Source organism: Bradyrhizobium sp. Rc2d (genome assembly GCF_900099855.1).
Classification (GTDB): Bacteria; Pseudomonadota; Alphaproteobacteria; order Rhizobiales; family Xanthobacteraceae; genus Bradyrhizobium.
On the sequence record NZ_FNCU01000018.1, the window covers coordinates 113164 to 168604 of the forward strand.

55 protein-coding genes and 1 tRNA gene (2 of these 56 running past the window's edge) are annotated in these 55441 nt (G+C 64.9%); 28 read left to right on the forward strand and 28 right to left on the reverse strand.

From position 1 onward, the window contains the following. Both BLV07_RS22760 and BLV07_RS22765 read right to left on the reverse strand, forming a co-directional pair. On the reverse strand, positions 1 to 722 hold the beginning of the coding sequence (locus BLV07_RS22760; protein WP_091889699.1) for an acetyl-CoA carboxylase biotin carboxylase subunit. The gene continues 1294 nt to the left of window position 1, outside the view; the window shows 722 of its 2016 coding nt (coding positions 1–722); it begins with the start codon at positions 720 to 722; its stop codon lies beyond the left edge, outside the window. A gap of 188 nt (positions 723 to 910) precedes the next feature. Next, on the reverse strand, positions 911 to 1981 hold the full coding sequence (locus BLV07_RS22765; protein WP_091889701.1) for a zinc-binding metallopeptidase family protein: 1071 nt from the start codon (positions 1979 to 1981) through the stop codon (positions 911 to 913). A 208-nt stretch (positions 1982 to 2189) separates the two neighbouring features. Here BLV07_RS22765 and BLV07_RS22770 point away from each other — a divergent pair, with 208 nt between their 5' ends. The 4 genes from BLV07_RS22770 (at position 2190) to BLV07_RS22790 (ending at position 7936) form a co-directional block, all read left to right on the forward strand. Continuing rightward, a complete protein-coding gene (locus BLV07_RS22770) occupies positions 2190 to 4667 on the forward strand; it encodes a hybrid sensor histidine kinase/response regulator (RefSeq protein ID WP_091889703.1) in 2478 nt (825 codons plus the stop codon). A 353-nt stretch (positions 4668 to 5020) separates the two neighbouring features. Continuing rightward, the gene (locus BLV07_RS22780; protein WP_091889705.1) at positions 5021 to 6304 is read left to right on the forward strand and encodes an MFS transporter; all 1284 of its coding nucleotides are present in this window, start codon (positions 5021 to 5023) and stop codon (positions 6302 to 6304) included. Positions 6305 to 6329: 25 nt separating this feature from the next. Further along, positions 6330 to 7580 (forward strand): arsenic transporter, encoded by a 1251-nt coding sequence (locus tag BLV07_RS22785; protein WP_091889707.1) that lies wholly within the window; start codon positions 6330 to 6332, stop codon positions 7578 to 7580. A 131-nt stretch (positions 7581 to 7711) separates the two neighbouring features. Then, complete coding sequence (locus BLV07_RS22790; RefSeq protein ID WP_176945697.1) at positions 7712 to 7936, forward strand: hypothetical protein; 225 nt, start codon at positions 7712 to 7714, stop codon at positions 7934 to 7936. 69 nt (positions 7937 to 8005) lie between these two features. On the opposite strand, the gene BLV07_RS22795 is transcribed toward BLV07_RS22790, so the two are convergent. Both BLV07_RS22795 and BLV07_RS22800 read right to left on the reverse strand, forming a co-directional pair. After that, a complete protein-coding gene (locus BLV07_RS22795) occupies positions 8006 to 9370 on the reverse strand; it encodes an MFS transporter (protein ID WP_091889709.1) in 1365 nt (454 codons plus the stop codon). A gap of 24 nt (positions 9371 to 9394) precedes the next feature. Next, positions 9395 to 10162, reverse strand: a complete 768-nt coding sequence (locus tag BLV07_RS22800) for a GntR family transcriptional regulator (protein ID WP_091889711.1) — start codon at positions 10160 to 10162, stop codon at positions 9395 to 9397. A gap of 177 nt (positions 10163 to 10339) precedes the next feature. Here BLV07_RS22800 and BLV07_RS22805 point away from each other — a divergent pair, with 177 nt between their 5' ends. From BLV07_RS22805 to BLV07_RS22815, 3 genes are read left to right on the forward strand one after another with little or no spacing between them, the layout of a single operon-like run. After that, positions 10340 to 11539: a mandelate racemase/muconate lactonizing enzyme family protein gene (locus tag BLV07_RS22805; protein WP_091889713.1), complete on the forward strand. Its 1200-nt coding sequence runs from the start codon at positions 10340 to 10342 to the stop codon at positions 11537 to 11539. An 11-nt stretch (positions 11540 to 11550) separates the two neighbouring features. Beyond that, positions 11551 to 12318 (forward strand): glucose 1-dehydrogenase, encoded by a 768-nt coding sequence (locus BLV07_RS22810; RefSeq protein ID WP_091889715.1) that lies wholly within the window; start codon positions 11551 to 11553, stop codon positions 12316 to 12318. A 27-nt stretch (positions 12319 to 12345) separates the two neighbouring features. Further along, on the forward strand, positions 12346 to 13377 hold the full coding sequence (locus BLV07_RS22815) for an L-idonate 5-dehydrogenase (protein ID WP_091889717.1): 1032 nt from the start codon (positions 12346 to 12348) through the stop codon (positions 13375 to 13377). Between the two features lie 106 nt (positions 13378 to 13483). Here BLV07_RS22815 and BLV07_RS22820 read toward each other — a convergent pair whose 3' ends face one another. Beyond that, positions 13484 to 14341, reverse strand: coding sequence for a DUF3280 domain-containing protein (locus tag BLV07_RS22820; RefSeq protein WP_091889718.1), 858 nt, complete (start codon positions 14339 to 14341; stop codon positions 13484 to 13486). Between the two features lie 194 nt (positions 14342 to 14535). Here BLV07_RS22820 and BLV07_RS22825 point away from each other — a divergent pair, with 194 nt between their 5' ends. Both BLV07_RS22825 and BLV07_RS22830 read left to right on the forward strand, forming a co-directional pair. Beyond that, positions 14536 to 15918 (forward strand): sensor histidine kinase, encoded by a 1383-nt coding sequence (locus BLV07_RS22825; RefSeq protein ID WP_091889720.1) that lies wholly within the window; start codon positions 14536 to 14538, stop codon positions 15916 to 15918. Further along, the gene (locus BLV07_RS22830; protein ID WP_091889722.1) at positions 15915 to 16577 is read left to right on the forward strand and encodes a response regulator; all 663 of its coding nucleotides are present in this window, start codon (positions 15915 to 15917) and stop codon (positions 16575 to 16577) included. Before BLV07_RS22825 ends, BLV07_RS22830 begins: the two co-directional genes overlap by 4 nt. A gap of 17 nt (positions 16578 to 16594) precedes the next feature. On the opposite strand, the gene BLV07_RS22835 is transcribed toward BLV07_RS22830, so the two are convergent. Continuing rightward, on the reverse strand, positions 16595 to 17578 hold the full coding sequence (locus tag BLV07_RS22835) for a VOC family protein (protein ID WP_176945698.1): 984 nt from the start codon (positions 17576 to 17578) through the stop codon (positions 16595 to 16597). A 144-nt stretch (positions 17579 to 17722) separates the two neighbouring features. Here BLV07_RS22835 and BLV07_RS22840 point away from each other — a divergent pair, with 144 nt between their 5' ends. Then, positions 17723 to 18514, forward strand: coding sequence for a DNA-binding transcriptional regulator (locus tag BLV07_RS22840; RefSeq protein WP_091889724.1), 792 nt, complete (start codon positions 17723 to 17725; stop codon positions 18512 to 18514). Positions 18515 to 18830: 316 nt separating this feature from the next. Here BLV07_RS22840 and BLV07_RS22850 read toward each other — a convergent pair whose 3' ends face one another. Next, on the reverse strand, positions 18831 to 19493 hold the full coding sequence (locus BLV07_RS22850; protein ID WP_244551184.1) for a TetR/AcrR family transcriptional regulator: 663 nt from the start codon (positions 19491 to 19493) through the stop codon (positions 18831 to 18833). A 177-nt stretch (positions 19494 to 19670) separates the two neighbouring features. Between BLV07_RS22850 and mhpA the strand changes: the two genes are divergently transcribed. The 3 genes from mhpA to BLV07_RS22865 are packed head-to-tail and all read left to right on the forward strand — an operon-like array spanning position 19671 to position 23311. Continuing rightward, complete coding sequence (gene mhpA, locus BLV07_RS22855; protein ID WP_091889728.1) at positions 19671 to 21179, forward strand: bifunctional 3-(3-hydroxy-phenyl)propionate/3-hydroxycinnamic acid hydroxylase MhpA; 1509 nt, start codon at positions 19671 to 19673, stop codon at positions 21177 to 21179. A gap of 22 nt (positions 21180 to 21201) precedes the next feature. After that, positions 21202 to 22059 carry a fumarylacetoacetate hydrolase family protein gene (locus tag BLV07_RS22860; RefSeq protein ID WP_091889730.1) on the forward strand — a complete coding sequence of 286 codons (858 nt, stop codon included), beginning with the start codon at positions 21202 to 21204 and terminating at the stop codon, positions 22057 to 22059. 40 nt (positions 22060 to 22099) lie between these two features. Continuing rightward, a complete protein-coding gene (locus BLV07_RS22865; protein ID WP_091889732.1) occupies positions 22100 to 23311 on the forward strand; it encodes an ABC transporter substrate-binding protein in 1212 nt (403 codons plus the stop codon). Positions 23312 to 23314: 3 nt separating this feature from the next. On the opposite strand, the gene BLV07_RS22870 is transcribed toward BLV07_RS22865, so the two are convergent. Continuing rightward, positions 23315 to 24157 (reverse strand): hypothetical protein, encoded by an 843-nt coding sequence (locus BLV07_RS22870; RefSeq protein WP_176945699.1) that lies wholly within the window; start codon positions 24155 to 24157, stop codon positions 23315 to 23317. Between the two features lie 199 nt (positions 24158 to 24356). Here BLV07_RS22870 and BLV07_RS22875 point away from each other — a divergent pair, with 199 nt between their 5' ends. Together BLV07_RS22875 and BLV07_RS22880 are read left to right on the forward strand one after the other, a co-directional pair. Next, entirely contained in the window at positions 24357 to 25238 is an 882-nt protein-coding gene (locus tag BLV07_RS22875) for an IclR family transcriptional regulator (protein ID WP_091889736.1), read from the forward strand. Positions 25239 to 25274: 36 nt separating this feature from the next. Continuing rightward, positions 25275 to 26249 (forward strand): Bug family tripartite tricarboxylate transporter substrate binding protein, encoded by a 975-nt coding sequence (locus BLV07_RS22880; RefSeq protein WP_091889738.1) that lies wholly within the window; start codon positions 25275 to 25277, stop codon positions 26247 to 26249. Between the two features lie 15 nt (positions 26250 to 26264). On the opposite strand, the gene BLV07_RS22885 is transcribed toward BLV07_RS22880, so the two are convergent. The 3 genes from BLV07_RS22885 to BLV07_RS22895 form a co-directional block, all read right to left on the reverse strand. Continuing rightward, positions 26265 to 26531 (reverse strand): hypothetical protein, encoded by a 267-nt coding sequence (locus tag BLV07_RS22885; protein ID WP_091889877.1) that lies wholly within the window; start codon positions 26529 to 26531, stop codon positions 26265 to 26267. Positions 26532 to 26956: 425 nt separating this feature from the next. Continuing rightward, positions 26957 to 27448 carry an SRPBCC family protein gene (locus BLV07_RS22890; protein ID WP_176945700.1) on the reverse strand — a complete coding sequence of 164 codons (492 nt, stop codon included), beginning with the start codon at positions 27446 to 27448 and terminating at the stop codon, positions 26957 to 26959. Further along, positions 27448 to 27837 carry an ArsR/SmtB family transcription factor gene (locus tag BLV07_RS22895; RefSeq protein ID WP_091889742.1) on the reverse strand — a complete coding sequence of 130 codons (390 nt, stop codon included), beginning with the start codon at positions 27835 to 27837 and terminating at the stop codon, positions 27448 to 27450. The genes BLV07_RS22890 and BLV07_RS22895 overlap by 1 nt, the downstream gene beginning before the upstream one ends. A 281-nt stretch (positions 27838 to 28118) precedes the next feature. On the opposite strand from BLV07_RS22895, the gene BLV07_RS22900 reads away from it, so the two are divergent. Then, the gene (locus BLV07_RS22900; RefSeq protein WP_176945701.1) at positions 28119 to 29174 is read left to right on the forward strand and encodes a serine hydrolase; all 1056 of its coding nucleotides are present in this window, start codon (positions 28119 to 28121) and stop codon (positions 29172 to 29174) included. Between the two features lie 8 nt (positions 29175 to 29182). Here the strand turns inward: BLV07_RS22900 and BLV07_RS22905 are convergent, their stop codons facing one another. Continuing rightward, positions 29183 to 29884 (reverse strand): SDR family oxidoreductase, encoded by a 702-nt coding sequence (locus tag BLV07_RS22905; RefSeq protein ID WP_091889746.1) that lies wholly within the window; start codon positions 29882 to 29884, stop codon positions 29183 to 29185. Between the two features lie 108 nt (positions 29885 to 29992). On the opposite strand from BLV07_RS22905, the gene BLV07_RS22910 reads away from it, so the two are divergent. Then, positions 29993 to 30835 carry a GNAT family N-acetyltransferase gene (locus tag BLV07_RS22910; RefSeq protein WP_091889748.1) on the forward strand — a complete coding sequence of 281 codons (843 nt, stop codon included), beginning with the start codon at positions 29993 to 29995 and terminating at the stop codon, positions 30833 to 30835. Position 30836: 1 nt separating this feature from the next. Here BLV07_RS22910 and BLV07_RS22915 read toward each other — a convergent pair whose 3' ends face one another. Beyond that, a complete protein-coding gene (locus tag BLV07_RS22915) occupies positions 30837 to 31283 on the reverse strand; it encodes a hypothetical protein (RefSeq protein ID WP_176945702.1) in 447 nt (148 codons plus the stop codon). Between the two features lie 283 nt (positions 31284 to 31566). Between BLV07_RS22915 and BLV07_RS22920 the strand changes: the two genes are divergently transcribed. Together BLV07_RS22920 and BLV07_RS22935 are read left to right on the forward strand one after the other, a co-directional pair. Next, entirely contained in the window at positions 31567 to 31845 is a 279-nt protein-coding gene (locus tag BLV07_RS22920) for a hypothetical protein (protein WP_091889749.1), read from the forward strand. A gap of 1239 nt (positions 31846 to 33084) precedes the next feature. Then, on the forward strand, positions 33085 to 34938 hold the full coding sequence (locus tag BLV07_RS22935) for an alkaline phosphatase family protein (protein ID WP_091889753.1): 1854 nt from the start codon (positions 33085 to 33087) through the stop codon (positions 34936 to 34938). Positions 34939 to 34993: 55 nt separating this feature from the next. Here BLV07_RS22935 and BLV07_RS22940 read toward each other — a convergent pair whose 3' ends face one another. Then, the gene (locus tag BLV07_RS22940) at positions 34994 to 35566 is read right to left on the reverse strand and encodes a hypothetical protein (RefSeq protein ID WP_091889754.1); all 573 of its coding nucleotides are present in this window, start codon (positions 35564 to 35566) and stop codon (positions 34994 to 34996) included. Between the two features lie 382 nt (positions 35567 to 35948). Between BLV07_RS22940 and BLV07_RS22945 the strand changes: the two genes are divergently transcribed. Next, complete coding sequence (locus BLV07_RS22945; RefSeq protein WP_091889756.1) at positions 35949 to 36608, forward strand: peroxiredoxin; 660 nt, start codon at positions 35949 to 35951, stop codon at positions 36606 to 36608. A gap of 114 nt (positions 36609 to 36722) precedes the next feature. Here BLV07_RS22945 and BLV07_RS22950 read toward each other — a convergent pair whose 3' ends face one another. Continuing rightward, complete coding sequence (locus BLV07_RS22950; protein WP_091889758.1) at positions 36723 to 38453, reverse strand: methyl-accepting chemotaxis protein; 1731 nt, start codon at positions 38451 to 38453, stop codon at positions 36723 to 36725. A 444-nt stretch (positions 38454 to 38897) separates the two neighbouring features. On the opposite strand from BLV07_RS22950, the gene BLV07_RS22960 reads away from it, so the two are divergent. Beyond that, on the forward strand, positions 38898 to 39203 hold the full coding sequence (locus BLV07_RS22960) for a histone (protein ID WP_176945703.1): 306 nt from the start codon (positions 38898 to 38900) through the stop codon (positions 39201 to 39203). Positions 39204 to 39344: 141 nt separating this feature from the next. On the opposite strand, the gene BLV07_RS22965 is transcribed toward BLV07_RS22960, so the two are convergent. Next, entirely contained in the window at positions 39345 to 40217 is an 873-nt protein-coding gene (locus BLV07_RS22965; RefSeq protein ID WP_091889764.1) for a DMT family transporter, read from the reverse strand. A gap of 99 nt (positions 40218 to 40316) precedes the next feature. Further along, positions 40317 to 40763, reverse strand: a complete 447-nt coding sequence (locus BLV07_RS22970) for a hypothetical protein (RefSeq protein ID WP_091889766.1) — start codon at positions 40761 to 40763, stop codon at positions 40317 to 40319. A 291-nt stretch (positions 40764 to 41054) separates the two neighbouring features. On the opposite strand from BLV07_RS22970, the gene BLV07_RS22975 reads away from it, so the two are divergent. After that, positions 41055 to 41318 carry a hypothetical protein gene (locus tag BLV07_RS22975; protein WP_091889768.1) on the forward strand — a complete coding sequence of 88 codons (264 nt, stop codon included), beginning with the start codon at positions 41055 to 41057 and terminating at the stop codon, positions 41316 to 41318. A 31-nt stretch (positions 41319 to 41349) separates the two neighbouring features. On the opposite strand, the gene BLV07_RS22980 is transcribed toward BLV07_RS22975, so the two are convergent. Beyond that, positions 41350 to 41811, reverse strand: coding sequence for a host attachment protein (locus BLV07_RS22980; RefSeq protein WP_091889770.1), 462 nt, complete (start codon positions 41809 to 41811; stop codon positions 41350 to 41352). 308 nt (positions 41812 to 42119) lie between these two features. Between BLV07_RS22980 and BLV07_RS22985 the strand changes: the two genes are divergently transcribed. Further along, the gene (locus BLV07_RS22985) at positions 42120 to 42392 is read left to right on the forward strand and encodes a hypothetical protein (protein WP_091889772.1); all 273 of its coding nucleotides are present in this window, start codon (positions 42120 to 42122) and stop codon (positions 42390 to 42392) included. A 460-nt stretch (positions 42393 to 42852) separates the two neighbouring features. Further along, on the forward strand, positions 42853 to 43818 hold the full coding sequence (locus tag BLV07_RS22995) for an AraC family transcriptional regulator (RefSeq protein ID WP_176945704.1): 966 nt from the start codon (positions 42853 to 42855) through the stop codon (positions 43816 to 43818). A gap of 70 nt (positions 43819 to 43888) precedes the next feature. Here the strand turns inward: BLV07_RS22995 and BLV07_RS23000 are convergent. The 3 genes from BLV07_RS23000 to BLV07_RS23010 form a co-directional block, all read right to left on the reverse strand. Then, positions 43889 to 43965: transfer RNA gene (locus BLV07_RS23000), tRNA-Arg, on the reverse strand. Positions 43966 to 44111: 146 nt separating this feature from the next. Then, positions 44112 to 44621, reverse strand: coding sequence for a hypothetical protein (locus BLV07_RS23005; RefSeq protein WP_091889776.1), 510 nt, complete (start codon positions 44619 to 44621; stop codon positions 44112 to 44114). Positions 44622 to 44785: 164 nt separating this feature from the next. Then, positions 44786 to 45358 carry a hypothetical protein gene (locus BLV07_RS23010; RefSeq protein ID WP_091889885.1) on the reverse strand — a complete coding sequence of 191 codons (573 nt, stop codon included), beginning with the start codon at positions 45356 to 45358 and terminating at the stop codon, positions 44786 to 44788. Between the two features lie 183 nt (positions 45359 to 45541). Here BLV07_RS23010 and BLV07_RS23015 point away from each other — a divergent pair, with 183 nt between their 5' ends. Beyond that, positions 45542 to 45925, forward strand: a complete 384-nt coding sequence (locus tag BLV07_RS23015; protein ID WP_091889778.1) for a VOC family protein — start codon at positions 45542 to 45544, stop codon at positions 45923 to 45925. A 56-nt stretch (positions 45926 to 45981) separates the two neighbouring features. Here BLV07_RS23015 and BLV07_RS23020 read toward each other — a convergent pair whose 3' ends face one another. Next, positions 45982 to 46479, reverse strand: coding sequence for a hypothetical protein (locus tag BLV07_RS23020; RefSeq protein WP_091889780.1), 498 nt, complete (start codon positions 46477 to 46479; stop codon positions 45982 to 45984). 258 nt (positions 46480 to 46737) lie between these two features. Here BLV07_RS23020 and BLV07_RS23025 point away from each other — a divergent pair, with 258 nt between their 5' ends. The 3 genes from BLV07_RS23025 to BLV07_RS23035 all read left to right on the forward strand — a co-directional run bounded on the left by BLV07_RS23025 (position 46738) and on the right by BLV07_RS23035 (position 48398). Further along, a complete protein-coding gene (locus BLV07_RS23025; protein ID WP_176945705.1) occupies positions 46738 to 47091 on the forward strand; it encodes a GrlR family regulatory protein in 354 nt (117 codons plus the stop codon). Between the two features lie 222 nt (positions 47092 to 47313). Beyond that, positions 47314 to 47877, forward strand: a complete 564-nt coding sequence (locus BLV07_RS23030) for an AraC family transcriptional regulator (RefSeq protein ID WP_091889784.1) — start codon at positions 47314 to 47316, stop codon at positions 47875 to 47877. Positions 47878 to 47957: 80 nt separating this feature from the next. Then, the gene (locus BLV07_RS23035) at positions 47958 to 48398 is read left to right on the forward strand and encodes a DMT family transporter (RefSeq protein WP_091889786.1); all 441 of its coding nucleotides are present in this window, start codon (positions 47958 to 47960) and stop codon (positions 48396 to 48398) included. A gap of 41 nt (positions 48399 to 48439) precedes the next feature. Here the strand turns inward: BLV07_RS23035 and BLV07_RS23040 are convergent, their stop codons facing one another. From BLV07_RS23040 to BLV07_RS23065, 6 genes are all read right to left on the reverse strand, one after another. Continuing rightward, a complete protein-coding gene (locus tag BLV07_RS23040) occupies positions 48440 to 51127 on the reverse strand; it encodes a PAS domain S-box protein (protein WP_091889788.1) in 2688 nt (895 codons plus the stop codon). 122 nt (positions 51128 to 51249) lie between these two features. Further along, complete coding sequence (locus BLV07_RS23045; RefSeq protein ID WP_091889791.1) at positions 51250 to 52164, reverse strand: DMT family transporter; 915 nt, start codon at positions 52162 to 52164, stop codon at positions 51250 to 51252. An 80-nt stretch (positions 52165 to 52244) separates the two neighbouring features. Next, positions 52245 to 53060 (reverse strand): NUDIX hydrolase, encoded by an 816-nt coding sequence (locus BLV07_RS23050; protein ID WP_091889794.1) that lies wholly within the window; start codon positions 53058 to 53060, stop codon positions 52245 to 52247. A 4-nt stretch (positions 53061 to 53064) separates the two neighbouring features. After that, the gene (locus BLV07_RS23055; protein WP_091889797.1) at positions 53065 to 54018 is read right to left on the reverse strand and encodes a dihydrodipicolinate synthase family protein; all 954 of its coding nucleotides are present in this window, start codon (positions 54016 to 54018) and stop codon (positions 53065 to 53067) included. Between the two features lie 26 nt (positions 54019 to 54044). Next, on the reverse strand, positions 54045 to 54923 hold the full coding sequence (locus BLV07_RS23060; protein ID WP_091889800.1) for an SDR family oxidoreductase: 879 nt from the start codon (positions 54921 to 54923) through the stop codon (positions 54045 to 54047). 182 nt (positions 54924 to 55105) lie between these two features. Continuing rightward, positions 55106 to 55441: the 3' end of a MaoC family dehydratase gene (locus BLV07_RS23065; protein WP_091889803.1), read on the reverse strand. Its footprint extends 525 nt past the window's final position; only the last 336 of its 861 coding nucleotides appear in the window; its start codon lies beyond the right edge, outside the window — the gene reads right to left on this strand; the stop codon is at positions 55106 to 55108.

The following is a 55441-nucleotide window of genomic DNA, read 5'->3' on the forward strand; positions in this document are numbered from 1 at the left end:
TCCTCGATGACCTTCTGGTTGCGGCGCTGGATCGAGCATTCGCGCTCGCCGAGATGGATCACGTTGCCGTGCTTGTCGCCCAGCACCTGGATCTCGATGTGGCGGGGATCGACGATGAACTTCTCGACGAAGACGCGGTCGTCGCCGAACGAGGCCTTGGCCTCGGCTTTGGCGAGGTTGAAGCCTTCGGCGACCTCCGCCTTGGAATTCGCGATGCGCATGCCCTTGCCGCCGCCGCCGGCGGAGGCCTTGATCATCACGGGGTAGCCGATCTCGTCGGCGATCCGCACCGCGTGCTTGTCGTCCTCGATGACGCCGAGATAGCCGGGCACGGTCGAGACCTTGGCCTTGGCGGCCGCCTTCTTGGATTCGATCTTGTCGCCCATCGCTGCGATCGCGCCGGGGTTCGGGCCGATGAAGACGAGGCCGGCCGCCTCCAGCGCGCGCGGAAACGCCTCGCGCTCGGACAGGAAGCCGTAGCCGGGATGCACGGCCTCGGCGCCGGTCTTGCGGCAGGCGTCCACGATCTTCTCGATCACCAGATAGCTCTCGGCCGCAGCCGGCGGGCCGATCAGGACGGCCTCGTCGGCCATCTCGACATGGAGGGCATCGCGGTCGGCCTCGGAATAGACCGCAACCGTCTGAACGCCCATCCGGCGGGCAGTCTTGATGACCCGGCAGGCGATTTCGCCGCGATTGGCGATCAGAATGCGTTTGAACATGCTTTTCTTGAGTCTCGACCTTGGGCGGGGACCCTTTCCTGGCCGTTGGGGCCTATGGGAAATGGGCCGTGTGGCTCCGTGGTACATCAAAATGGGCCGGAGGCAACGGTCTAAATCCCTCCCCTCTGGCGTACCAGCGCAAGACCGGAACGGGCTTGCGGAACGGGGCCGGCGGGCCCTGGCACCGCCTACGGCTTCCCGGCCTTGGCCACGTCCCGCACGAGGCTGTGAACAAAGCCCAGTTTGGCGATCACTGCGGGCGAGAGGATGAAGGGATAGAGGTCGCGCAGGCCCATGGCGCGGTTGACGCTGTTCATGGCGAAGGTAAAGGGCAGCCATGCGCTGACCAGCGCCTCCACATCCCGGGCCTCGTAGGGGTTGAAACGAATGCGCGTCGTCAGCTCCCCGTCGCGGTCGACCTTGGGGCGTACCTCCATGCCGAACTCGGCGGCCATCTCCAGCGTGTCGACGATGTGGAGATAGTGCGCCCAGGTCTCGGCGAAGTCCTCCCACGGATGCGTCGTCGCGTAGGCCGAGACGTAGTTGTGCTGCCAGTCCGGCGGCGCGCCTTCGGCATAATGGCGCTGCAAGGCCTGGCCGTAATCGGCCGAATCGTCGCCGAACATGGCGCGGCATTGGTCGAGCTTGCCGCCGTCCCGCACCAGCACGTCCCAGAAATAGTGTCCGACCTCGTGGCGGAAATGCCCGAGCAGCGTCCGGTAGGGCTCGCCCATCTCGAGCCTGCGCCGCTCGCGCTCGATGTCGTCGGCCTCGGTGAGCGCGATCGTGATTAGGCCGTTGTCATGACCGGTCATGACCTTCTCCCCGCTGTGCGGATCGTCGGCGAGGAAATTGAAGATCAGCCCATGCTTAGGGTTGTCCTGCCGGGTCTGGAGCGGCAGCTTCCAGCGGATCAGGGAATAAAACAGGCGGTGCTTTGCCACCTCCAGCCCGCGCCAGCCGGCGAGCTGCGCCGGATCCGACAGATCCGGCACGATGCCGTTGTGACGACAGGCGCGGCAATAGCCCGTGCCGTCGACCGTATCCGTCAGCCAGTTGCAGGAATCGTATTCGGCATTGCGGCACAGCACGCGGCTTTCGCCCGCGTCGGCCAGCGTCTTCCAGGCCTCGCCGTCGGGCTCGACGGCCGACATCGTCTCCTTCTCCGGCAGGAAGGCCACGCGGTGACCGCAGCGTTCGCAGGCGCGGTTCTCGAAATAGAGGACGTTGCCGCAGGCCTGGCAGACAAAGAGCTTCAAGATTTAGCCTCTTCGCAAAGGGAGTCTTGTGGAATCAGAGTTGTCGCGCCTCGCAGATACGCGCGCAGAGGGCGCATCGTTCCAACGTCAGGAACAAATAGCCGGTGGAGGCATTCGTTCATACCCGCCGGAATCCGCGCCCTTCCCTGCATATTCCCTTCTAAGCGATGGCCATCACGCTCCGTCTGTGTGAATATCGGTCCGGCACGTGCGCACCCGCATGACAACGGCCCATGCCTTGAACAAACCCTTGCCCGAGACAATCGCTGCCGAAAGGCTGCGCCAGCACCTCGAAGACGTCGCGCGCGAGCGTGACAACGCCTATCGCGCGCTTCAGGAGCGCGAGGCCGAGCTCGCGCGCATCCAGCGTATCGGCAAGGTCGGCGGCGTCGAGGTCGACTTCCGTGAGGGCTTCAAGAACCGTCGCTCGCCCGAATATCTGATGATCCATGGGTTGCCCCCGGAGGCCGCGGACGAGACGCACGAGGACTGGGTCAACCGCATCCATCCCGAGGATCGCGACGCGACCGTCAAACATTTCTTCGAGGCTCTCGCCGGAACGAGCGAAGACTACACCGCCGAATACCGCATTATCCGCCCCAATGACGGCGAGATCCGCTGGATTCGGGTCGTTGCCAAGATCGAGCGCGACAAGGACGGCCGCGCCATCCGCCTCGTCGGCGCCCACATCGACATCACCGCCCAGGCGCTCGCGCGCGAGACGCTGCGCGAGAGCGAGGAACGCTTCCGGCTGATCGCCGACAGCGCGCCCGTGCCGATCTGGGTGACCAAGCTCGACCGCAAGCGCTCCTTCGCCAACCAGGCCTATGTCGATTTCGTCGGCCTGCCCTACGATCAGGCCATCGACTTCGACTGGCGCAAGGTCTTGCATCCGGACGACCTGCCGCATGTGCTCCAGCAATCCGTCCAGGGCGAAGCGTCGCTAAAGCCGTTCGTGCTGGAAGCACGCTACAAGAATGCCAAGGGGGAATGGCGCTGGCTGCGCTCGGAATCGCAGCCGCGCTGGGACCCGACCGGCAAGCATATCGGCTTCATCGGCGTCGCCCACGACATCACCGCGGCCAAGCAGGCCGAGATCGAGCTCCGGCAGCTCAACGAGACGCTGGAAGAGCGCATCGCCCAACGCACCGCCGAGCTCGAATCCAACGAGGCGCGGCTGCGTGCGATCCTGGAGACCAGCAACCAGTATCAGGGCCTCGTCAATCTCAGGGGCGAGCTGCTTTACGCCAACAAGACTGCGCTTGACGGCATCAAGGCGAACCCTTCGGACGTCATCGGAAAGCCGTTCTGGGAGACTCCCTGGTTCAGCGCAACGGAGGGCATGAGCGCGCTGGTGCGCGATGCCTTCGATGCCGTGCTCAAGGGCGAAGCCGTGCGGCTGGAGATGCGGCTGCGCCTTCCCATCGGCGAGCGCGATTTCGACTTCGGCATGCGCCCCGTGCTCGACCGCCACGGCAACATCACCGGCGCCGTGCCCGAGGCCGTCGACATCACCGAGCGCCGGCGCGGCGAGGAAGCGCTGCGACAGTCGCAGAAGATGGAGGCGATCGGCCAGCTCACCGGCGGCGTCGCGCACGACTTCAACAATCTCCTCACCATCATCCGTTCGGCGACCGACTTCCTGCGCCGCCGTGAGCTGCCGGAGGAGCGCCGCCGCCGCTATGTCGACGCCATCTCCGAGACGGTCGAGCGGGCCTCCAAGCTGACTGCACAGCTGCTGGCGTTCGCGCGGCGGCAGCCGCTCAAGCCGCAGATCTTCAATGTCGGCAGCCAGGTCGAGGGCGTCGCGCAACTGATCCGCCCGCTGGTCGGAGGCCGCATCGAGATCGCGGTCGAGATCGAGGATGCCGGCTGCTTCACTGTGGCCGACATCGCGCAGTTCGAAAGCGCGCTGATCAATCTCGCCGTCAACGCCCGTGACGCCATGAACGGCGAAGGCGGCCTCACCATCGCCGTCCGCAAGGTCTTTGGGATTCCGAGCCTGCGCGCACAATCGGCGCGCGGCGGCGACTATGTCGCCATCTCGGTCACCGACACCGGCTGCGGCATCGCGCAGGAGCATCTCGACCTGATCTTTGAGCCTTTCTTCACCACCAAGGAGGTCGGCAAGGGCACCGGGCTCGGCCTCAGCCAGGCCTTCGGCTTCGCAAAACAGTCCGAGGGCGACATTGCGGTGACGAGCAGGCAAGGCAAAGGCGCGACCTTCACCATCTATCTGCCGCGGGCGCAAAGCCCTGCGACGGACAAGGAAGCCGCGGCACTGACCCATGAGGCCGCGGCCACCGGGCGCGGCTACCGCGTGCTCGTGGTCGAGGACAATGACGAAGTTGGCCGCTTCTCCACCGAGCTGCTGGAGGATCTCGGCTATGTCGTCCGCCGCGTCGCCAGCGCCGATGCGGCGCTCGCGATCCTCGGCGAGAACGAATTCGCCGTCGATCTCGTCTTCTCCGACGTCATCATGCCCGGCATGAACGGCGTCGAGCTCGCCGGCATCATCCGCGAGCGCTATCCGGGCCTGCCCGTCGTGCTCACCTCTGGCTACAGCAACGTGCTCGCCGAGAATGCGCATCGCGGTTTCGAGCTGATCCAGAAGCCCTATTCGGTGGAATCGCTCTCGCGCATCCTGCGCAAGGCGATCACGGAGAAGCTGTCGGTGGTAAGGTGAGTATGATGGGCACACCGCGTTGCCGCGCATTCCGTCATTGCGAGCGCAGCGAAGCAATCCAGACTGCCTCCGCGGAAAGACTCTGGATTGCTTCGCTGCGCTCGCAATGACGGCGCGGGCGCGCTGTCCTAAGCAACGGATATCGACATGAAACCCGCGCTCCTCTCCGCCTGGTAGACCTGGGCGATCCTCTCCGCCTGCTTTGCGGCGCTGACCGCGATCTTCGCCAAGATCGGCGGCGGCGCGGTGCTGCTCGCGGTCAAGTTTTGAGGAGCCCGACGTGATCCACGGAACCAGGCCGACATCACGATGGTTGCTGCCGGGGCCACTTTGAGCCTCGACCGAGAGACCCGATGTCGAGCGCAATCTCCGATCAGACGAGGCGCGCCGGCCGCGCGCTGGATGCGGCCAATTTCTTCCTCGCAGATGTCCGCGATGGGCTCGGGCCCTATCTCGCGGTCTATCTGCTCACCGAGCAGCGCTGGGACGAGGCGCGCATCGGTCTCGTGATGTCGATCGCGACGATCGCCGGCATCGCGGCGCAGACGCCGGCCGGCGCGCTGGTCGACGCCACGCGGGCGAAGCGGCTCGCGATGGTGGTTGCCGCCATTTTGGTGACGCTTGCCTCGCTATCGCTGCCGTTGTTTCCGACCTTCGGGCCGGTCGCGATCTCGCAGGGGATCGCCCAGGCGGCCGCTGGCATCTTCCCGCCCGCAATCGCGGCCGTCTCGCTCGGCATCTTCGGCCATTCCGCCTTTACCCGCAGGATCGGACGCAACGAGACCTTCAACCATGCCGGCAACGCTGTCGCGGCGGGTCTGGCAGGCCTCTTCGCCTATTGGTTCGGCCCGACCGTCGTGTTCTACCTGCTCGGCGCCATGGCGATTGCGAGCCTCGCCAGCATTGTCGCAATCCCCGAACGGGCCATCGACCATGATCTCGCTCGCAGTCTGCACGACAGCGACGCCAGCACGGTGCCCGAACAGCCCTCGGGCTTCAGCGTGCTCCTGACCTGCCGCCCCCTGCTCATCTTCGCAATTTGCGTGATCCTGTTTCACCTCTCCAACGCGGCCATGCTGCCGCTGGTCGGGCAGAAGCTCGCGCTGCAGGACAAGAACATCGGCACCAGCCTGATGTCGGCCTGCATCGTCGCCGCGCAAGTCGTGATGGTGCCGTTCGCGATGCTGGTGGGCGCCAAGGCAGACCGCTGGGGCCACAAGCGCTTCTTCCTTGCCGCGCTGTTGATCCTGCCGATCCGCGGTGTCCTCTATACGCTCTCGGACAATCCATTCTGGCTGGTCAGCGTGCAACTGCTGGACGGCGTCGGAGCCGGCATTTTCGGCGCAATCTTTCCCGTCATCGTCGCCGACCTCATGCGCAATACCGGCCGCTTCAACGTCGCGCAGGGCGCGGTCATCACCACCCAGAGCATCGGCGCGGCGCTATCGACGACGCTTGCCGGCCTGGTCGTGGTCGGCGCAGGTTACAGCGCAGCGTTCATCTCGCTCGGTATCGTGGCGGCGATCGGGGCCGTGGTCTGCTTCTTCGCTCTACCGGAGACGCGGCAAGGCGCAGATGGCGATCTGTGCCTGCGGGGGAAGACAGCGGCGTCCGCATCAGCTATCGCTGCCGAATAGATCTGGTTCACCTTGAGGACTGACCGTGCCGTCTGACGCCATCTGGGCCTGGAGCACCATCGCCGCCGCGACCGCAGGCGTCATCATCCGGCCCTTTCGCCTGCCGGAGGCGATCTGGGCCCTGATCGGCGCCGTTGCACTGGTGTTGCTCGGATTCCTGCCTTGGCAGGATGCGCTCACCGGCATCGAAAAGGGCATCGACGTCTATCTCTTCCTGATCGGCATGATGCTGATCGCCGAGCTCGCCCGCCTCGAAGGCCTGTTCGACTACCTGGCCGCCTTTGCGGTCGAGCACGCGCGCGGCTCCCCGCAGCGGCTGTTCCTGCTGATCTACCTCGTCGGCACGCTGGTGACGGTGCTGCTTTCGAACGACGCCACCGCGATCGTGCTGACGCCCGCCGTCTACGCCGCAACCCGCGCGGCCGGCGCCAAGCCGTTGCCTTATCTGTTCGTCTGCGCCTTCATCGCCAATGCCGCGAGCTTCGTGCTGCCGATCTCCAATCCGGCCAACCTCGTAGTGTTCGGCAAGCACATGCCGCATCTCGGAACGTGGCTGCGTCAGTTCGCGCTGCCGTCACTTGCCTCGATCGGGCTCACCTATATCGCCTTGCGCCTTGCGCTGCACCGCGAGTTGAAGGATGAAACGATCGAAAAGAGTGTCCCGCACCCGAAACTCGGACACGGCGGCCGTTTGACCGCCTATGGCATCGGCGCCATCGGCATCGTGCTGATCTGGGCCTCTGCGCTCGATCTGCAATTGGGCTTGCCGACATTCGTCTGCGGGACCGCGACGGCGGCCGCCGTGCTGCTGATCAACCGTCAATCGCCTATGCCTGTGCTGCGCGGCGTGTCCTGGAGCGTGCTGCCGCTGGTCGGCGGGCTCTTTGTCATGGTGGAGGCGCTGGTGAAGACCGGCGTGATCGCGCAGCTCAGCGGGCTGCTGCACCAAGCGGTAGCGCAATCCGTCCCGCAGGCCGCCTGGAGCGTCGGCATTGCCACCGCGCTCGCCGACAACATCGCCAACAACCTTCCGGTCGGCCTCGTCGCCGGCTCGGTCGCCGCCAGCGATCATCTGCCCGTGCCTGTTGTCAGCGCCATCCTGATCGGCGTCGACCTCGGCCCGAATCTGTCGGTGACCGGCTCGCTCGCCACCATCCTCTGGCTGGTCGCGCTCCGGCGCGAGAAGATCGAGGTCGGCGCCTGGCTGTTCCTCAAGCTCGGCCTGCTGGTGACGCCACCCGCACTGATCGCGGCGTTGGCGGCGGCAATCTGGTAAGGGATGCCGAACCCAGCTTTCGAAATCGAGTGCAAGCTATTTGCGGTGCATCAATGCCGGCGGCGACGCCGTGGCTAGAATTCCATTGTCGCGCAGATCAGATGGATATGGCGCGGCAAGGAAGGTTCATCATGCAGATTCGATCGAAAGCATTGCCGCAGAGCTCCTCCCTGCGTCGCCCGATTCGCGGCGACGAGAGCCGGGCCGAGACAGCCCATCCGCCGCTGATCTTCTCCGCAGCGGTGTTGTTCACCCTGTTCGCCATCTTGGAAATCGACCTCCACTCCGCCCAGCTTCAGGCGATCGGCCTGTTCGGCCATGGAGTCGGGATCGACCCGGTCTTCTTGAGCCCGTAGCCGCCGGCGCGCGACATCCCGAAATAGGCCCCGATCGCGGCGATGACGCCGCGACCGGGTCACGCTTCGTCAGTCGTTCTCGTAGCCGTAGACCTCCGGCAGGATGACGGTTGCAGCGAGCAATCCGATCACCGGGAAGATCGCCACGAACAGGGTGGCGTTAGCCTGCCCGATCGCCGCGAACAGCGTCGGGAACAGGAAGATCGCCAGGAAGGACGGCAGCTTCACGAACATGTAGGCGAAGCCGCTGGCGGTGCCGCGGTATCGCGGCCGCGCGACCATCGTCGGGATGGTCATGCAGTTAGACGCGTCCCAATAGTGGCCCCAGAGCATGCCGGCCGCGGCGAACGGCAGCAGCATCTTGTTGTCCGTGTAGAGCGCAAACGCAGCGACCAGCAGTGACACCAGCACGATGGAGAAGCCCGCGATCGCGATGCCGCGATGGCCGATCTTCGGCGTCAGCAGCGGCCCGACCCACCCCGACAGGGCTGCGAAGGCAAACAGCGCCATCGTCACCAGATTGTTGCCGAGGATCGACGACACGCCGACCATTGCAAACAGCACCGGCAGGTAGAACGCAAAGGTCGAGAACTCGCTCGCCTGCGCGAAGCAGGCGATCCAGCCATACAGCGTGGCACGCCAGCGGATCGGATCCTTCTTGAGATCGGCGAGGAACGCGCGGGTCGACACCTTCGGCATCTCGACGTCCCGGTCCGGCAGCATGTCGAGATTGTCGTTGAACATCTCGCGCGCGACCTGCTTGGCCTCGCGGTAGCGCCCCTTCTGCACCAGCCACACCGCCGTCTCCGGCACGTCGTGGCGCATGATCAGGATGATCAGCGCCGGCACCGCGCCGAGGCCGAGCGTCACGCGCCACAGCATCTCGTGGTTCATGTCGGTCAGCAGGAAGATCACGATGACGCCGATGGTCATGACCTCGCCGACCGCGAACATGAACTGCCAGCGGTTGCCCATGACCTCGCGCTCACCCTTGGCCATGGATTCCATGATGTAGGTGTAGCCGGTCGAGATGTCCGAGCCGAGCGGAATGCCGAGCAGGAAGCGGATCACCACGAGCCAGGTAACGTTGGGCACGAAGGCCTGCGCCAGCGCAAGCACGATGAACATCACCATCGTCACCAGGAACATGACGCGGCGGCCGATCTTGTCGGACAGCCAGCCGCCGAGCAGCGCGCCGATCAGGGCTCCTCCTTGCGTGCCGGCCGCGGCAAGGCCCAGCATCAGCGGATCGGGATTGTATTGCTCCTTGATGAAGATCAGCACGAAGGCGATCGAATAGAGATCCCAGGCTTCGACCAGGATCGAGGCCATCATCAGCCAGCCGACCTTGTTGCCCTTGGGACTGTAGTTCGTGATGAGGTAGCGGACCGCGGCTTCGCTCGCGGTCGGATGTGGCATCGCCATCGTTGACATGCTTGGTCCTCTCTTCAAAACTCTCTACGTGCCGAGCAACGGCTCGATGCTGCAATCGAGCAGGCGCGGGTCGATGCCCGCCTCCATGCCGGTGAATATCGCGTCCATGTAGTCGATCAGTGCATCGCTCGCCTTCACGGCATCCTCGACGCGGCGATTGGCGACCGCAGCGAGAATGGCGAGATGGCAATCGATCGTGCCTGACAGCTCGGTCTGTCCCGGCATGAAACGATGGTGGATGAAGCCGATGCGGCGATACAGGGTGTGCAGCGGCCGCAGCGTGTGGGCGAGGAAAGGCTCGCCGGCGGCTTCCAGCACCAGCGTGTCGATGCGGCGGTCGATGCTGTTGAATTCGTCGAGGGTCAGGCTGGCGCGGCGCTCGCGCAGCAGGCGCTCGATGTGCAGCGCCTGATTGCGATGCGACAGGCTGGCGCGATCGGCCGCAAGGCGGATCACGAAGCGCTCCATGTCGCGGCGCAAGCCGAGCAGCATGCGCTCACGCGCGAGATCAATCGGCGCGATGTGCAGGCCGTGCCGCGGACGAATGATGATGAGCGTGTCGGCGGAGAGACGATTGACGGCATGATGCACCGGCGTGCGGCCGAAGCCGGTGATCTGCTGCAATTCCAGCATGGTCATGAACTGGCCGGGCTTGAGCTCGCAGTGAACGAGGAGTTCTTCGATCTTCTGATAGGCCAGCTCGAAGAAGTTGAGGCGATTGCGCCGGGAGGGCCTGCCCTCGCCGTCATCGTCGTTTCTCACCACCTCGAGCGCGCGCTTGCGCCGTGCCATGTCGTCCTCCCGTCAGTCCGCGCTCGCGTTGCGAGGCGGCGCCTTGTTTGTGATATCCTTAAAACATGTTGTGATATATTACAAGCGGGCGTAATACTGGCACCGGCCCGCCGGCAATGGCGGCGCAGAAATGACAAACAAAGCGGGCGCTATGGGCCCGACGGGAGGATTGTTGCCGTGAAGATCACGTCGATCGAGACCCTGCGCACCGAGGAGTTCTCCAACGTCATCTGGGTGCGCATCCACACCGATACCGGCGTGATCGGGCTCGGCGAGACCTTCTACGGCGCGGGCGCGGTCGAGGCACAGATCCACGACACCTTTGCCGGCCGCCTGCTCGGCCGCAATCCCCTGCACATCGAAGCCATCCACCGCGACATGCTGAACCTGCCGATGGCACAGTCATCCACCGGCGTCGAATATCGCGCAGCGTCTGCGATCGACATCGCGCTGTGGGACCTTTTCGGCAAGGTCTGCGGCCAGCCGGTGCACCAGATGCTCGGCGGTCTCTGCCGCGACAAGCAGCGCATCTACAACACCTGCGCCGGCACGCAATATGTCCGCTCGACCAATATCAGCCCGGTCGCGAACTGGAATCTCGGCGCCTCCAAGGGGCCTTACGAGGATCTCGACGGCTTCATGCATCGCGCCGACGCTCTCGCAGAGAGCCTTCTGGAAAGCGGCATCTCCGCGATGAAGATCTGGCCGTTCGATCCGGCGGCCCAGGAGAACAAGGGCCTCTACATCACCGCCGCGCAGATGAAGCAGGCGATCGAACCGTTCGAGAAGATCCGTAAAGCGGTCGGCGACAAGATGGAGATCATGGTCGAGCTCCACTCGCTGTGGAATCTGCCGACCGCCAAGCAGATCGCGCGCGCGCTCGAGCCCTACAAGCCGACCTGGTACGAGGACCCGATCCGCATGAACTCGCCGCAGGCGCTGGCCGAATATGCGCGCTCGACCGACGTCTGGGTCTGCGCCAGCGAGACCCTCGGCTCGCGCTTTCCCTACAAGGATATGCTCGACCGCGACGCCATGCACGTGGTGATGGCGGATTTGTGCTGGACCGGCGGCCTCACCGAAGGTCGCAAGATTGCGGCGATGGCGGAGACCTACCACCGGCCCTTCGCACCGCATGACTGCATCGGCCCGATCGGCTTCATCGCCGCCATCCACATGTCGTTCAGCCAGCCCAACACGCTGATCCAGGAATCGGTGCGCGCCTTCTACAAGGGCTGGTACAATGAGCTCGTCACCACCATGCCCACGATCAAGGACGGTTTTGTCTATCCGATGGAAGGCCCCGGCCTCGGCGTCGATCTTCTGCCCGCCGTATTCGACCGCTCCGATCTGATCGTACGCCGCTCCAACGTCTAAGGATTCCTAAGATGAGCACCGCCCTCTTCGACCTTTCCGGCCGCACCGCGCTGGTGACGGGCTCCTCCCGCGGCCTCGGCCGCGCCATTGCCGAAGGCATGGCCAAGGCCGGCGCCAAAATCATCGTCAACGGCGTCGATCCCAAGCGCGTCGAGCAGGCCGTCGCCGAGTTTCGCAATGCCGGTCACCAGGCCGAAGGCGCCGCGTTCAACGTCACCGACGAGCCCGCGATCGTCGCCGCCTTCAACGATTTCGACAGACAAGGCCTCGCCGTCGACATCGTCGTCAACAATGCCGGCATCCAGCACCGCAAGCCGCTGGTCGAATTCACCACCGACGAATGGCGCAAGGTGATCGAGACCAACCTCACCAGCGCCTTCGTGATCGGCCGCGAGGCGGCCAAGCGCATGATCCCGCGCAAGCACGGCAAGATCATCAATATCGGCTCGCTCGGCAGCGAGCTCGCGCGCCCGACCATCGCGCCCTACACCGCCGCCAAGGGCGGCATCAAGAATCTAACCCGCTCGATGGCAGTGGAATGGGCCCAGCACGGCATTCAGGCCAATGCGATCGGCCCCGGCTACATGCTGACCGACATGAACGAGGCGCTGGTCAACAACACCGATTTCAACACTTGGCTGATGGGCCGCATCCCGTCGAAACGTTGGGGCAAGCCGGATGAGCTGGTCGGCGCGGCGATCTTCCTGGCCTCCGACGCTTCGACTTACGTCAATGGCCAGATCATCTATGTCGACGGCGGCATGATCGCCGCGATGTGACCCGCGAACTGCTGAAGGACCAGGCCCATGCGCGCCGTCGTCATCCACGCCCCGAAAGATCTGCGGATCGATAGCTATCCCGATTCGGAGCCCGGCCCGGGCGAAGTCCGCGTCAAGATCGCCAATGGCGGCATCTGCGGCTCCGATCTGCACTACTACCATCACGGCGGCTTCGGCGTGGTCCGCATCCAGCAGCCGATGGCGCTGGGGCATGAGATCGCCGGCGTGGTCGCGTCCGTCGGTGACGGCGTCACCAGCGTCAAGCCGGGCTCGCGCGTCGCGGTCAATCCGAGCAAGCCGTGCGGCCAGTGCCTGCATTGCCAAGAAGGCATGCGCAACCAGTGCCTCGACATGCGCTTCCTCGGCAGCGCGATGCGCTTTCCCCATGTGCAGGGCGGCTTTCGCGAGTTCATCACGGTCGACGCGACGCAAGCCGTGCCGATCGCCGACAAGCTCTCGCTGACGGAAGCTGCAGTGGCCGAACCGCTGGCCGTGTGCCTGCATGCCGGCAAGCAGGCCGGCCCCCTGCTCGGCAAGCGCGTGCTGATCACCGGCTGCGGCCCGATCGGCGCGCTGATGATCCTGGTCGCGCGCTTCGGCGGTGCCGCCGAGATCGTGGTGACCGATGTCGCGGACGCGCCGCTCGCGGTCGCAAAGAAGCTCGGCGCCACCCACGCCATCAATGTCGCGACCAACGCCATTGCGCTCGATCCCTGGCGCGCCGGCAAGGGCGTGTTCGACACCCTGTTCGAAGCCTCGGGCAACCAGGCTGCACTCCGCACCGCGCTCGACGTGCTGCGGCCAGGCGCAACGCTGGTGCAGCTCGGCCTCGGCGGTGAGATGACGCTGCCGATCAACAGCATCGTCGCCAAGGAATTGCAGCTCCGCGGCACCTTCCGCTTTGATCCCGAGTTCGAGCTCGCGGTGCGGCTGATGGGCGAAGGCCTGATCGACGTCAAGCCGCTGATCACGGCCACCATGCCGTTCGAGAACGCGGTCGCCGCCTTCGAGCTCGCCAGCGACCGCGCACAGTCGATGAAGGTGCAGCTGACGTTCTGAAGCGCGATGAGGCTTAAGTGAATCAAGGCGGGCCCCAGAGCTCAGATCACCTCTCCCCGTTGGGGAGAGGTGAAGCAAGCACCGCCGATCGACTACAACGAGCGCGCTAGTGGCTCTCGATCAGTCGGTCGCTGACCAGCCGCACGGCGCCGCGCTTCCAGGAATAGTCCGCGCCGAGGCGCAAGCCGCTGTCGCCGCGGGCCAGCACCGCGCCGGTCCTGGCATCGCGAACCTGGAAGCCGAGCGTGTATTCGGTGCGGCTGACACGCCGCACCACGCCGATCAGCGATTGATCCGCGCCGAGCTTTTGTGCGATCGCCGCCTCGCAGCCGCCGCAGTCGCGCAAGGCGCGCGCCTTCGCCGCCTCGCCGCCGACATCGACGATGCGATAGCGGCCGGATTGGCCGAGCATATCGCGCACACCGCCGGTGACCTCGGCCAGGTACGAGGCGTCCGAAGCGGCCGAGGCGGTCGCGGAAGCGGCCGTCATGTCCTCGAGCTCGAAGTCGAACACGGCAAGCGCGACCGGCGCTTGCGTGCCGAGCGCGGCCATGACCTCGCGGGACACGAAGATCTCGGCGCGCTCCCATGATTCATCATTGTCGCCGCGGAACGTGTAGAGCTTGTCCATCACCAGCTTCTTGGCGCCGACATCGATCACGGCGACCTTGGCCCATTGCACCAGCGTGCTGGTCTTCTGGATGCCGCCGATGACCTTGAACGCCGCACCGTCCTGGGCGGACGGCACCAGCCGATAGCGCCGGTCCGCGCCGATATCCCGTCTGAGCGTGGCCATGAACGCCGATAGCCGCCGCTCGTGGGCGGCGGTCTGGTTGGCCGGCTCAGCCGACGTATCGGTATAGCTGAAATCGTCCATGGCAACGCCAATGGCAGGCTCGGCATCGGCCCGCGAAGAAAGGACGAAGAGGAGAAAAGCAGACAGAATCAACCGGGAGCGGTGCATGAACGGGCCTCGTGGGATGGAGCGGCCCCGCAAATCTGGACGGGTCGCCTGAGACCATGCAGCCGTGGCTGTCCCGACGAGCGCCGGGAAAATTTCACGACGTTGCACTGCGGCAGAGCGGGAACGCTTCCCGCCGCTTGCGTTCTGCCGTTTAATGCGGGAGCGACAAACCCGTTCGCACCAGGTACCCGCCGATGTGGAATCGCCCGAGGTTCGATCTCAAGGTCCGTCTGACGTTGCGCGTGGCCGCCGTATCGGCCGCCTGCTTCGCCGCGATCTCCGCCTATTTCCTTGTTACCGCCGACAGCGCCGCGCATGCGCGCATCGACGGTATCGCCGCCATCGTGGCCAAGACATTGGAGCTGCAACAGGGCAAGATCCAGTGGGTGGCCAGCCCGCGCTCCGACTTTCCGAACCTTGACCCGGTTTCGGCCCATGTGATGACGCCCGGCCTGTGTCTTGGATTCCGCAGCGCGAGCGGCGACATGCTCCAGCGTTTCTGCAGTGGCGCGCCTGCCCCGGCGAGCCCGCCGCCACAAGCCTTCGCCGCCTTCTATCGCAGCCTGTTCGACCCCGGCCGCGAGGCGGCGCGGCCCGTGATCGTGCGCGGAACGAAGCTCGGCGAGACTGTGGTCTCGGTCGACCCGGCCGTGCAGACGGCAGAGGCCTGGCACGAGGCCGGCCGCCTGATGATCGCGCTTGCGATCGCGCTGCCGCTGCTCTGCGCGCTGGTCTATGCCGCACTCGCCCGCGCCCTGCGCCCCACCCGCATGATCGGCAACGGCCTCGAGCGGATCGCCGCTGGCGACCTCACCACACGGCTGCCGCCCTTCGATCTCGCCGAGCTCTCCGCCATCCGCGATGTCTTCAACCATCTCGCCGAAAGCCTCGACATCGCGCTCGCCGAGCGCAGCGAGCTGACTCGGAAACTGATCGCGCTCCAGGACGAGGAGCGGCGCCATCTCGCGCGCGAGCTGCATGACGAGTTCGGCCAGTCGCTCGCCGCAATCCGCGCGCTTGCCGCGTCCGCCCGCCAGACTGCGGCGCAGGACTGCCCCGATTTGCTGGGAGAGTGCGACAGCATCGCCCGCACCGCGACCGGCATGATGGAGACGCTGCGCGGCGCACTTTTCCGGTTGCGGCCGCCCGATGTCGACGAGCTCGGCCTTGTCGCGAGCCTCGAAGGCCTGGTCTCGGGGTGGAACGGCCGCAGCCGCGGCCAGACCCGCTTCGATATCCGGTTCGAGGGCACCTTCGAGAGCGTGCCCGCCTCCGTCAGTGCCAATCTCTATCGCATCGTGCAGGAGGCGCTCACCAACGCGGCCAAGCACGCCGGCGCAACGAAGGTCAGCCTGCATCTGACGATGGCCGAAGGTGAGATCGCGCTCGCGATCGAGGACGACGGCCGGCCGAACGAGGCGGCCGTCAAATCCGGCATGGGCCTGCTCGGAATGCGCGAGCGCGTCGCCGCGCTTCGCGGCCGGCTGAGCTTTGAGACCGGTCCCCATGGCTCGGCATTGCGCGTGTTCATTCCGCTCGCGGCCGCCGAGCGGCAGGCGCTGGGGCACGCGGCATGAGCGCGGCTGACGCGACCATCTTGCTGGTCGACGACCATTCCGTCGTCCGCGAGGGCTATCGCTCCGTGCTCCAGAAGCAGCCGGGCTTGCGCGTCGTCGCCGAGGCGGCCGACGGTGCGGAAGCCTACCGGCTGTACAAATCCGAGGCGCCCGACCTCGTCATCATGGACCTCAGCATGCCCGGCATCGGCGGCATCGAGGCCGTCAGGCGGATCCGGCAATGGGACAAGGGCGCACGGATCCTGGTCTTTACCATGCACGAGAATGCCGGCTTTGCCGTGCAGGCGATCCGCGCCGGTGCGAGGGGTTACGTCACCAAGACCAATCCGCCCGAGACGCTGGTGCGCGCGGTGAAGGATGTGCTCGCCGGCAAGATCGCCATCAGCCCCGACATCGACCACGAGCTTGCTCTCAGCCGTATCAGCGGCGAGAGTTCGGCCGCCGACGTGCTCACACCGCGCGAATTCGAGGTGCTGCGGCTGCTGCTCGCCGAGAACACGACGGAGGAGATCGCCGAGACGCTGCATGTCAGCCCGAAGACGGTGGCAAACCTGCACTCGCTGATCAAGGACAAGCTCGGCGTCGGCTCCGACATCGAGCTGGTGCGGCTGGCACTCCGCCAGGGACTCTTGACGGAGGTCGATCTCGGCGAGGCCTGACGCTGCGTGGCCGCGGATCATTCGCGTGCGATCACCGAATCCAGCCACGCGCAGTTGAGCGGCGGCACGCGCGGGTCGGCGACGCGCACGCCACGCGCCGCCGCATCGAGTCGCATATCGCGCAGTCGCTTGCGCTGCTCTTCGGGCATATGGAGCCGCTCGTGACCCCACAGCGACGGGCCGTCAAAGGTCTCGTGCGGCTGCCAGGTCTCGGGATCGATCACGCGCCCGCCCCAGCCATATTCGATGAAGAAGCCCGACGGGGTATTCACGTAGAACGAGGTCATGTGATCGTTGGTGTGCCGCCCCAGCGTATAGGCAACGCGGCCGTCGTCCATCTGCGCGAGGTCATAGCCCTGTCCGACATCGTCGAGACTGCCGAGCTCGACCATGAAATGGTGCAGCGCCTTGCGCCCGGAGCCGACCATCGCAAAGGAGTGGTGGCGGCCGTTGACGTGGAAGAAATAGAGCCCGTAGGGTTTGAGGCCGAAGTCCGAGACCTGGAAGCCGAGCACGTCGCGATAGAACGGCAACAGCGGCTCGACGTCCTCGACATTGAGCACGACGTGTCCCATGCCGAGCGCGCCGGTGCGGAAACCCGAGATCGGTCGGCCCGGCCTGAACGGTTCGGTCGCAAGCTCCGGCTTGTAGAACGCCTCCAACCGGTTGCCGGCGGGATCGGCGAACGTGATTAGCTCGGTGACATGACGTTCGTCAGCCAGTGCGCGCGACCCGCGGACGACCTTGACGCCCTGTCCTTCAAGCCTGCCAGCGAGCTGGTCCAGTTCGGCGCCCGAGTGAACTTCCCAGCCCATCACCGCAAGTCCGGCATCGCTGCTGCCATCGACGATCAGGCGCTGCTTGCGGTCGTCCATGCGGAAGGCGCGCATCTTGCCGCCGCGGTCGACCTGCTGCATGCCGAGCAGCCTGGTCGCCATCCGGCTCCACGAGTCGAGCTGGGACGAATTGATCCCGATATAGCCGAGCGCGGTGATTTCCATCGACGTCCTCCCGAAGGCATCGCATGTGCCGCAGTGCGGCGAACTTGATACCGGCCGCGCGCGATCCTACGGTGAAGTCCCGCAATCGCTTCGCGTTCGCAACGATAATCGCGAGACCGTGCGCCACAAGGGAGGAAATACGAAGTGTCCAAGGAGCGGACGCGGAACGGCCAGCCCCGTCAGTCGGAAGGCGTTCGTGCCTTCAAGCGCGGACTGGACGTGCTGCAGGAGGTCAACCGCTCCGGCGGCATCCGCGCCGGCGACGTTGCGCGTGCGCTCGACCTGCCCCGCCCCACCGTCTATCGCCTGCTCGAAACGCTGGAGGAACTTGGCTATGTCGCGCGCAGCGCCAGCGACGACCGTTTTCGTGTGACCCGGCGGGCGCTGAGCCTCGGTGACGGCTATGATCCCGGCGTGGTGATCTGCCAGGCGGCAGCACCTTATCTCGCCGAACTCAGCAAGACGCTGGTCTGGCCGGTCGATCTCTCCACCTACGAGAACGCCGCGATGGTGGTGCAGGAAACGACCCATTCGCGCAGTCCCCTCTCGATCGACCGCGGCATGATCGGCAAGCGCCTGCCGATGCTGCGCACCTCCGCCGGCCGCGCCTATCTCGCCGCCTGCGCGCCACGCGAACGTGATCTGATCGTCAGTCATCTCCGCCGCATCGACGAAGCCGACGACCGCCCGTTCCTCGATGAGTGTCGCTTCACCCGCATGATCGCGGAGACTGCAAAGCGCGGCTATGCCGTTCGCAGTGAGGGCGAGTTCAACCCCAAGACCGCCTCGATTGCGGTGCCGATCGTCCGCGGCGACATCGTGTTCGGCTGCATCTCGATCATCTGGATCCGGTCAGCGCTTTCACTCGACGAAGCCATCGCGAGGTTTGTTGCGCCCTTGCGCGAAGCGGCGGCGGCCATCCCGGTCGAATTCTAGCGCGGCCGGGATCCGACATGCCGTTGCGGAGCCGAAGCCTCAACGGATGCATCAAAGACAGCGCGGCATTGCGGGCTGAGCTGACCTCGCTGAGCAGCCATGCAATCCCTGATCTGGGCGCGGTCGGGAACATAGGCGGCGCAAAGCCGAAGGGCGTCCCCCATGCAGGCTTGCCGCTGGACGGCCTCGCTCGGTCCGGACTGGGCAAGGGCCGGTGTGATCGTTGCACTCAGCAAAGCAAGAACAAGACGAAATTGCATGGGGGACTCTCACTCTCAGGTTGGACATTTGGCGAGGCTGGCGATGTCATCCAGCGTCATTGCGGAAGATGAAGAAACGTCGCGATGGTCGTCTCGATCAGCAGATCGCGAGAGGCTTCCGGGTCGATCTCGGGCGCAATCCGATTGAGCAGCATCGGAAAAGCAGGCGGCTGGTTCAGCGCAGCATTGAGAAGAGCAAAAAACAACGCCGGATGACGACTGCGAATGATACCTGCTTCAATGCCGGCGGAAAAAAGCTCACGAACCGTCGCATAGGCCGGATGTAGAAGTCGATCCGACACCAGCATGGCCCGCTCCGGCACTTCTGCGGCATGCCGGACAACGAAATCCCTGACGTCTGGATGCGCCGCATAGAAGGCGGCGATCTCACGGATCACCCCGCAAAGCCGTTCACCCAGCGAGCGCGTGGAATCACAAGCAATCTCCCGAACCCCGGCCATGGCAGGCAGTCCGATCGCCACGACTTGATCAAGGCAAGCCTCCCAGAGCGCGGCCTTGTTGCCGAAGTGAACGCGAACCAGGTTGGCACTGACATTGGCAGCCGCCGCGACGCTGCGCAGATCGGCGCCATCGAAACCATGACGGGCAAAGGCACGTGTGGCAGCGCCCAAAAGCGCTTGGCGGCCATCCGGCATATCCCTGCTCCGCCGCCCCCGCGGGCGGGACAGCGCAGCGGTCTTCTTCCTGGCCTTCGCCATGGTCTTCCTCATATATGTTCACATGTACATATACGTGATTGCCGCCTGTTGCAAGGGCCTATCCGCGCGCGGCTCACCCCAGTCGACATGTCGGGACCTGAACGCGTGTGTCCGCTGGACGGACACTCGGCGCGGGGACGTTGAAGCGGTCACCCGCCTGAGGACAAAGATCGCCCCATGCAAAATAACTCCGCCCCCGAAGAGTTTGACGTCGTCATCGTCGGTCGTGGTCCGGTCGGCGCCACGCTCGCCAACCTGCTCGGCCTGTGCGGCGTGCGCACGCTGGTGCTCGAGCGCGAGGCACGGACTTATCATTTGCCGCGCGCGGTGCATTTCGACGACGAATGCATGCGCGTGTTCCAGACCATTGGCCTTACCGACGCCATCCTGCCGCAAACCATCCTCAGCCCCGGGATGCTCTTCCTCGACGCCGATGGCCGCATGCTGCTGGACTGGTCGCGGCCGCAGACGCTCACCCCGATGGGCTGGAATCTGAGCTATCGCTTCCATCAGCCCGATCTGGAGGACGTGCTGATCGGCGGCCTCGCGCGATGGCCGCACGTAACCTTGCGCAATCGTTGCGATGTATTCGCACTGGATCAGGATCAGCATGGCGTGCGCGTCCGCTACGAGGACCTCTCCAACGGGAGGCTCAGCGAGGTCCGCGCCGGCTACGTGATCGGCTGCGACGGCGCCCGCTCGTTGGTGCGCCGCTTCATCGGCTCGGGGATGGACGACCTCGGCTTCCACGAGCGCTGGCTGGTGATCGACGTCCTGCTCAAGCGCGAGCGCGACGACCTCGGCGACTACAGCCTCCAGCATTGCGATCCGCGGCGGCCCGCAACTTACGTGCGCGGCACCGGCATGCGGCGGCGCTGGGAGATCACGGTTCTTGCCGATGAGGACTCCCAGGAGGTGGCGCAACCTGCCAAGGTCTGGGAGCTGCTGTCGCGCTGGATCACGCCGGATGATGCCGAAATCGAGCGCGCCGCGGTCTACACGTTTCATTCTGTCATCGCGCAGCGATGGCGCAGCGCTCGACTGCTGCTCGCCGGCGATTCCGCGCACCAGACACCACCATTCCTGGGCCAGGGCATGTGCGCCGGAATCCGCGATGCTGCAAACCTTGCCTGGAAGCTCAGCGCGATCATCCGCGGCAGCGCTGCAGCTGACCTCCTCGACACCTATCAGAGCGAACGCCAGCCGCATGTGCGCGAGTTCATCGAGCTCGCCATTCGCCTCGGCGGGGTCATCAACACCAAGGCGATCGAAGCCGGCCTTGCCGCAGGCAAAGCGCGCGAGAATGCGCCGGTCAGGCTGGAGGTGAAGAAGCCCCTGCTCGGCCCCGGCTTTGCGCTCGACGACCTGCCTCTCGCCGGACATCTCGCGCCGCAATTCACCTTGAGCGACGGTGGCCGCAGTGACGACCAGGTCGGCTACAGCCATGTGCTCCTCGTCGCGAGCGCGGCCACGTTGTCGTCATCTCTCAATCCTTCACAGGCAGGGATCAATATCCTGACCAGCGACGATGCAGAGGGCATCGGACTATGGCTTTGCGAGCACGGCATCACGGCCGCGCTCGTTCGTCCCGACCGTTATGTGCGCGGCACCGCCCGCAACGATGCCGAGCTCGACCGGCTTATCGCCGCCATCACGCCTCCAACCCACGTGCCATCCGCGGCCTGACCGAACTCTTCAAGGACACCTCATGAAGCTGCTTTCATTCTTCGCCGACGGTCGCGCCTCCTTCGGCGCCGTCAAGGACGGCGGCGTCGTCGATCTCGGTGCGCGCATGGCCGGCGACGGCTGCACCACGCTGCGCCGGCTGCTCGAAAAGGGCCATCTCGCCGAGGCCGCGAATCTCGCCGCCTCCGCTACGCCGGATCATGCGCTCGACAAGATCAGCTTCGCACCCGTCATCCCCGATCCCGGCAAGATCATCTGCGTCGGCCTGAATTATCGTGACCACGTCGCCGAGACCGGCCGCACCGTCACCGAGAAGCCGGCGCTGTTCGTCCGATTTCCCTGTAGCCAGGTCGGCCATCTCCAGCCCATTGTGAAGCCTGATGTCAGCGACGATTTCGATTACGAAGGCGAGCTCGCGCTCGTCATCGGCAAAAAAGGCCGCCACATCCGGGCGAGCAGCGCGCTCGACCATATCGCGGGCTATTCCTGCTACAACGAAGGCAGCGTCCGCGACTGGCAGCGCCACACCAGCCAGTTCCTCTCTGGCAAGACCTTTGCCGAGAGCGGCAGTTTTGGGCCTTGGCTGGTGACTGCGGACGAGATCGCCGATCCGTCGAAGCTCTCCTTGCAGACGCGGCTGAACGGCAACGTCGTGCAGGATACCACCACCGATCTCCTGATCACCGCCATCCCAGAGCTGATCGCCTACATCTCGACGATCTGCCCACTCGTGCCCGGCGACGTCATCGTCACGGGCACGCCCGGTGGCGTCGGTGCCAAGCGCACGCCGCCACTGTGGATGCGCCCCGGCGACACCGTCGAGGTCGAGATCTCCGGCATCGGAATCTTGCGCAACAACGTCATCGCCGAACCGGCCTGACCGCCAGCACCATCGATCAACGATAAAATCGGGAAACGCCATGGCCACAATCCGCACGACCTCCACCGCAATCCTGCTGTCCGCGCTGGCGCTTGCAGGCGCCACTGCGCGCGCCGAGATCAAAGGCGATGCGATCCGCATCGGCGTCCTCACCGACATGAACGGCATCTTCGCGACCGCCATGGGTCCCGGCTCGGTCGAGGCGGCGCGGATGGCCGCGGAGGAGTTCGGTGGCAAGATCAACGGCAAACCGATCGAGATCTTGCAGGCTGATCACCAGAACAAGCCGGACCTCGCCGCCTCCCTCGCGCGAAAGTGGTTCAGCGACGGCGTGCAGGCGATCGCCGACGGTGGCAGCTCCGGCGCCGCACTCGCGGTGCAGGAGCTGGTGCGCGGCAACGGCAAGATCTTTCTCGTCTCCGGCGCCGGCGCCAACCAGCTGACCGATGAAGCCTGCGCGCCGACCAGCGTGCAATGGACCCAGGATGCCTATTCCACGGCGACCGCGGTGGTCTCCGGTATCATGCGGACCAGCAAGGAGCCGTGGTTCTTCATCACGGGCGACTACGCTTTTGGCCATTCGATCGAGGCAACCGCGCGTGAGCGCATTGCTGCGCTTGGCGGCAGGGTCGCCGGCAGCGTCAAGGCGCAGCTCGGCACGCCCGACTACAGCTCGTTCCTGCTGCAGGCGCAGTCGTCGGGCGCAAAGATTCTCGCGATCAACGTCGCCGGCGACAACGCCACCGCGATCAAGCAGGCCGAGGAATTCGGGCTCGCCAGCCAAGGCATGAAGATCGTGCCGATGTCGTTTCAGAACGTCGACATCGAGGCGGTCGGGCTGAAGGCCACACGCGGCGATCTCATCGTCACCTCCTTCTTCGAGGACGTCTCGCCCGCCGCGCGGAAGTTCTCCGAGGCCTTCTATGCGCGCAGGAAAGCAATGCCCTCGCAGATCCAGGCCGGCGTCTATTCTGCCGTACGCCACTATCTGCAAGCCGTGAAAGACACCGGCTCGGACGACAGCGCCGCCGTGATGGCCAAGATGAAGGCAACTCCGGTATCGGATGCCTACACCCCCAACGGCCGTATCCGCGAGGACCAGCGCATGGTGCACGACCTCTATCTGGTGCAGGTCAAGACGCCGGAGGAATCCAGGGGTCCCTGGGATTTCGTCAAGCTGGTCGCAACGATTCCGCCGGACCAGGCTTTCCGTCCGCTCGACCGCAGCAAGTGCGGCCTGGTCGGCAAGTAACCGTCAGGCGAGATAGCGCGTGAGATAGCCTTCCATGGCGTAGAGCGCGCAAAGCGCGAGGCTCGACCACACCGCGGCGCTGAAATACAGGAACATCCAGGTCAGCTCGCCCTTCCAATGCGCGATGTCGTGGGTCACGACCCAGCGCGTCGCGACGTCGTGCAGGCCTTCGAGCAAGCCCAAGAACCTGCCGCCCTCGGCGTGCCCTGCCCGCCAGCGGCTGAGATACATCGGCACGTCGACGGTGACGAGGAAGGCGAGGAAGCAGGCGATGCCGACGATTCCGGCGATCAGCGCCCAGCGCACCGGCCCCTGGAATTCCGGCATCAGCCGGCACAGCGCGATGCCGGCGAGGAAGAAGGTCACCGCCCACAGCGAGTTCTCGATCGCGTTGTAGAGGAAGTTGGTGGTCACCACCGCGTACCAGGAGAAGCACTCCGCGATGATGATGATCGGCACGATCACGAGCGCGATGTTCACCGCGGTCTCCGCACCGGTCATATTCCCGAGCTGATGCAGGATGATCGCCCATTGCGCGGCAAAGCAGACTTCGGCCACGGTCGCAACCGTACGGCCGACGAACACGCTCGACAGCCAGGTATCGAACAGGCAGATGCGCTGCACGTCGGCGCGCGGCAGCACCGAACGGAAGGCGCAGCCGAACACATAGGCCGCGCACAGCAGGAACATCAGGCCGATATCCGAGCCGCCACTGACGCTGCCCGCAACGGTCGGGTAGAACTCGCGGTACAGCATGAACCAGACGAGGATGTTGGCAGCGCTGACCAGCGTCAGGGACCCCCACCACCACGCGAGGGGATTTGACCGTGCCTGCCACTGCAACATGAATCGCTCCGCTGTAATCGACCTGACATGTATTCGTAATAATCTTGTCACGAGAGACCAGGGAATCACGACAAAAATCTGTGTGCGGGGTCGCTTTCCGCGCATCTTTGGCCGGGTCAGAGCGTCCGCATAGTGGACGGCACCCGCACGTTCTCTGAATTTATTGGACAACAGGTCCCTTCGGGTTCATGAAACCCGGATGACCCGAGCCGTCTCCAAACCGACCCTCGCCTCCTCGACCGCCGCCGCGGTGCTGGCTTCGAGCACCGATGACGCCGCATTCGCGACGACGCTGGCGAAAGGCCTCGTGGTGCTCGAGGCCTTCAAGGCCGGGACGACGCTGCTCGGCAACATGGAGCTGTCGACACTGACCGGGATTCCGCGGCCGACGGTGGCGCGGTTGACGCACACGCTGGCCGAACTCGGCTATCTCCGCTACGACGCCGAGCGCGCGAAATATCGCGTCGGTGCGCGGGCGCTGCGCATGGTGCATCCGCTGCTCGCCGACATGCAATTTCGCCAGGTGGCGCGGCCCATGATGCAGGAGCTCGCGCAGAGTGTCCGCGGCACGGTGTCGATCGGCCTGCTCGATGCGACCTCGATGATCTATGTCGAGACCGCGCGCTCCGGCGACGTCGGCCCGCACGTCCCCGACATCGGCATGCCCATTCCCGTCGTGATGACCGCGATGGGCCGCGCCGCGGCGGCAACCTTGCCGCCGGCGGATGCGGACCGGCTCGAACGGCAGATCGCAGCCGAAGACGCCGCGCTGTGGTCCGCCTTCCGCGACAAATACCGGGCCGGAATCGCGCAATGCGCAAGCCGCGGCTTCTGCACCTGCTGGGGCGAGTACATCGCCTCGATCCACGCGGTCGCCGCGCCGCTGTTTCACGCGCGCGAAGCGAAGCAGTCGTTCTCGATCAATTGCGGCATCCCCGCGTTCCGGCTCCAACCGGGCCAGCTGGAGGGCGAGATCGGACCACGCATCACCGCGCTCGCCGACAGCATCCGCGCCATCGTCAAGGCGGCGGAGCCGGCAACCGAGACACGCAAGCAAAACAAGAAGGGCGCCAGGACATGAACAAGCAAGCTGGCGCCCCACGTCCGGGAGGCCATCATGACCATCACACGCCGAACATTGCTGGGCGCCCTTGCCGCATCCCTGTCGAGCCCGCCATTTTGCGCACGCGCTGAGGAGGCCTGGCCGTCACGCCTGGTGCGGCTGATCTCACCCTATGGACCCGGCGGCTCCAACGACATCTCGCTGCGTCTCCTGGCGGAGGAGTTCGGCCGCAGCCTGCATCAGCAGTTCATCGTCGAGAACAAGCCGGGCGCCGGCACGCGCATCGCCAACGATATGGTCGCGCATGCGCAGGGCGACGGTTACACACTGCTCTATGTCGCAGCCCCCTATGCCACCGCCGAAGCGCTGTTCGGCAAGCTGACCTACGCGCGAAAGGATCTGCAACCCGTGGCGATGGCGGTGATCGCGCCGCTGTTCTTGATCATCAGCGCGGACGCGCCGTTCAAGACGCTCCCCGAAATGATCGCCTATGGCAAATCGAAGCCCGACGGCCTCACCTTCGCTTCGCCCGGCGCCGGCTCGCAGCCGCACCTTGCCGGCGAGCTCCTGTTCCGGGACGCTGGCGTCAAGGGCCTCAACATCCCGTTCCGCGGCGACGCCGCTTCCTACACTGAGCTGCTCGCCGGCCGCGTCGACGCCACGCTGACCGCGCTGCCGACCGCCCTGCCCTACATCCAGAGCGGCAAGTTCATCGTGCTCGGCGTCGCCTCGCCCGAACGCAGCGCGCTCTACCCGCAGGCGCCGACCTTGCGCGAGCAAGGTTGTCCGAACGTGGCCGCCGCCGGCTGGTACGGCTTCATGGCGCCATCGACGACACCACGCGTGATCGTCGACAAGCTCCAGGCCGAGGTGCTGCACGCACTCGCCGAACCCGCAATCAAGGACAAGCTGACCGCGCAGGGCCTCGAAGTGCGCCCCGGCACCGCGGCCGAGTTTGGCCAATTCATCGACAACGAAACGCAGAAATGGACCAAGCTGATCCGCGACGCCGGCCTCAAGGGCGAATGACGATCGATGCGGCGCTCAGCGCCCTCCGGCACGGCGGCCACCGCTGCGGATGAGATCGTCGGATTCGTCGACGTGGTGCTGATATTCGGAGATCGCGCGATTGGCCATGCGGATCCGGTTCGTCTGCCCCTCCTCCACCATCACGGCGATACGCTGCGCCAGGAACACGCAGGCCTCGAATTCGTCGCGGATGGCGTCTGTGCGCACGAGAAAGTCCCAGGCAATGTCGTAGGCTTGCTCGGCGGCAGGGTTGCGGTAGTCGCTGAAGATAATGTGCATCATCATCGGCAAAGCCGGAGGGCCACTATCGTTCCTACCGGGCGGGCGCACAATCCGGTGTTCCGATTTTCGGACCGGGCGATTCGACGAGATCGCCGCGCCTTCACATCCACGAGCGCAGGAACGGTTGGCGACCCGCGTGATTGGTCCCCTCGTAAATCTTTGGGAGCAACAACATGCGTAAGACGATTCTGACGATCTTCACGGCCGCGATGCTGGCCGGCGCTTCAGTTGGCGCAGCTTCCGGCGGCACACCGCGTCGTTAGCGGGAGCAACGATCAGGCTCTTTCGAAATACGACCATGCGGCGCATGAGTGCGGCCTCGGCGAGCGCTCTTCCGCCGGGGCCGCATTCGTTTTTTTTGAACGCCTGAGGGATGAACTCAGAACGCGTTCAAGTGGCCGCGAGACATCTTTGCGAACGCGATCTCACCGCTTCATCCCGGCCACATACGCCGCCAGCTTGTCCAGCGTCTGGTAACCGTATTCGACGGCGCCGAATCCGATCATGCCATCGCGCTGCTCGGTGCTCGAGGCCAGCTGGCGCATCATCAACACGGTCTTGCCGTTGCTCTGCTCGGCAAAGGTGACGGTGAAGCGGAACATGCCGGGATCCTCGTCCTGGTCGACGCCGTGATCCATCTCCATCAGAGACGGCCGCTCAATGCGCCGGAAGCGCATGCGGTTCGGATAGACTGTGCCGTCGGGGCCGATCATGTTGAAGCGCCAGACGCCGCCAACGCGCACGTCGATCTCGAAGGTCTCGACCTTGAACCCTTTCGGCCCGAACCATTGCGGCAGATGCTTCGGGTCGGACCAGGCCTCGAACACGAGATCGCGCGGCGCGTCGATCACGCGCGACATCACGATCTCGCGGTCGAGCGACCATTGCGACAAGGCAGCATTGGCAGAATTCGTCATCACTCGGAACCTTTCCGTTTGGTTGTTCGGGACGGACGCTTGGCGGCCGCCCTCTCCTTCTCTTTCTTGAGCTTCATCACGTAGGCTTCGAACCGATCGAGCCGCGCCTCCCAGATCGCACGCTGCTGCTGGAACCAGTCTTCCGCGCTGAGCAGCGCATTCGGGCTGAGACGGCAGGTGCGCACGCGGCCGGATTTCTCCGACAGCACGAGCCCGCTCGTCTCCAGCACATGGATGTGTTTCATGAAGCTCGGCAGCGCCATGTCGAAGGGATCGGCGAGTTCGCCGACCGACGCCTCGCCCGCGCAAAGCCGCATCACGATCGCCCGCCGCGTGGGATCGGCGAGCGCGGAAAAAACCTGGTCGAGCCGAGACAATTGGTTAGCCATGAAGCTAACTATAGCGCCGCCACCACCCGGCGTCAATCATTGTTAGCTCATAGGCTAAGTGATTTTGTCGCGAGCCCACACGGGGGAACCCACAACGCGCAATCGTGAATTGGGGCGCGCGCTCGTTCACGTTAAGAGGGGCTCGGGGGCACATCATAGCTTGCGTCAGAGCCGTGCCGTCTATTGTCACCTCATCGCACCTCACCCGGCGAGCGGTTTGCCGGGCAGCGCTCGTTCCGCTCGCACTTGCCTGGTCCCGCCGCGCCTTGGCGGATTCCGACATGATCGCGCAGATGCGCGACATCGTCACGAACGAGCTGGCTCCGACCGCGACGCCGGACCATGCGGGCGGCCTTGCCGCCGCCCTCTATGCCGGACGCCATGTCGAGTTCTTCACTTACGGTCTTGCGGATGACGCCGCCAAACGGCCGGTGACGCCGGACACGCTGTTCAATCTCGCCTCCTTGCGCAAACCTTTCGAGGCGACCCTTGTGGCGCTCGGCGCGCTGCGCGGCGAGCTGCGGCTCGACGACCATTTGCCGACATACCTGCCGGAGTTGGACGGCGACTACATCCGCGACGTCACCGTCGGTGAGCTCGCCACGCACACCTCGGGGCTGTTGCTGCCGACCGACCATCCGCCCTGGCCTGACGAGCAGTTTACGCGCGACCAGTTCATCGCCATGCTGAACACCTTCGCGCCGCCGCCCGGCGTCGCACCCGGCCAGCAGCGCATCTACACCCATGCCGGCTACGTGCTGCTTCAGCTCGTGCTCGAGCGCCGCTACGGCGCTCCGATCGCGACCCTGATCGAACAGCGCATCCTTGGGCCGCTCGGCATGACCGCGACCTGCGTCCCCGAGCGCGGCGAAGACAACCGCGCCGTCATGGACGAGGCCTGGATGCGGCGCGCGGTCCAGGGCTATTCGGATCAAGGCATGGCGATCGGCCCGATCGGCAACCAGCAGAGCTATTTTGACTTTTCCGGCACCGGCCAGATGTTCTCCTCGGTGCGGGATCTCGCGAGCTTCGTTGCTGCCTGCGTCGACGGCCGCTCGGTCGATCCGCATTTGCGCGAGGCACTGCGGATGACGCAGCATGAGGCCTTCCGCGTCGATGAGAAGTTCGGACAAGGCATGGCCTGGGAGACCGTACGCCTGCCCGGCGTCACCGTCGTGGACAAGCCGGGCGGCCTCAACAACGCCTCCGGCTATATCGGCCTCGTGCCGGCGCGGCGGCTCGGCATCGTCCTGCTGGCCAATCGCGGCGAATATCCGCACGAGATCGCGCGCTACAAGATCCTGCCGGAACTGGCGCGGCTCGTCGCCTCACATTGAGGTGCTGCTCAAACCGAGCGCGTCAGCCCGCCGTCGACGCGGATGTTCTGGCCAGTGATGTAGGCCGCGCCGTCCGATGCGAGGAACGAGACCGTCGCCGCGATCTCCTCGACCTTGCCGTAGCGCTTCATCGGCACGTTGTCGCGGCGCGCGTCTAGCTGCGGCAGGCTGTCGATCCAGCCCGGCAGCACGTTGTTCATGCGGACATTGTCAGCGGCGTAGGTGTCCGTGAAGATTTTCGAGAAGGCGGCAAGGCCCGCCCGGAACACCGCCGAGGTCGGGAACATCGCGCTCGGCTCGAACGCCCAGGCGGTCGAGATGTTGATGATGGCGCCGCTCTTCTGCGCCTGCATCACCGGCGTCACCAGCCGGGTGGGACGGATCACGTTGAGCAGATACGTATCGAGGCCGGTATGCCATTGCTCGTCGGTGATCTCGGTGATCGGCGCGCGCGGCCCATGGCCCGCGCTGTTGACGAGCACGTCGATGCGTCCCCATTTGGCCAGCGCGCCGTCGACGAGACGCTTCAGATCGTCACTGGATTTGTTCGAACCGGTGACGCCGAAGCCGCCGAGCTCGGCGGCCAGGGCCTCGCCTTTGCCGGAGGACGATAGGATCGCGACGCAAAACCCGTCCGCTGCCAGCCGCCGCGCGGCCCCTGCCCCCATGCCGCTGCCGCCCGCAGTGACGAGTGCAACCTTCTCCGCCATGAGCGATTCATCCTCTGTGATATCGTTGAGGCGAGCCACAGGCCCAGCCTATCATGAGGCCTTCTACCGCCGGACCCGCCGTCAGGTCCACCGTCGAGAGCATCCGTCATGAGCGATTTGCAGATCCGCAATTTGCGTCCCGAGGAGATCGCCGTCGCCATCGACTGGGCCGCGGCGGAGGGTTGGAATCCGGGCCTGGCCGATGCTGCCTGCTTCGCGATCCCTGACGCGCAAGGTTTCTTCGTCGGCGAGATCGACGGCGAGCCGGTCGCGACCGTCTCCTGCGTCAATTACGATGACCGCTTCGCCTTCCTCGGCTTCTACATCGTGCGTGCAGACTTTCGCGGCAGCGGCCACGGCCTGCGCATCTGGAACGCGGCGATCGCGCATGCGGGCGCCCGCGTAATCGGGCTCGACGGCGTGGTCGCACAGCAGGACAATTACAGGAAATCGGGCTTCCAGCTTGCCTACGCCAATATCCGCTATGGCGGCATCGTGACCGCACCACCGAAACCGCCCGCCGAGGTCGTCGCCCTCGACAAGATCCCGTTTGCGCTTGTTGAAGCCGATGACGCCACCGTCTTCCCTGCCCCGCGAAGCGCCTTCCTGCGCGCCTGGATCAACACATCGGGCCATGTCGGCCGCGCGCTGCTCCGCGATGGCAAGCTTGCCGCCTGGGGCGTGATCCGGCCGTGCCGGACGGGCCACAAGATCGGCCCGCTCGTCGCCGACGATCGCACGGCGGCGGAAGCGATCGTGCAAGCTTTGCTGGCGAGCGCAGACGGCGGCGAGGTCTTTCTCGATGTCCCCGCCGTCAATCGCGAGGCCATCGCGCTCGCGGGCGAGCTCGGGCTCAAGCCGGTATTCGAGACGGCGCGGATGTACACCGGGCCGATCCCGCCGCTGCGCATCGACCGCGTCTTCGGCGTGACCAGCTTCGAGCTGGGCTAGTTCAGTAACAGCGCATGATGTTGACGGTGTGCTCGCCGCCGCCGCGGCCGGGCACCGTCACCTGCTCCGTCGGGCAGCTCGGCACATACGGCCGGTCGGAGGGCACGACGTTCGGCGGGAAGCGATGCGCCCAATCCCAGGGAACGTCATACGTATAGGTGTAGCGCACGTCATTGGAGAGCGGCTGCGCCGCCTCGCCGAAAGGCTGGCTGTACGTCGCGCCGTCGTAGAAGAACCCGCCCCCGCCCGGCCAGTAGACCCAGGGATTGCTGCGGCGGTGGAACCGGGCTCCCGGCCCGATCGGCGCACGCGCCATTGCGCCTGACGGCACGGCGGTGACGCCATGCGGCGCGGCGCCGCCGGGTCTGGCAAAACTGTCGTTGGGGCTAAGGAGCAGCGCGGCTGCGCTGAGCGAGGCGAATAGCGCCCCTTGTGATCTCGACATCATGATACGCACCAACTCGTTTGGCTTCGCAGGTAGCGGCTCCCCACCGCACGCTAGGCCGGGCTCTCGCCCGCCCGCAAACGTATAATTAATTATTGGTTAAGACACGGGATTAACGGGGAACATGGTGCGGCAGAACGCCCGGATTCCCGTCCCGTTTGCGCCACTTCGTTCCGCAGCGCGCGATTCATAACCAGTTGATCGGAGTTGATCGCTCCCGGCCAATACGTCCGGAACGCGCCCGCATTGCAACCGTTGGCCCCCGACACAAGCAAGGAGCACTCGAATGCAGAACAAGTCAAAACTCCTCTGCCTGGTCACGGCATCGCTCGTTGCAGGCGCTACAGCCGCATCGGCGCAGGGCTACTACGATTGGAACGGACCGCGCGTGGGTTGGGACGCGCCCGCCTACGAACCGGTTCAGCCGGGCGCGTACTATCCTGACGTCGCCGGACCGTATGGCGCGTACTACGGCACTCGCCATCCGACCCCGAGCTCGACGCAGGGCGATGTCGGCCCTGACGGCAACAACAACGGCACGCTGACCGGCGGCTATCGCTGGTAGCGACCGGGCTTCATTTGCACGACCCGCCGCCTTCATCGAGCGGCGGGTCGTTCTTTTGCGACCTACGTATTGTGAGCTGAAGAAGCGCCGTTGCCGCCGGCTGCGCGATAATGGCCGTAGCCCGGATGGAGCGCAGCGTAATCCGGGACCGCTGTGTCCGCACGGATGGAATCCCGGATTGCGCTGCGCTCCATCCGGGCTACAAGACCTTGCGTTGCCTGACGGGCAAAACACGCGAGCCGTGGGTCAACGCGCGCTGTCCAAAATATTCCGCTTTACCGAAATTCGGAAATAGCGTATGTGCCGCTGCAACCCGGCCCAAGGAAGAGGGGCGTATCGCGATCGTCACGAACGCGGGTCGGGCGGCGGTGGACGTGGACCACACCGGCGCGAAAGGCTTCGCAGGGCGGGCAACCGTGAGCGAACGCGTCACGCCAACGACAGGTGCGGTTCGCGTACGGCCAAATCGTGTCGTCCTGGCGCCCGGGGTCTGTGCGCCAAGTCTGGCGGTGATGTGGCGGCCCGACCGGGTCCGCAGCATCAGCCATCCGCAAGGCGACGGGGGCAATAGTGCATCGCTCCCCGGGGAGAGCACGACATAAGCCGTTCCAACCACTGCGCAGGGAAGGCCGGGATGTCTCCGGTTGCCCTGTTTCCCGCTATGCATTGAAGCACACGCAATCTGCTCTCGGCATGGCGGTCCATAGGAGCCAACCGGCTCCCGGTCTTCCCTGCGCCCTCTTTCAATTATGAGGGCAAGGCATCGAAGCAAAGCTCGGGCGAACCAGCCGCGAGGATGCGAAGCTGTGTCTGCAATCGAAATGCGAATGATGAGCGACCATGCCGCCTCAAACTCCGTCATTGCGAGGAGCCCTTGCGACGAAGCAATCCAGGACTGCCTCCGCCGAGGGATTCTGGATTGCTTCGCTGCGCTCGCAATGACGATGTTGAAGCAGCTGTGCACCAAACTGCGGTCTCGTGCCCCGGCTCTGCAGCGCAGCGCCTCTTCGGCGATGCGCTGCAGAGCCGGGGCCCATGCAACAGCGAAGCGCGCCGCCCTCCTAGGTCCCGGCTCGGCGCCGCAACGCCAAAAGCGTTGCAGCGCGTCCGGGATGCGCGAGTGCTCTGCCCTTCTTTGCACGCTTCTCCGCTCTTGTAACAAAACGGTCATGCAGCGAAACTAAACGAATCCGGGGCCGCGGTCAGCGGCCGAGCCGCCTCACCGCAGGGAGAGATTCGATGCGCCGTTCACTGGTGTTGCTGTCCGCCGGACTGACAGTCCTGTCCACCGGACTTGCCTCTGCCCAGAACAACACGCCCCGCAACCTGATCCTGTTCATTCCGGACGGTCTTCGCGCGCTGAAGGTCACACCGGAGACGGCGCCGGCCATGGCCGAGGTCCGCGACAAGGGCGTCAACTTCAAGAACCCGCATTCGCTCTTCCCGACCTTCACCATGGCCAACGGCTCGGCGATGTCGACCGGACACTATCTCGGCGATACCGGCGTGTTCTCCAACACGATCTGGACCAACTACACCTCCGGCCCCGCCGGCGACACGGTGGTCCCCTTCATCGAGAACGACGCCGTGCTCGGCGATATCGACGAGCATTTCAAGGGCAACTATCTGAACGAAGAGACTATCTTGAAGATGGCCCGCGCCAAGGGCCTCAGCACGGCGGCGATCGGCAAGGTCGGCCCGACCTACCAGTTCGACCACACCGACAAGCCCGAGAAGGCCGGTCTGCATTCGATCGTGTTCGACGATTCCACCGGCGGCAAGAACGGCGTGGCGCTCTCGGACGAGGTGAAGGACGCGCTGACCAAGGCCGGCCTGCCCACCGCCACGCCGCCGCGCGGTGACAATTCCAAGGCGGGCGATGCCAAGACGCCGGGCACCACGGTCGCCAACGTCGCGCAGCAGGCCTATTTCGCCGATGTCGCCACCAAGGTGGCGCTGCCGATGTTCAAGGCGCGCAACAAGCCGTTCGTGCTGGTGTTCTGGTCGCGCGACCCCGACGGCAGCCAGCACAATACCGGCGACAGCCTCAACCAGATCAAGCCCGGCATCAACGGCCCCACCTCGATGGCCGGCATCAAGAATGCCGACACCAACCTCGCCCAGCTCCGCAAGGCGCTCGACGAGCTCGGGCTAGCCGCCTCGACCAACATTATCGTTTCCGCCGACCACGGCTTCTCGACCATCTCCAAGGAGAGCAAGACCAGCGCCTCGGCCAAGGTCAGCTATGACGACACGCCGAAGGACTTTTTGCCGATGGGCTTCCTGGCGCTCGACCTTGCGAAAGCGCTCGACCTGCCGCTGTTCGACCCCAACGACAAGAATGCGAAGGTCGAGGGCAACAAGCATCCCAAGGCCGGCAACGGCGTGCTCGGCAAGGATCCGACCAAGCCCGATCTCGTCGTCGCCACCAATGGCGGCTCCGACCTGATCTATCTGCCGAGCAAGGATAAGAAGCTGGCGGCGAAGACGATCAAGGCGCTGCTCGAGCAGGACTACGTCTCCGGCCTGTTCGTCGAGGACTCGCTCGGCCGCTTCCCCGGCACCCTGCCGCTGTCGAGCATCAATCTGCGCGGCAAGTCGGCGACCCCGACGCCGTCGATCGTCGTCAACTTCCGCTCCTACGCCAGCGATTGCGGCGAGGCGCCGACCAACTGCTCGGTGCAGGTCGCAGACACCGTGCTGCGCCAAGGCCAGGGCATGCATGGCAGCTTCAGCCGCGGCGACACCATGAACTTCATGGCCGCCATCGGCCCGGACTTCAAAGCCGGCTACGTCGACGAAGTCCCGGTCAGCAACGCCGACGTCGGCATGACCGCTGCCCGGCTCATGGACCTGCGCGGCGCGCAGAATGGCGATCTCGTCGGCCGCGTGATGTCGGAGGCCATGCCCAACGGCACGGTGCCGAAGGCCTATGCCGGCACGCTGAAGTCCAAACCGGCCGAAGGTGGCCTGATGACCGTGCTGAACTTCCATCGCGTCGGCAGCCAGCGCTATTTCGATGCCGCCGGCTTCCCCGGCCGCACGCTCGGGCTCGAGGTGGAGGGCGGCAAACAAAAAACGGCTGGGAAGTAACCCCGCCGCTTCATCGCGTCCTCGATTGAGACGCGTAAATCTACATGCCCAAATCTTACATGCCGATGTCGAACACGTTCGGCAATTGGCCCGCCAGAGGCAGCGCGGTGGCGCCCAGGAAGGTCGCCACCATCGCCATCAGGCGACGGTTGTTGTGGCGCTTGCCGCGCATCTGCCCGGCGATCCACTCCAGCATCTCACTGTTGACCTTGGAGGCATAGGACGGCGCCCAGCTCTCGATCTCGGTGTCGGCCGACAGCGCGACGCTGCGCGGCGGCACCTTCAGACCCGAGGCGCTGGCGGCATAATGGGCGACGGCCTTGGCGAGCAGGTCGTCGAACCGGCCACCGTCGGTGCGCTCGGTCGCGGCCTCATTGATCTCGAACAGCACTTCGGCTTCAGTGCGGCTGATCGGCTGGTCGTTGACGGCGGTGGCGGTCAGGATGCGTACGCACCAGGCGGTGTCATCGGCATCGAGCGAACGGGAGAAATGCACCCTTCCCTTGGTGGTCGGGCCTTCCCCCGTGATCACGCCGTCGCGCACGATGCTCAGTGCATGGGCCGCGGTATCGCGGCAGGACGGTTCGAGGGACGACGACTCGGTAGGCTTAGGCGCAGCGGCAGACATAGTTCACTTCCAGATTTCTTCTGATCGGCCAGCATTTTCATGCCGACGTAAAGGGGTGGTTAACGATTCGATACGGGGATCGCGACTTTTCTAGATGGTTGCCAATTGGTCGCTGTTAGGACCATTCTGGTTCTAGGAAGCGCCGGGCGAGCGTGATGAAAGTCATAAAAGGCATTATCGGGGCAATCGCGACCGTGTGATCCCGGATGGAGATGTTTCGCCGCAGGCGCCGCTGTAACAGAAAGGTGCTAGGAAATCGGCTCTTCAAAGAAGGAATTCACATTTTACTTGAGCCGGTTCACTTGACCTCTCCGGCATTCTATACTGACGACGACCGCAAAAGATGAATTCTAAAGTAAATTCAACGAGATGAGGTAGAACCATGACACTTCCGATCGGCGCCACCGCACCCGACTTCGAAGCCGAGACCACCGAAGGGAAGATCAAGTTCCACGACTGGATCGGCAACAGCTGGGCCCTGCTGTTCTCGCACCCGAAGGACTTCACGCCGGTTTGTACGACCGAGCTCGGCGCTCTCGCCAAGTTGAAGCCGGAGTTCGACAAGCGCGGCGTCAAGCTGATGGGCCTCTCGGTCGATCCGGTCGACCGCCATTCCAAATGGTCGGAGGACATCAAGGAGACGCAAGGCGCTGCGCCGAACTATCCGATGATCGGCGACACCGATTTCAACGTCTCCAAGCTCTACGAGATGCTGCCGGCCTCGACCTCGGGCGATCCCCTCACCCGCACGCCGGCCGACAACCAGACCGTCCGCAACGTCTTCGTCATCGGGCCGGACAAGAAGATCAAGCTGGTGCTGGTCTACCCGATGACCACGGGGCGAAACTTCCAGGAGATCCTCCGCGCCATCGACTCGCTCCAGCTCACCGCCAAGCATCGCGTCGCGACGCCGGCCGACTGGACCCAAGGGCAAGACGTCATCATCGCGGGCTCGGTCTCCAACGACGAGGCCAAGACGATCTACCCGCAGGGCTGGAAGGAGCCGAAGCCCTACATCCGCATCGTGCCGCAGCCGAAGTGACTTTCGGCGGTCGCCGATAGCGACTGCAAAATGGTCCGAAGGACCAGACCTCAGGTGCGCAATTGCGCACCGGGGTTCGGTGCTAGCGCACCGCCCCGGAACGGCTGCGTTGGATCACGCCGCGTGGACGCGGTCGAGGAAGCCGTCGACCTCGGCCTTCAGATGCAGGCTCTCGCCCGACAGCGCCTGGGCGGAGGCAAACATCCGGCTCGAGGTCTCGCCGGTCTCGCTCGCACCCTTGGCGGCGTGACGGACATTGACGGCGACATCGGCCGTGCCCGACACCGCGGCGCGAACGCTGGCCACGATGTTGTGGGTCGCGCTTTTCTGCTGCTCGACCGCAGCCGAGATCGAGCCGGCGATGCCGCTGATGCGCTCGATGGTCTGGCTGATCGCCTTGATGGCAGCGACCGATTCCTCGGTCGCGAGCTGCATGCTTTCGATCTGGTTCGAGATCTCGTCGGTCGCCTTGGCGGTCTGGCCGGCGAGCGTCTTGACCTCCTGAGCCACCACCGCGAAGCCGCGGCCGGCATCGCCCGCGCGCGCGGCCTCGATGGTGGCATTCAGCGCCAACAGGTTGGTCTGCTCGGCGATCGAGGTGATCAGCTTGACGACGTCGCCGATGCGCGCGCCGGCTTCCGAGAGCTGCGCGATGCGCTGATCGGTCGCCTCGGCCTGCCGCACCGCCTCGGCGGAGATCTCGTTGGATTCCTGCACCCGGCGCGTGATCTCGGAGATCGATTGAGACAGCTCGTCGGAGGCTGACGCAGCCGAACGCACGTGCTCGGAGGCGTTCTCGGAGGCTCCGGCGGACCGCGCCGACAGATCGGCGGTGGAGCGCGCGACATCGGTAAGCTGCCGCGCCACGCGCTCGAACTCGCCCGACGATGTCAGCACCTTGTCGAGGATACCGCCGACGCTGCCGCGGAACTCCTCGACGAAGTTGCGCAGGTCGGATTTGCGCTGCTCGGCAGCCGCAGCTGTGGCCGCCGCCTGCTCGCTGCGCAGGCGCGCCCGCTCCAGCGAATTGCTCTTGAACACCGCGACCGTGCGGGCGATTTCGCCGATCTCGTCGGCGCGGTCCTCGCACTCGATCGCAACGTCGCTCTGGCCGTTGGCAAGCGCCGTGAGCGAATGCGTGACCGAGGTGAGCGGTTTCGTGACTCGGCGGACGATCACCAAGGTGAGGATCAGGACCAGGAGCGCGGCGAGACCCGCGGCGGCGGCCATGCTCTCGATCGCCTGGGACAGCATGCTCTCGAACTGGGCCATCGGAATGCCGACATAGAGGATGCCGGCGACCTTGCCGGTCGCGTCCAGAATCGGGAAATAGGCGGTCATGAACGTCTTGCCGAACAGCGTGGCCGGTCCCTTATAGGCCTCGCCACGACGCAGCGGCGCCTGCCCCGGATGATCGGCGGCAAGCTGGGTGCCGACGGCGCGGTCGCCATTTTCCTTCTTCACGTTGGTTGAGCGTCGCACGAATTGCCCGCTCGCCTCGTCGAACACGAACAGGGTCGCATTGCCGCCGACATAGGACACCGCGCGATCGACGATGGCGTGATCCCTGAGGTCGGGCATCTTGGGAATCTCGGCGCGCTGGACAGCGCCATCCCGGATCATGATCTTGACGTCGGGAACGGTCTCGGCAAAGGCCAAAGCCAGCGTGCGCAGATTGACTTCGATGTCGCGGAGCGCGCGATCATTGAAGGCGGATGTCAGCGACCAATAGCCGGCGCCGACCACGAGCGCCGTATTCATGGCGATCAGCAGTACCGCGCACAGGACGGCCTTGGTGCCGAGCTTGAACTGCGGCAGGAACTTCGCCGAGAGAAGGTTGGACATGGATGGAATGACCCCCGTAATTCCTGCATATTCGTGCAATCGGCTTACGGCCCCATTAACGACCGTTCGCACCGCGGCCCGCGCCATGCTTTCCAAATCGTAAACGAGGACACCTCTGACCAGCGGCCCGTGCTGGCGCCTGGCGCCCCCTGCCCGCATCGAAGGAGCTGCGTCCTGCGCCAAAGATCGCAAGCGATGCCATCGAAAGCCGGGCGCTGGGTGCCGGGGCTGAAGAGCCTGCCGGCGAAGCTGATCCACCCGCCGTAGCAGGCGACGCCGATCGAGCTTGCGAGCGCGGGCATCATGCCCGCAGCTGATCGTCGATCATGCCAAGGGATGCGAGCGCTCGCCGCCTACGCAAAGATCCGCAAAGGTTGAGCGTTGCTTTGACACAATTTTGAAACCCGCTATCGTCATCGCTTCGTTCAAACAATGGGGGACGACATGGACGACGAGAAGCCGATCACAGAGCAGGCGATGGGCACGATCACCACCGCCGTGGAAGCGACCAAGGACGCCGCGGTCACCGCCGTCAAGCAGGTGAAGAAAGCCGCCAAGAAGGTCGCGAAGAAAGTAGCGCCGAAGAAGGCTGCGAAGAAGAAAGCCAAGAAGACTGCGAAGAAGACGCCGAAGAAAGCCGCAAAGAAATCGTCCAAGAAAGCCGCGAAAAAAGCCGCCAGGACGTCTGCGAAGAAGGCCGCCAAGAAAGCCTCCAAGGCGAAGAAGAAGGCCAAGAAGGCCAAGCGCTGATCGCACTCAGAGCATATCTCCGGGTGCGGGCGCGCCCGGAGACAGCTCCAGCGCCAGCCTACCCTCGCCGTTTGGCTGCGCGCCGTCCCACCCTAGCACGAAACGGGCAACACACGTCAGGGCTGTGCGCGCTGGATATAGCTAAGAGCGTCGATTGACTACAAAGACCGCTGCGGCGCAGAGCGCCATGCCGGCAATGGCAACTGCGTCCAGCTTTTCTCCGAACAGCAGATAGGCCATCAGCGCCGTCACGGCCGGCACCAGATAGAACAGGCTCGCGACCGAGGTTGCCGCGGCGTGGCGGATCAGCCAGTACAACAGCCCGATCGATCCAACCGAGAGCGCGACGGCCAGCCAGGCGAGCGCAAGCACGAATTCTCGCGTCCAGTGCACCACACGGTCTTCGAACAGGAAAGCTCCGATCGCGAAGAAAATGGTGACGGACACGTATTGCACGAGATTGCCGGCGCGCCAGTCGATGTGATTGCAGTAGCGGCGCTGGTAAAGCGTGCCGAGCGTGATGCTGATCAGCGAGACCACCGAGGCGAGCCAGCCGAGCCCGGCTTCGCCGGTCATCGGGCGGTTGTGCAGGATCAGCACGACCCCGCCGAGGCCAAGCACGAGGCCGGCCCATTGCAGCTGCGTCACCTTTTCGCCGAGCCAGCGATTGGCGATGGTCGAGGTCAGGATCGGCTGCAGGCCCGGAATCAGCGCGGAAAGGCCGGCCGGAATCGAATGCGCGATCGCGATCGCGGTGCCGCCGAGATAGAAACCGTGGACCAGAATGCCGGCGACCGCGCTGTGCGCAATGCCGGTGCCATCAGGCCATTTCGGCCGCGCAATGCCTGCGATGATCGCCATCAGGCCGACCACGATCGCCATGCGGATGGCGAGATAGGTCAAGGGATCGGCATTGTTGACGACGTATTTCGTGCCGATGAATCCGGTGCTCCAGAGCAGGACGAACAGGATCGGCGCCGCGCGGGCGGTCAGGGCTTCCGAATGATGGTTCATTGCCGCCCTCCTTGCCCGATGGGGCCCCATGCGGCAATACGAATTTCCGGACGAGCGATGCTGCACTGCGACGGGCAGCGGAAGCCGCGGCTCAGCCGCTCACCATTCTTCCGGACAAGGATCGATGATTTTCCAGAGCTCGACCCCGTTCTTGATCTTCTTCATGTCGGTGGTGAGCCCGCCATTGCGGCGGATCCAGTCCTTCACCTTGTCGGGGTAGTAGGACATCAGATCGGAGGTGCCCTCGGCGCTGGTGACCTTGATGCCGAAGGTGAAGGCCTTGTCGTAGTAGGCCTGGTGGAAGCCGAGGCTGGCGCGCGGCGTCACGCAGATCTTGTTCATCGGCACGATGCCGAGCACGAGCGTGCAGGCCGAATTGCAGATGCCGTCGATGATGACGCGCTCGCCCTTCTCGCGCACGCGCTTGTACTTGGCCTTGTACTCCTCGACATAGCCGCCGTGGTCGCGGGTGATGTGCAGCTCGGCGCGCGCCGGCGTAGCGGCGGCGAGGCAGAGCGACAGCAGGCTCAAAAGCGGGATGCGCATGGCGACGTGACGGCGAAAGCCTTCAGGAATGGACCGGCCTCGAAGGAGCCCCCCAAGGGCCGGCAGCAGGATTCTTAGCCGAATAGTCTTTGGTCATACTTGTGTGGGGAATTCGTTAAGCATCCCGAAAAGGCCAAAAATGGGCAGCTTTCGACCGCCTGTCCGGCAATTCTGTCACACCCACCCGGAAATCTGCGGGGTTGGGCCTGATTCCGCGCTTCCGAACCGATGTCCTGGCCACCCGAAATTGCTATAAATGGCCGACCTATTCGCGGGTTCCGGAGAATCGAGATGAGCAAGTTGAAGCTTGTAGCCGCAGTTGCTGCCCTGTCGGCTGCAATCCTAGCCCCTGGCCTCGCGGAGGCGCGGGGACATCACCGGTATCACCGCTCCTACACCAACCCGCTGCCCTACCCGATCAGCTATCTGCACAATTACGGACCCGGCATCACCCCCGGCACCTTCGCCTATTACGACGGCCCGTCCACCAACCACTGCTACCGGGGCGCGGCCGCCTATATCGGCCAGGACGGCCGCCGGCACCCCTGCTACTGAGGCCGCCGCGCGTCCTTCCCCGCGGGCGCCCCTATCTAGCGGCGCCCGACCGCAGCAATTGCCTCTCGATCTCGTAGACCGGCAGCTTGACGAGGTCCTTGCCGACCTCGCCCTGAAGCGCCCTGCGCACGACATCGGAATAATCGGCGCGGATCATGCCCAGCGCACGCGGTGAGGCCACCATGGTCAGGGCCGAGGTCTCTCCCGCGCTGACGGCGGCATCGAGACGGCCGGCCAGGCTCCGCAGGAAGGCACGCTCGGCCTCATCGTGCCAATCGGTTTGTTCGACGGAGCTGCGCGCCCCGCCGGCCGCTCCATGCAATCGACCCGGCGCATCGGTCCCTTGTGCGCCGGTCGAGGGATTGGGCTGCTCATGCACTTCCCTGGTGTGAAGGTTCGGAAACATCTCGTCGCCGAGATTTTCCAGAATGAGCGCCTTGCGCCCGTCGCACACGACCAGCCAGTCACCCTTGTCCAGTCTCATCTTGTCCATTGCACAGCTCCAAGCAACCCGTGGGCCTGCTCTTCGCATTCCTCGAAAGGCTGGCCATGCGGCAAGACTAGGGATGAAGCCGCGCCGGCGAATTGCGCAGGATCAAGGATGGCGGCGATGTCGTGCGGCACCTGCCGGCGCCAGCGCAACATTGGTCAGACGCTCGAACCTGGAATAGTCTGGCGCATTAAGGTCACGCCTGCGGCGGGCTCGCTGAAGATTTGTTCATCAGCATTACATTTCGGTTCCGCCACAATTTGATCAGAACATCATCGATATCCTGCATCGCGTCAGCGGAGGAAGACATCATGAAGCTCAAGATTGGCCTCGTCGCCGCATCCCTGTTCGGTGCCCTCGCGGTATCGCCGGCGGCGTCCGCCATGCCCATCGCGCCCGCACCTGCAACGCCAGAGGTCTCCGGCGTCGAGCAGGTCCGCATGGTCTGCAACGCCTGGGGACGTTGCTGGTGGCGTCCGAATTATTATGGGTATTACGGACCGCGGCCGTACTACGGCCCCAGGTATTATGCGCCGCGCTACTACGGCCCACGCTATTATGGCTACGGCTATCGCCGCTGGTGATATCGAAGGGGCCCTTGGGGCCCCTTCGCTTTTGCGAGACCGTAGAGCGCCTACCCTGACCATCTGTGCGGCCAGCCTGGAGCAATTCCAAAACTGATCTAGATCAAAGATGAAATCAGTCACTTCGTCATTGTACGGAGATGGCCGATTTGATCGTTTTCCGGTGCCCCCAGACGGGCATGAATGTCCAGACGCATTTGGAGAAGGGACAAAGACAGGAGGGGCGGAGCTTTGCATCCTTTGCCTGTCCCGCGTGCACGCGCCTGCATTTCATCGACCTCGCTTCCGGCCAACCGATAAGCAGAGAAGGTTGACGGTGACATTGATCTGCCGTGCCTCATGGCATGAGGTCCGCAATACTACGGCACGAAATCCGATTTACTGAAGCATGATGTTTCGCCATTGATGGCGATGCACCGACATCCATTTGCGTGTCACATTGCAGCAGCCGCCCAGACGCATGTTGTTCGACGCCCTCGTCCCGTCCTCCGCGCTCCAGCTGATCGGCTTTGCCGACGTCGATGCGTTTCGGCCGATCGAGTCGATGGAGGACGCGAGGAGCATTCCGCTCGACGTTGCGAACTTCGCGGCGGCCCGCGCCGTCGTCTCCCTGCCGGCATGCCGCATCGTCGTGATGAGGTCGTTCGCGCGCATCCTCGACACCGCTTATCGGATGCCGGGCGGGATGGTGATCCTGGCGATGACCGACGACCTTCAGGCCAACTTCAGGGGTGTGGATCTCGACGCCCGCTTCTTCGTTGCACTGCGCGGCAACGATGAATGTCACTACGTCGAACCCCAGACCAATCATCACGCGATGATCATCCTCTCGCCTACCTTGCGAGACCGGGGCTGGTTCGATCGTGCCGACGATTTGCGGGCCCATGTCGCGAACCGGCCGGCCCTGCTCCACGCACGTCAGCTCCTGCTCGACATTCTGCGAACCGCATCGGTGCAGCCGCTCCTGTTCGAGACCACCGAGGTAGCCGCCCATCTCCAGGAAGGCCTGCTGCTCGCGCTCGATGATCTATTTCGGATCGATCCCCTGTCAGATCGGAGCACCTCCGTTCGTAGCGAGCGGTCGATCAAACTCGTTCAGCAGATCGACGATTACGTCGCAGCCTATCCGACCGCTCCGATCTATACGGCCGATCTCGCCAGCGAGTTTGGCGTCTCGATCCGGACGCTCGGCGGCGCGGTCAGCAAGGTGCGTGGCATGAGCCTGCACCAGTACATTCGCCTCAAAAGACTGTGGGCAACCCGCGCTCGCCTGCTCAAGGGCGGCGGCGCCACCGTCGCTACATGCGCGCGCGCTCAGGGTTTCCATCATCTCGGTGAGTTCGCCGCAGCATACCGCGCGACCTTCCACGAGGCGCCCTCGGACACGCTGGCCCGTGGCCGGCAAATCCGAGTGTCGGCAGGCTGACGCTGCCAGCCCACGCGATGGTGACCGGCATCAGTGCTGATACAGAACAGATCTAGAACGCAGGGAGGCGTGGCGCGCTCGGAAGGATTCGAACCTCCGACCCTCGGAATCGAAATCCGATGCTCTATCCAGCTGAGCTACGAGCGCCCTGGCCCAGCATTGGGCCGCAACCGAGCTTATCCACTGCTGGCGAGTCCGCGCAGCAGACGGCGTTCGGATGGGTTCGAATTAGCAGAGAGGCCGAACAATAAAAAGCCCCACCCGCCTCCGTTCAAGATGAGTCAAAGGTGCTCTCACCAGGTCGTGTTGAAAAGGCCGAAATGCGGCTGCTGGGCCATCATCATCGGCTGTGCCTGTTGCGGCGCCCGATGCGTCCTGACGACCTTGCGCTTGGGCTGAGCCTGGGCCGGAGAAGCCGCAGCAGCCTGAACCTGGGCCTCGGTCTTCCGGGCTGCGGCGGCGGTATCGGCCTTCGGGCCCGGCGTGAATTGGGCGAACGTCTCGCGGACCCGCACCTTGGCCGACATCTCGGCCAAGGCGGGCGACATGCCAGCCTGCACTGGCGGCTGGGGCGCAACGACGGCGGCGGTCTTCATCGCAGGCGCGGCGACCGTCGGCTGGCTGGTGTCGAGCACGACACGCTCAGGCAAATGGCGATCGGACCGGATTCGGATCAGCGGCTGGTCGTTGCTCGCGGTCGCAACAGCTTGCGCCACGGGTGCTGCCGGCAGCATGAAATCCGCCGCAAACAACAGTGTGAGCAAAGCTCCACCGACAAAGATGAAATACCGAAAGATGGGCATTGGCCGCGCTCCGCCCCCCGCATCCCCGCGTGGGCTCTTCGCCTTAACAGGCGATTCTCTAGTTGGTTCCTGGCCCTGCCCCTTTGGTTCAAATGGCAACGCCAAGTATTTTGGCCAAGACCTGCGGATGGTAACTTTTGCGCTATCCGGAAAAATGCCGCCCTTTAGGCGCGGCGTGCTGCAACCAGCGAACACTTCGCCTGGTCGGCATTCACATTGACGAAGCCGACGGGAATATGCGCATAGGTCTTGCGGCCCTTCATGCTGACAGGGTCCGCCAGCACACGACTGCGATCAGTGAGATGACTGCCGTCGCGCCGCGCGAACACGCAGACGATCTCGACGTCCTTTACGGCATAGTCGTTGTCGTTTCGTAGCGTGAACGTCACCAGCGCCTTCGAGCCGAGGCCGCCGCGGCGCCAGGTCTGCGATGAAATCCTGAGACGATCGAGTTCTGCCATTGCCGGCGCCTGTGCTTCGGACGCTGGCGAGCCCGCGGCTGCCGCATCGCCTGAAGGAGCCGTCTCGACGGCTGCCAGGCCGGTCGTCACCGGTTGCGCGCTATTGCCTTTGGAGAGAGGCAGTAGCATCCAGATTCCGCAGCCGACAATGATCGCTGCCAGCAGCCATAGCAAGCTTCGGCCAAACGAGACGCTCGCAACCGTCACGGCCCGCGCCAATCGCTCGCCAATCCCGGCGAAGCGCCCCAACCCGAACCGGTCAAGCCTAACGTCCATGGTTTTCATCACCGACAGCGGCTGAAGCACGTCCTACGACGGACTAGGCCACCGTTTCACTTAATCGGGAACACGAACTAAGGTTCCCGGCCCGTTGCGAATCAGCAAAGACAGTGGCGATCGCCGGCTGGGGCCGTTACACATGCGGCGCAACATCGAAAGACCGCGTTGGGAGAAAATGAAATGCCAGTCGTCACTTGGGATCACGTCCATCTGCGCAGCCCCGATCCGGAGGCTACGGCAGCCTGGCTGCGGGATATCCTCGGTGGCGAGATCGTGCGCGCGCCCGGACGGATCGACGTGAACCTTGGCGGCGCCAGGATCTTCATCGCGCCGCTCGAGGGCGACGCCGCCGTCAGCCCGCCGCCCCCGCATCCGCATCAGGGCCTCGATCATTTTGGTCTGACGGTAAAAGACATCGACGCCGTCGCCGCCGAGATCAAGGCCAAGGGCGTCACCTTTACGCGCGAGCCGACGACGATCAGGCCCGGCGTACGCATCTGCTTCATCCGCGGCCCCGAAGGCATCACCATCGAGCTGCTCGAGCGCGACAAGAAGTATACCTGACGCGACGCGAGCGGCATCAGGCATCGGCCTTCCGAGCGCAGCGCTGCCCGGTGTGTCTACGTCATGCTACCGGGCATAAAGCAGCGGATGGTGACGCCCATGTAGCCGTAGATCGGCCAGACCATGGTCCGTCCGACCCGGTTCGGCTCCGAGATCACGGCTTCCTCCGGCACGTCCACCCAGACGAGTTCCTGCGGCTGGCCATCGATGGCGGAGCCATAGCGCGGGACGCGGACACGATAGTGCCCGTCCTTGCTATCCCAGTCGGAGTCCGAGAGCGCCGAGCCGTCGGCGTCGGAGCAGCAAGGCCCCTTGCCGCTACGCAGACCGTCGAACCAGGCCTTCAAATCCGCATTGGTGTTGACGAACTGGCCACGGTCACGCGCGTGCCCGAAGGGAGCCGCGAGCGCAATCAGGCCCAAGGCGCACACCAGCCTTGTCACGCTTCGCCAGCGTGTCGCGCTGCCGATCCGCCGTCGTTCGCTTTTGCAATTCGTGGGACGCGCACCGTACAGACGCGGCTCATCGCCGCCGGAATCGATCCAGTTGCTCACGTTCGTCTTGCTCCAGCACTCCGCGGCCAGTGCAACAATGGTTATGCATTTCGCGGGCCAACTCCGATTCGCAACGTTCGGCCTCGCCTCATCATCAGACCGTCATGACGGCGTCATGCACAAGCCGGGACAACTACGGCTCGCGACGGCAGCTCCCGCCACCCGGCAAAAGTGACGCGTTGCGCCGGCGGACGCGCTTTGGCATAAATGCTCTACCGGTTACGCCGTTGGGCGATGGCGGCCGACCTGCGGGACGTTATGAAGAACGGCCTCTATTCGATTCACGTGACCTTGCTCGACGGTCGAGTCGGCAAGGGCAGTGGCGTCATTCTCTTCCGCGACGGCAAGATCCTTGGCGGCGACGCCTACCTTTATTACACCGGCAGCTACACGGTGAAGGACAACAACACCTTCAAAGGTGAGGTCCTGGTGCAGCGCCACACCTCGCCGCGCGGCAACGACAATCCGCTGTTCGGCGGCCCCGCCCCGGTCGGCATCGGCGTCAGCGGCACCTTCACGGAGACGCGCGGGGAGATGACTGGCACGGCGCTGGTCGGCAAGGCGAGCCAGATCTTCGGCGCGACGCTGCACAGGCTCGCCGACGTCGATTAGGGCGTGCCGCCATAAGTCACGACGCACGGCCCAAACTAGTCCGCAGCAGCCCCCTGACATCCTGAGCAATAGATCGTATGCAGTAGGGATGCCTGGATCGTGGACATATCGCCCATGGGCACGTGACGCGGCGATCGAGCTCGGCCACCTCGCGGCGGCACAGTCAGTCGCGCTCGCCTGTCACGTACATCCGGATGTCCAGGTTGCCGCCGTCAGCGAAGGATGGCGCATGTACGTGACCACGGCGGAGAGTTCCGCGCCATCGCGGGCGATATCGTCGTCATCCCGGCGGGCGTACCGCACGCCTCGCACGGCGGCGCCGGCTCGATCGTCAGCCATCTCTATCTACCGAGCGATCATGCAGCGGTGAAAGGGATATTTGGCCCGCTCTGCATCCGCAACTCGCGGGCAACCTTGCCGGACGAGATGCTCGACGCGATCGGCTCGCACGATCCGTGCCCGAGACGTCTCACACGGCCGGCCAGATGTGCTGCGCTGACCGAGCTGGTTTCGTGCAACGATCTCGCCATCCGCACGATCGCGGCACGGCAGGGTCGATCGACCGACGGCTTCATTCGGCTGTTCAAGCGAGAGGTTGGAATGACCCCTGCCGCCTATCGTCTTGCGCTGCGACTGGCATCGGCACGCTCGCGTTTGAAGCGCGGCGACACCGTCGCCGACGTGGCTTATGCCGGCTCGTTCTCCGACCAGAGCCACCTGGGTCGCCTGTTTCGACGCGCTTACGGCGCAACGCCTGCCGCCTACCGTTCAGCGTTCGCGGATTGAGGCGGTCGATTTCGTTCCAGACGTGAATCGGCCCCGGGCGCTAAGCTGGCTCCACGTCTCCATGCTACTGCGAGCCGCGCATGAACCTCCTGGCACCTTTCGTGGTCCTGTCCGCAGGCCTGAGCCTCGCCTTTCAGCAGGTGCTGAATGCCAGTCTTGGCAACGCCATGCAATCCGCGCGATGGGCGGCGTTCGCGAGTTATCTTGGCGGCACAATCGCGTTGCTGCTGGTTCTGGTCGCCTTGCGCGAGCCGATACCCGCTGCCGCCCTGGCCGGACGAGCTCCTTTGATCGCATGGACCGGCGGAATCTTCGGCGCGATCTTCATCGCGACCAGCATCCTCATGGTGCCGCGCCTCGGCGTGGCGACGGTGTTGACGTTGATCGTCGTGGGTCAGTTGCTCGGTTCGTTGGCGTTCGATCACATCGGCATGTTCAGCCTGCCGCACCATCCGATCACGTTGACACGCATTTTGGGCGCCGGGTGTCTCATCCTGGGCGCGGCTCTCGTTCGCGGGTAACGATCGCCGAAGCGCCGCGCGCTAATGAGTCCGCGGCCTGGTCATTCCGCCGCCTGTTCGAGCGGCGCTATGCGCGGCAGGATCATCTGGATGCGCGTGCCGCCGCCCGGCTCGGAATCGAGATCGAGCCGGCCGCCGAGCCGATTGGTGACGATGCTGTAGACGATGTGCAGGCCGAGGCCGGTGCCGCCCTGGTCGCGCCGCGTCGTGAAGAACGGATCGAAGGCACGGCGGCGGACGTCGAGCGACATGCCGCAGCCATTGTCGGAGAAGATGATCTCGACATTGTCCTTGCCGGACTCGCGCACCTGGATGTCGATGGTCCCCGGCCGGCCGTCCGGGAACGCATGCGCCACCGAATTGAGAAACAGATTGGTCAGCACCTGGCCGTACGGGCCGGGATAGCTGTTCATGGTGAGGTCCGGCTGACACTCGACGTTGAGCGTCAGATTGTGCTTGCGCAGGCCGGGTCGCAGGCTCATCACTACCTGTTCGGTGAGGTCGCCGAGGTCAAAGCTGCGCTGGTCCGAATAGTTGCGGTCGGCTGCGACCTGCTTGAACGACTGGATCAGCTCGGCGGCGCGGTTGAGGTTGGAGACCAGCTGCGAGGAGGCATCGCGGCTGGTGTTGAGGAAGTCGTTGAGCGTGGAGCGGCGGAGCTCACCGCGCTCGACCTCAGCTGTGAACATCGCGGTCTTGCGCTCCAGCGCGGAAGCGACCGTGAGGCTGATACCGACCGGATTGTTGACCTCGTGCGCGACGCCGGCGACCAGGCGCCCGAGCGCGGCGAGCTTCTCCGCCTCGATCAGCGAGGCCTGGGTCTCGCGCAGATTGCGCAGCGCGGTCTCGGCGGCTTCCTTGGCTTTCCGCATCTCCTGCTCGCCGCGCTTGCGCTCGCCGATGTCGAGCGCGACGGTGACGATGCGCTCGATCTCGCCTTCGGCGTCGAGCAGCGGCAGCTTGTTGACCAGCCATTGCCGCATGTTGCCGGAGGCGTCCTTGTACTCCTCCTCATAGAAGCCGAGTCCCTTGCGGAACTTGAGCACGCGCTTGTCGCTCTCGTCGGACTTGGCCGCGCCGTAGCGCGACATCAGGTCGGCCGTGGTGCGGCCGAGTGCGTCGCCCGGCTCGATGCCGAAGATGCCGGCCATGTAGCGGTTCATCAGCACGTAGCGCAGGTCGCGGTCCTTGACATTGATCACCGCGGGCACGGTGTCGATGACCTGCTGGAGCAGGCGCCGGCCTTCGGCGATGGCATCTTCCGCCCGCTTCTGGTCGGTGATATCGCGCAGCGTGCCCTCGTAGCGGACGATGTTACCCTGCTCGTCCCGCACGCCGGTGGCGCTGTCGGAGAGCCACAGGATGTTGCCGCTGCGCTGGCGCACCTGATATTCGAACTCGCGCACCATGCCGTCGCGCGCCATCAGCCGCTGGTATTCGGCGCGCGCCTCGGGATGGACGTAGATCGTATGGGCGATGTCGTTGATGCTGTCGATGAGGTGCTGCGGGCTGTCATAGCCCATCATCCGCGCCAGTGCCGGATTGGCGTTGAGGAGGTCGCCGGCCGGTGTCGTCACGTAGATGCCATCGACCGAGCCTTCGAATAGTTTGCGATAGCTCTCCTCGGCGAGGCGCTGCTCGGTGAGCGCGCGCACCGCCGCTTCGCGCGCGGTGTCGGCCTCCTCGAGCGCGCGGCGGAACACCTCGGCCGCCCGTGCGATGTCACCGATCTCGTTGTCGACGTCGGCGGACGGGATCGACGTGTCTTTCTGGCCCGCCGCAAGCGCGCGAATGGAGCGCGCGATCTGGGCGAGCGGACGGACCGTCCTGCGCACCACGAACAGCGCGGCGCCGATGCCGATCAGCACGCCGACCGTGCCGAGCACGATGCTCTGCCACCGCGCCTCGGTCAGCGTGCGGGCGAAATCGCGCGACAGCACGTGCCCGCGCCGAGCGCTGACCTCGCGCAGCAATTCGGTGACGCGGCCGATCAGCCGGCCCTCGGTGCCCAGCACCTCGCGGTCGATGTCGGCGATCTGCCGCTCGCGGACGGCGACCGCCATGATCGCCTCGGCGTAATCGTTGACGGCCGACCTCAGCTTGCCATCGGCGATGTCCATCGCCCGCATTCCCTCCGCGGCCTGCTCGGCCGCGGACGGGTTGCGCGCCAGCAGTCCGAGCGCGATGCGGCTCTGCGCCTCGGACAGGCGAGAGGCCAGCTCGCGGTCCGCAGTGCCGGCGACGGCCGCGTCGAACCGGTCGCGCAGCGGCGGCAGGCCGGCAAGCAATTGGGCGCGGCGGTCGATCAGGGTCGAGATCCGCTCCAGCCCGGTCCGGTAGGTCGCCAGCCGCTCGGTGACCCCGTCGATCATGTCCTGCTGCTCGGGCGCGAGCTCGATGCGAGTCTTCTTCAGGATATCGCTTAAGGCGGAGGCCGCCTCGCCGACCTGCTGGAACTGGATGCCGGCGCCGGGATCGGTGACGAAGTCGCGCGCGGCAAGGCGCAATTCGTTCATGCGGCGGTCGATGTCCTCGGCGAGGTCCCCGACGCTCTGGAGCCGTTGCAGCTCGGCGAAGGTGGTGTCGATATGCCGGATCGCGATCACGCTCGCGGTCGAGGTGACGATGATCACCGCCAGCACCAACAGGAAGCTGCCGAAGGTGAGCTGGCCGATGGAGAGCGAAAAAGTTCGCTTTTTCTCAGGGGTCGGCGTCAATTCGGCGGACATTGGTGTTTGGGGGACCGGGCTATTGGAGGTCCAATATACGACGTATTGCGCCCCCGGGGGAACATGCCTCTGGCCGCCGAATATCCTTAATATCGGGCCTGCCGCCCCTCCTCCGTTTCGGACTATGAGCTTTTGAGGCTTGTCCGCCGCCGGGCCGGGATCGTCATGGCGGCAACGCCGAGGACGACGCAGGCCAGCCCGACCCAGGCGGTCCGGCTCAAGGTCTCGCCGAGGAAGGCGACGCTGATGGCAACCCCGATCGGGACGCGCAGATAGGCCTGCGCGGTGGTGCCGACCGAGCCCAATGTCTGGATCAGGCGGAAATAGATCGCAAACGCTGCCGCGGTCGAGAACACCGCGAGCGCCAGCAGCGCCAACACGGACGCCAGCGAGGGCGACAGCGTCCAGGGTTGCTCGATGACGAGCGAGGCCGGGATCAGCACCGCCGCACCCGCCAGCAGCGAGCCGGCGGCGGGCGCCATGGGATCGAGCCCCTTGAAACTGCGGCCGAAGATCGCGGCGCAGGCATAGCAAATCGTCGCGGCCACAATCGCCGCCTCCGCCAGCAAGCCGCTGCCGATGCCATGGAAGGCATCGACCCCGACGATCAGCAGGATGCCGGCCATGCCGGCGATCACGCCGAAGAGCTTTCGCGGCGGCGTCGCCTCGTGGCGGGTGATCAGCGCCGTGAGCAGGAACGTGAAGATCGGCCCAGCCGAGTTGAGGATGGTGGCGAGCGCGGCATCGACATGGCGCTCGCCCCAGGCGATCAGCGTCCAGGGGATCACGCTGTTGAGCACCGCCTGAAACGCGAAACGCTGCCAGGTCGCGGCGTCCGTCGGCATCCCGATGCCGCGCGCCCGCATGACGATGAGCAGCAGCAGGCCGGCAATGGTGGTGCGCGCCGCGATCAGCGTGATCGGCGGGATGGTGGCGACGCCGAGCTTGATGAAGGTGTAGGAGCCGCCCCAGAGCGTTGCGAGCGCGACCAGCAGCGCCAGCTCGACGGCGATGTTGGTACCCTGCCGGTCGTCCATGCGTTGCGTCCCGTCCATTCGCGATGAACGGAACCTAGCGCGTCCGCAGCCACCGATACTTCGTTTGGTGTCGAACTATCCTAGCCGAGCGCCCCGACCTCGAACACCTCGCCGTCGTAGCCGGCCTCGCGGGGAATGCGGAGCTGGCGGCCGGTTTCGGTCTTGGTCATCACAGGCATGACCGTGACGATCGACATCCCGCGGGCGTGCTCCAGTGCGGCACTCACGTTTGGCTGCGTGGCGAGCCGGATCAGATTGCGCGTGGTCGGGAACGGCAGCTTGAAGCGGCCGCTCTCCCCGCCCTCCACCGCCTCGCGCGGTGAGACCCAGATCGAATCCGTGGACTCGCGACCATCATGGGCGCCGAGCTGATCGGGCGGCGCTACCGCAAGAAAGAACCAGGTGTCGAAGCGCTTCGGCATGCCCTCCGGCGTGATCCAGTGCGCATACGGCACGAGCGTGTCGAGCGCGAGCTGGAGGCCATTATCGGCCAAAATGCTCATGAAGCTGACCTTGTGCTCGTTGAGCGCGACGCGATGCGCGTCGGCGATCTCGCCAGCACGCTTGGCATCGACCGGCGCGCCCGTCTCCTTCGATCGCGCCAGCAGGATGCCGCTCTCTTCAAAAGTCTCGCGGATCGCGGCGATCCGAAAACCGCGGTCCGCTTCGCTGAGGCCCTCGCCGCCCGAGTAAAGGTTGGAGCGGGCGACGATCTCCTTGTCGCCGGCATCGACGCTGCCGCCGGGAAACACCAGCGCGCCCGAGTTGAACTCGATCTGATGATGGCGGACCATCATGAAGACTTCGATCTCGTCGCGGCTCTTGCCGTCGACACCCGCGCCGTCGCGCAGCAGGAGGATGGTCGAAGCCGGGCGTGATGCTGATGTCTCTGCCATTCGATTAGCCTGCGGCGCTGGATTGCGGGCCGAGATTGGCGCGCTTGTCGACCCGGGCGACGCGCGAGAGGAGATAATCGACCTCCGCCTTCGCCGTCGGGGTGATGGTCGCGCCGGGCTTGCGCTGCGCGCTGGAGGCGATGATGCCGCGCTTCTGCAGCACATATTTGCGCACGGCAAGGCCGGCGCCGGGCTGCTGCTCGTAGCGGATCAGCGGCAGATGCGCGTCGAACAAATCATGCGCGGCGTCGCGCTTGCCGGCCTTGGAGAGGTTCACGACGTCGATCAGAAGTTCCGGGAAGGCGTAGCCGGTCATGGCGCCGTCGGCGCCGCGCTCCATCTCGAAGTCGAGGAACGTGCCGCCATTGCCGCAGAGGATCGAGAGCGGACGGAGCGAGCCATCCTTCTGGAAGCCGCGCAGGGTCGAGATCTTCTCCAGGCCCGGCCAGTCCTCATGCTTGAGCATCACGCAATTCGCATTGTCCGTGACGATCTTGCGGATCACGGCGGGGGTGAACACCACCGAGAGGGTCAGCGGATAGTCCTGGAGCACCCAGGGCACATCCGGGCCGATCGCTTCGGCTGCCTGCTTGAAATAGCCGACGATCTGGTCGTCGGTGCGCAAGCTCGGCGGCGGCGCGATCATCACGCCGGCCGCTCCCGCATCCATCGACGCCTTCGCCAGCGAGCGCATGGAGGCAAAACCCGGCGCGGAGACGCCGACGATCACCTGCATCTTTTTGGCGCGCTTGACGAAGCGCACCGCGACCTGCTCGGCCTCGGCGGCATCGAGCTTCGGCGCCTCGCCGAGGATGCCCAGCACCGTGACGCCGTCGCAGCCGACCTCCTCGTAGAAGTCGGTCAGGCGGTCGATCGAGCGCTCGTCGATACGGCCGTCGTCGTGGAACGGCGTCGGCGCGATTGCGAAGGTGCCCTTGGCGTCGGCGGTGAGTTTCATCGTCTTCCTTGTTTCTCTCTCGATGGCTAAAACCGCCGCGCGCCCATCTTGATCTGCTCCTCGGAGAAGAAGATCTCCTTGGCGTGATCGACGATGTCCCGGGCCTTCCAGCTCGTGTGCGGCGGTTTCCAGCCTTCCATTTCCATCATCCGCATTTCGCGCACGCCGCGGGGCCCGGACACGCCCAGCACCTTGCCGGTCTGGTCGCCCGACAAATCGCTGACCATGTATAGCACGGCCGGCGCGATGCCGTCCGGCCCCAGCGCCGCCGAGGGGTTCTCCTTATAGCGGGGCAGGTCTGCGGTCATGCGGGTCAGCGCGCCCGGGGCCAGCGTCCAGATCCGGATGTTGTACTTCCGCCCTTCGATCGCCAGCACGTTGGACAGACCCCAGATGCCGCCCTTGGCCGCGCCGTAATTGGTCTGGCCGAAATTGCCGATCAGGCCCGAGGTCGAGGAGGTGTTGACGATGACGCCGCCGCCGTTTTCCCGCATCCAGCGAAACACCGGCATGGTGCAACAGAAAGTGCCCTTCAGATGCACCTTGATGACCTTGTCCCAGTCGGCTTCAGACGCCTTGTGAAAGGTCTGGTCGCGCAGGATGCCGGCGTTGTTGACGAGGATGTCGGCGCGGCCAAAATGCTTGATGGCGTCGTCGAACACCGACTGACCGCCCTCCATGGTGGAGATGTCGGCGCCGTTGGCGACCGCCTTGCCGCCCTCCGCCTTGATCGCGTCCACCACTTGCTGCGCCATGGACTTGTCGGCCCCGGAGCCGTCGCGGGGGCCACCGAGGTCGTTGACCACGACGGACGCCCCTTCCCGCGCGAACAGCTTTGCATAGGCCTCACCGAGCCCCCCGCCCGCGCCGGTGATCAGCGCAACCTTGCCGTCGAGTAGTCCCATGGTGGCTTCTCCCTGTTTGTTTTTCTCTCACCTCTCCCCGCTTGCGGGGAGAGGTCGGATCGCCCTTGCGATCCGGGTGAGGGGGTACAGGTCTCAATACCGTCCCTTCTCGTGGTGAGAGCCCTCACCCCGCCCTCTCCCCGCAAGAGCGGGGCGAGGGAGACGGCGGCCGTACCGTGTTGCTAACCCAGCACCGTCTTGCCGTTCTTGATCACGGTGACGCCGCGCGACTTCACCTTGGCTTCGAACGAGATCACATTGCCATCCTTCCAGAGGTCCATGGTCACGGTCTCGCCGGGATAGACCGGCGAAGAGAACCGCGCGACGTGCTGGCGGAAGGCGGAAGCGTCGTAATCGGCATAGGTCTGCAGCACGCCGCGGCAGGTGATGCCGTAGGTGCACATGCCGTGCAGGATCGGGCGCGGGAAGCCGGCCTTCTTGGCGAACTCGGGATCCGAGTGCAGCGGGTTGCGGTCGCCGCAGAGGCGATAGACCAGCGCCTGATCGGGGCGCGTCGT

Coding starts and splice junctions, on each gene's coding strand:
- BLV07_RS22780 (WP_091889705.1), top strand. CDS start 5,021: ATGTCGAGCGCAATCTCCGATCAGACGAGGCGCGCCGGCCGCGCGCTG.
- BLV07_RS22790 (WP_176945697.1), top strand. CDS start 7,712: ATGCAGATTCGATCGAAAGCATTGCCGCAGAGCTCCTCCCTGCGTCGC.
- BLV07_RS22795 (WP_091889709.1), bottom strand. CDS start 9,370: ATGTCAACGATGGCGATGCCACATCCGACCGCGAGCGAAGCCGCGGTC.
- BLV07_RS22800 (WP_091889711.1), bottom strand. CDS start 10,162: ATGGCACGGCGCAAGCGCGCGCTCGAGGTGGTGAGAAACGACGATGAC.
- BLV07_RS22810 (WP_091889715.1), top strand. CDS start 11,551: ATGAGCACCGCCCTCTTCGACCTTTCCGGCCGCACCGCGCTGGTGACG.
- BLV07_RS22815 (WP_091889717.1), top strand. CDS start 12,346: ATGCGCGCCGTCGTCATCCACGCCCCGAAAGATCTGCGGATCGATAGC.
- BLV07_RS22820 (WP_091889718.1), bottom strand. CDS start 14,341: ATGCACCGCTCCCGGTTGATTCTGTCTGCTTTTCTCCTCTTCGTCCTT.
- BLV07_RS22825 (WP_091889720.1), top strand. CDS start 14,536: ATGTGGAATCGCCCGAGGTTCGATCTCAAGGTCCGTCTGACGTTGCGC.
- BLV07_RS22830 (WP_091889722.1), top strand. CDS start 15,915: ATGAGCGCGGCTGACGCGACCATCTTGCTGGTCGACGACCATTCCGTC.
- BLV07_RS22835 (WP_176945698.1), bottom strand. CDS start 17,578: ATGGAAATCACCGCGCTCGGCTATATCGGGATCAATTCGTCCCAGCTC.
- BLV07_RS22850 (WP_244551184.1), bottom strand. CDS start 19,493: ATGGCGAAGGCCAGGAAGAAGACCGCTGCGCTGTCCCGCCCGCGGGGG.
- mhpA (WP_091889728.1), top strand. CDS start 19,671: ATGCAAAATAACTCCGCCCCCGAAGAGTTTGACGTCGTCATCGTCGGT.
- BLV07_RS22860 (WP_091889730.1), top strand. CDS start 21,202: ATGAAGCTGCTTTCATTCTTCGCCGACGGTCGCGCCTCCTTCGGCGCC.
- BLV07_RS22865 (WP_091889732.1), top strand. CDS start 22,100: ATGGCCACAATCCGCACGACCTCCACCGCAATCCTGCTGTCCGCGCTG.
- BLV07_RS22870 (WP_176945699.1), bottom strand. CDS start 24,157: ATGTTGCAGTGGCAGGCACGGTCAAATCCCCTCGCGTGGTGGTGGGGG.
- BLV07_RS22875 (WP_091889736.1), top strand. CDS start 24,357: ATGACCCGAGCCGTCTCCAAACCGACCCTCGCCTCCTCGACCGCCGCC.
- BLV07_RS22880 (WP_091889738.1), top strand. CDS start 25,275: ATGACCATCACACGCCGAACATTGCTGGGCGCCCTTGCCGCATCCCTG.
- BLV07_RS22885 (WP_091889877.1), bottom strand. CDS start 26,531: ATGATGCACATTATCTTCAGCGACTACCGCAACCCTGCCGCCGAGCAA.
- BLV07_RS22890 (WP_176945700.1), bottom strand. CDS start 27,448: ATGACGAATTCTGCCAATGCTGCCTTGTCGCAATGGTCGCTCGACCGC.
- BLV07_RS22895 (WP_091889742.1), bottom strand. CDS start 27,837: ATGGCTAACCAATTGTCTCGGCTCGACCAGGTTTTTTCCGCGCTCGCC.
- BLV07_RS22900 (WP_176945701.1), top strand. CDS start 28,119: ATGATCGCGCAGATGCGCGACATCGTCACGAACGAGCTGGCTCCGACC.
- BLV07_RS22905 (WP_091889746.1), bottom strand. CDS start 29,884: ATGGCGGAGAAGGTTGCACTCGTCACTGCGGGCGGCAGCGGCATGGGG.
- BLV07_RS22910 (WP_091889748.1), top strand. CDS start 29,993: ATGAGCGATTTGCAGATCCGCAATTTGCGTCCCGAGGAGATCGCCGTC.
- BLV07_RS22915 (WP_176945702.1), bottom strand. CDS start 31,283: ATGATGTCGAGATCACAAGGGGCGCTATTCGCCTCGCTCAGCGCAGCC.
- BLV07_RS22920 (WP_091889749.1), top strand. CDS start 31,567: ATGCAGAACAAGTCAAAACTCCTCTGCCTGGTCACGGCATCGCTCGTT.
- BLV07_RS22935 (WP_091889753.1), top strand. CDS start 33,085: ATGCGCCGTTCACTGGTGTTGCTGTCCGCCGGACTGACAGTCCTGTCC.
- BLV07_RS22940 (WP_091889754.1), bottom strand. CDS start 35,566: ATGTCTGCCGCTGCGCCTAAGCCTACCGAGTCGTCGTCCCTCGAACCG.
- BLV07_RS22945 (WP_091889756.1), top strand. CDS start 35,949: ATGACACTTCCGATCGGCGCCACCGCACCCGACTTCGAAGCCGAGACC.
- BLV07_RS22950 (WP_091889758.1), bottom strand. CDS start 38,453: ATGTCCAACCTTCTCTCGGCGAAGTTCCTGCCGCAGTTCAAGCTCGGC.
- BLV07_RS22960 (WP_176945703.1), top strand. CDS start 38,898: ATGGACGACGAGAAGCCGATCACAGAGCAGGCGATGGGCACGATCACC.
- BLV07_RS22965 (WP_091889764.1), bottom strand. CDS start 40,217: ATGAACCATCATTCGGAAGCCCTGACCGCCCGCGCGGCGCCGATCCTG.
- BLV07_RS22970 (WP_091889766.1), bottom strand. CDS start 40,763: ATGCGCATCCCGCTTTTGAGCCTGCTGTCGCTCTGCCTCGCCGCCGCT.
- BLV07_RS22975 (WP_091889768.1), top strand. CDS start 41,055: ATGAGCAAGTTGAAGCTTGTAGCCGCAGTTGCTGCCCTGTCGGCTGCA.
- BLV07_RS22980 (WP_091889770.1), bottom strand. CDS start 41,811: ATGGACAAGATGAGACTGGACAAGGGTGACTGGCTGGTCGTGTGCGAC.
- BLV07_RS22985 (WP_091889772.1), top strand. CDS start 42,120: ATGAAGCTCAAGATTGGCCTCGTCGCCGCATCCCTGTTCGGTGCCCTC.
- BLV07_RS22995 (WP_176945704.1), top strand. CDS start 42,853: ATGTTGTTCGACGCCCTCGTCCCGTCCTCCGCGCTCCAGCTGATCGGC.
- BLV07_RS23005 (WP_091889776.1), bottom strand. CDS start 44,621: ATGCCCATCTTTCGGTATTTCATCTTTGTCGGTGGAGCTTTGCTCACA.
- BLV07_RS23010 (WP_091889885.1), bottom strand. CDS start 45,358: ATGGACGTTAGGCTTGACCGGTTCGGGTTGGGGCGCTTCGCCGGGATT.
- BLV07_RS23015 (WP_091889778.1), top strand. CDS start 45,542: ATGCCAGTCGTCACTTGGGATCACGTCCATCTGCGCAGCCCCGATCCG.
- BLV07_RS23025 (WP_176945705.1), top strand. CDS start 46,738: ATGAAGAACGGCCTCTATTCGATTCACGTGACCTTGCTCGACGGTCGA.
- BLV07_RS23030 (WP_091889784.1), top strand. CDS start 47,314: ATGGCGCATGTACGTGACCACGGCGGAGAGTTCCGCGCCATCGCGGGC.
- BLV07_RS23035 (WP_091889786.1), top strand. CDS start 47,958: ATGAACCTCCTGGCACCTTTCGTGGTCCTGTCCGCAGGCCTGAGCCTC.
- BLV07_RS23040 (WP_091889788.1), bottom strand. CDS start 51,127: ATGTCCGCCGAATTGACGCCGACCCCTGAGAAAAAGCGAACTTTTTCG.
- BLV07_RS23045 (WP_091889791.1), bottom strand. CDS start 52,164: ATGGACGACCGGCAGGGTACCAACATCGCCGTCGAGCTGGCGCTGCTG.
- BLV07_RS23050 (WP_091889794.1), bottom strand. CDS start 53,060: ATGGCAGAGACATCAGCATCACGCCCGGCTTCGACCATCCTCCTGCTG.
- BLV07_RS23055 (WP_091889797.1), bottom strand. CDS start 54,018: ATGAAACTCACCGCCGACGCCAAGGGCACCTTCGCAATCGCGCCGACG.
- BLV07_RS23060 (WP_091889800.1), bottom strand. CDS start 54,923: ATGGGACTACTCGACGGCAAGGTTGCGCTGATCACCGGCGCGGGCGGG.